Source organism: Rhodothermales bacterium (assembly GCA_041391505.1).
In the GTDB taxonomy this organism is placed as follows: domain Bacteria; phylum Bacteroidota; class Rhodothermia; order Rhodothermales; family JAHQVL01; genus JAWKNW01.
This window is the reverse complement of sequence record JAWKNW010000021.1, coordinates 57,672-113,031: the sequence shown is the minus strand read 5'-3', so window position 1 is coordinate 113,031 and position 55,360 is coordinate 57,672. Positions and strand designations below refer to the sequence as shown.

Genomic DNA, 55,360 nt, shown 5'->3' with positions numbered 1-55,360 from the left:
TTGGCAACCAATGGGTCAGAGCAATTGATTCCGTGGCGGCAAACCTCAGTGAAGGATTTGGTCGTTTCCACTTTAAGGAGAATAAACAGTTCTGTTTCTACGCCCGAGGCTCTCTCTTTGAATCTCAAACCTGGTTAGTCAAAGCTCATTCTCGTCAGCTCATTGACGACGCGACCTTCCTCAAGCTTCAACGAGCGCACACGCGCCTGATCTTCATCCTCAATAGGTATATCCAGTCAATTGGCTCCACCCACAGCCCCTGAGCAATCCAAGCCATCGCCCCCACCGCTGTACTGACCGCGAGCGAAGCAAGCCTCATGACCGCATGCGAAGCAAGCCTCATGACATCCCCTTACCCCACCACCCGCCTCAACGCCCGGCCGAGCACCTCGGACAGGAAGTCCTCGTAGGACTGGCCCATCAGTTCGGCGACGATGGCGAAGGTGCCTTCGGGATCGAAGGTGGGGAGCGGATTGATTTCGAGAAACCAGGGGTCGCCGGCGTGGTCGACGCGAAAATCGACGCGGGCGAAATCGAGGCAGCCGAGCCGGTCGTAGGCGCGCACGGCCAGATCCTGGAGGCGCCGTTCGAGCCGGTCGTCGAGGCGGCCTTCCAGGTCGTACGCCAGATCGTCGTGCGCGTAGCCCCGGCGATCGAGGGCGTGCAAGCCGATCCGGGTCGTGCGTTCGACGGCGCGCTGCAGGACCGGCAGGGGCTCCGCCGGCGCATTCCCCACGATCGCCACGGTGAATTCGCCGCCGCCCGACACAAAGGGTTCGACGAGGGCATCCTGGCGGTAGGCCGCCGTGACGGTCGAAACCGCGTGGCGGAGGGCGTCGACCGTCTCCGCCTTCGCCGCATGCGTGATGCCCTTGGACGAGCCTTCGTAACGGGGCTTCACGAAGAGGGGAAACGGCCCGGGCAGATCGGCCGGGTCGATGGCGCCGGCATCGCGGTAGCACCGGTACGCGGGCGTGGGCACGCCGGCCGCCGCGACCAGATCCTTCGTCCAGGCCTTGTCGAGGCTCACCGACAGGGTGAGGGCGTCCGACCCGAGGAAAGGGATGCCGGCCATTTCGAACAGGATCGGGGCGTAGGCCTCCCGGTTCCGGCTGCGGGCGCCTTCGGCGATCGAGATGGCCGCGTCGAGGCGCAGCTGCCCGAGCGACGCCAGCAGATCGTGCGCCGTGCCGATCCGGACCGGTTCGGCGCCGAGCCGCCGCACGGCGGCCTCGAGCGCGGCCACGGTCGCCTCGGGCTCGTATTCGGCGTCCGCATCGAGGGGGTCGCCGGCTTCCCAGGGGAACGCGTCGAACGTATCGTAAACCAGACCGATTCGCATGACATTTCAGGTGAAGAAGGGACACGTGAATGGGATGTCGTATCTTTGGTTCCACGACCCGCCCCCAACGTACGCTCGCGTACATCCCACAGGATCCCGGCGACGCTGTACGGCGCGCTGCTCCCGGAGCCGCGCAACGCATCCCGAATCTTGAACCGGTAACCTGGAGCGGCAAGCGCGTTCTTTCGACCGCATGAAGGCGTTTGCACGCCGCCCCGCGTCATCCATCGAATGCCTCGCCCCGCACGCTGACGGCGTCACTATGACCTGGCTTTTCGCACTTCTGGGAATCGGGCTGCATCTGGGCACACTCGCCTGGTCGATGTGGCTGCAGTGGACCTACCGGCATCGGTGGCTGCTGCTCTTCCCGATCGCCATTTTTATGTCCACGGTCTACGCCATCGCGTCCCTGGTGCACGATGGCCGGCCGGCGTGGTGGCAAACCGTCGAATTTTCGCTGGTCTTCTACGGCGTCTGCCTGATCGTGGGAGGTGCGGGCCTGCATCTCGGGCTGGTGCGCTACAAGAAGCGCGTCGAATCGCTGGATGAGACCGTGGCCATGTTCCAGGAGTTCTCCGAAACGGCTCCGGTCGGTTTTTTTCTGTATCAGGACGACCATTTCCGCATCGGCAACGATCTCGCCGTCAACATGACGGGCTACACGCGCGACGAGCTGGTGGCCATGAACTACTGGGACATCGTCGCCCCGGAAGCCCGCGAGTACGTCAAGACCTACGGAACGGCCAGGCTGGCGGGCCAGAACGTGCCCGGGGAGGTCCAGCTGCCGATGATCACCAAATCCGGTGAACTCCGCTGGTGTCACCTCAACACGGGCACCGTGACGTTCAACGGCCGGCCGGCCGGCCTCGGCATCGTCGTCGACATCACCCAGCGCCGGATCGAGCAGGAGCGGCTGCGCAAAAGTGAGAGCAACCTCCGCCTGGCGCAGCAGATCGCGTCGATCGGCAGCTATGAAATCGACCTGCTCCATCCGGAGCGGTCGCTCTGGTCAGAGGAAAATTTCCGGATCGCCGGCATCCCCGTCGACCCCGGGCTGAAGGCGCCGACGGGCTATCTCCGCCGATTCGTGCACCCCGACGATCAGGACCGGCTCTCGACCCAGATCAAACGCATCGAAAAGACGGGAGAGAACCTCGACATCGCCTACCGAATCCTGCGCCCCGACCAATCGATACGATGGGTGCACGACCGGGGCTGGGCCTTGCGGGACGGCGAGGGGCAGGTCGTGGCGATCCACGGCACCCGGCAGGACATCCACGAGCAGCACGAGGCGGAAAGGAACCTGCGTTTCCGCTCCGAGCTGCTCAATCGCATCGGCGAGGCGGTCGTCGCCAAGGACCTCGAGGGGCGCATCACGTACGCCAATGAGGCGGCGCGGCACATGTTCGCCATCGTCGGGATCGACCGCTTCCCCTTCGATGTCGCGCCGTTCGTGCCGATCGAAAAACAGATCCAGAACCTGCCCGGCGTGCTCGAAACGTTGCGCGCCGGCGACACCTGGACCGGCGAGGGAGAGGGCAACCGCATCGACGGCTCCAGCGTGCCGGTCTTTTTTACGATCTCGCCGCTGACGGATGCGGATGGAACGCTGACGGGCCTGATCGCCGTCGCCACCGACATCTCCGCGCGCAAGCAGGCCGAAGCCGCGCTCCGGCTGAGCGAGGAGCGTCTCCGGCTCGCCATCCAGGCCGGCCGCCTCTCGGTGTGGGACTGGGACGTCGACCACGGCATGATCACCTACACCACGACCGACGCCGACAACCCCAGGACGATATCGTACGTGGGCATGTCGCTCGAAGACGTGCTGCAACCCATCCCTCCCGGCGATCGGGAGGCGCTGCTGGGCGCCGTGCGCCACTCCCATCCGAACGGCGGCGCCTTCGAACACGAGCACCGCATCATGAACCGCTACGGCGCGGAGCGATGGATGCATACGTCCGGCCAGTGTTATTACGCGGAGGACGACTCGCTCGCCCGCGTCATCGGCATCTCCCGCAACATCACCAAGCGAAAACACACCGAAGAGGCGCTGCGCGCCCGCACGATGGAGTTGGAGAACATCTCGGACCACGTGCCCTATCAAATCATCCGTTTCGATGCCGACCACCGGATCCTGTCGGCCAACCGGGCGGCGCTGGAAATCGCCGGCCTGTCCCATCACGACTACAAGGACCAGCGGCTCGACAGGCTGGGTTTTTCGGCGGAACTGGCCAACCAGTGGCGCAAACACATCAATGAGGTATTTACCACGGCGCGGCCGGTGGAGATGGAATACGACCAGCACCTGACGGGCGGCACCTGCAGCTTCGGGTGCCTGCTCGTGCCGGAATTCGACCCGCACCACGAGGTCAGGTCGGTCATGGTGATCTGCCGCGACGTCACGGAACGCAAGCAGCTGCAGAAGGAAGTGCTCGAGATCAGCACGCGCGAACAGCGGCGCATCGGTCAGGACCTGCACGACGGCCTCGGTCAGTTGCTGACCGGCATCGGCTTCAAGGTCGCCGGCCTGCAGCAGGAGGTGCGCGACCACCAGCCGATCACCGATGCCTCGATCCGGGAGATCAGCATGCTCGTCGAACGCGCTATCGGCCTCACCCGGCAGCTGGCCGAAGGGCTCGACCCCGTCACGGTGGACATGCGCGGCATCCAGGACGGCCTCCAGCGCCTCGCCCTGCAGACCGAGCATATCTACGGCATCCCGTGCTCGCTGATCGTCGATACCCAGCTGCCGGCCCTGCACGACGAGGTGGCCACCCAGGTGTACCGAATCGCCCAGGAAGCCGTCAACAACGCGGTCAAGCATGCCGATCCATCAGCCATCCAGATTCGGTTGAACCAGGAATTCGAGCGGATTGTCCTGCGGGTTACCGATAACGGCTGCGGATTCACCGCGGACAGGCACCGGGGCGGTCTCGGGCTGCGCATCATGGATTACCGCGCCAAGATGATCGCCGGCGAATTCCAGATCATGCCCAACCCGGCCGGCGGCTCGATTGTCACCTGCCGTTTCAACCACGCACCATCCCTGGCCTCACACGCTACGTGACACCGCATGAGCCTGCGTATTTTTTTGATCGATGACCATCCCATCGTGCGCGAGGGCATGGGCCGCCTGATAGACCGCGAGCCAGACATGACCCTGTGCGGCGAGTCGGATGGCGACGACGACCCGCTCGGCGCCATCGAGAAGACCCAGCCCGATGTCGTCGTGCTGGACCTGTCGCTGCCGCGCATCAATGGGTTGGATATGATCGCCGACATCAAGCTGCGGGCGCCGGCGACGCGGGTGTTCGTGCTGTCGATGCACGATGAAAAGCTGTACGCCGAGCGGGTCATCCGCGCCGGGGCGATGGGTTATATCATGAAGCAGGAGGCGCCGGCGAAGGTGCTCGACGCCATCCGCACGGTCGCGTCCGGATCCCTTTTCCTGAGCCCGGACATCGCACAGACCGTCATCAAGGGCATGATGAAACCGCGACAGGAAACCACGTTTTCGGCGCTCAGCGACCGGGAGTTTCAGGTCTTCGTGTTCATCGGAGAGGGCAAAACCCTGCAAGAGATTGCGGAACGGCTGAGCCTGAGCGTCAAAACGATCGAATCGCACGTCGAGCGGATCAAGACCAAACTGGATATCGGCAGCGGACGCGAGTTGATGCGGCGCGCGATCGAGTGGGTGCTGCGCAACCAGGGTCCTTCGATGAACTGAAACAAAAAAAGACATGGTGACCGGACCCGAGCCGTACGCTCCCGAGTCCTGATCACCATGCCGTTCCAGGAGTGGCGCCTCACATGCCTCCCTTCTGCATATGGGACGCCGGCACGACAACGCACTCCACCAAAGTGCACCAAGTTGTCGCTCTAGGTATACACTCGGGCTCCGGGCGATGCCTACGCCGCGCGCAAAACAGCCGCCGGGCTCAATGAAGCTGGATCGTGCGGATGAACCGGCGCACGGCGAACAACGAGCCCAGCCATCCGAGCATCGCGCCGACGAGGACCACGCCCACCAGCAACACCACGACCATAAAGCCGGAGATGGCCATCTGGGGCAGATAGTTGCCGATCCCCGAAAACAGCCCCCACACGATGAGGCTCGCGATGGCCCCGGCCAGAATCCCCTGCAGGATGCCCTCCACGAGGAACGGCCGGCGAATGAACGCATCGGTCGCTCCGACGAGCTTCATGGTGCGTATCAGCAGTCGCCTCGCATAGATCGTCAACCGGATGGTGTTCGCCACCAGGAACAGCGAGGCGAGAATGACAATGATGCCGAGCGCGAGCCCGACCGTATTGAGGAGGCGCAGATTCTCCTGCACCTTGGCCAGGAGGGGCTCGTTGAAGACGACCTCATCGACCCGGTTCCAGCTGGCGAACTCGGCGATGAGGGCGTGCAGGCTGTCCGGATTGGCGTAGTCGGATTCGATGCGCACCTTGATCGACGCCGGCAGGAACGACTCGTTCAGGAAGATCTCGGCGCCCTCGCCGAACTCCTCCTGGAAGATCTTCGTGGCCTCCTCGCGCGAGATGTAGTCGGCGCCGGCGACGCCCAGCGTGGCCTGGGCCCGTTCGTGCAGGGCGCGCGCCATCGGGGTATCGATGTTATCCTGGAGAAAAACCTCCAGCTCGCCGACGCGCTGCCGGAGCCAGTCGCTCACCTGCTGGGCCTGATAGCTGAGCAGCCCGAAGAGTCCGATGAGTACGAGGGCCACCGCCATGGCGCTGGTGGAGGTAAAAACGGCAAACTTGGCCCGTTGGAAGCCGGCCAATCCTTCGCGCACACTGTAGGGAATAAACGACACGTCGTACGAAGTGATCTACGTGAGGGAAACCAGTCGGAGCGGAATTTCCGGCCGGCGTTGGATGAAATGCAAGATGAATCCTTGACAACCCGCCGCGCATCAAGTTCCAGAGCGATCGTTTCGATCCACGGCGAACGCGACGTAAAACGTACGCCGGCGCCCGAAAGTTCACCTCAGCCGATATCGGCCTTGCGGTAGGAGCCCAGGACCCGGACTTCCGCGGCGATTTCCGACAGGTGCCCGAGCGCCTGGCGCACCGGCTCGTCGGTCTCCGCGCCGCCGACATCGAGATAAAAAAGGTATTTCCCCGGGCTGCCGACCAGCGGACGGCTCTCGATCTTGAACAGGTCGAGGTCGCGCAGCGCGAACACCGCCAGGCTCTTGAACAGCGCGCCCGGGACGTTCTCGCGCATCGCGTACACGATCGAGGTTTTGATCGGGCCCAGCGCGGGATCGGGCCGGCGGCGATCCGGGGCGTCGGCGCGGACCAGCCCCAGAAAGCGGGTAAAGTTCTGATGGTTGCTCTCGATGCCGCGCGCGAGGATCTCGAGGCGGTATTCCTGCGCGGCGCGCTCGCTGGCGATGGCCGCCTCGGCCGGGTTGCCTTCCGCCGCCACCATCTTGGCCGCGCCGGCGGTGTCGTAAGCCGGCACCGCCTCGGCATGGGCGAGGTGCTCCTTAAGAAACGCCTGGCACTGCCCCAGTGCCTGGGGATGCGACATGACCCGCCGGATGTCCGACAGCTTCGTGCCGGGCAGCGCCATCAGGTTGTGCCGCACGCGCAGATACAGCTCGCTCTCGATCGCCAGGTCGTAGGCCCGCAGCAGATCGTAATTGACGTGCACGCTGCCAAACAGGGTATTTTCGATCGGGATCACCCCGCGGTCTACCGCCCCTTCCGCCACCTGGCGGAATACATCCTCAAACGCCACCCGCGCCAGCGGCGTCGACGACGGATACAGCGCCAGCGTAGCTTCCTCGCTAAACGCCCCGATCTCTCCCTGGAATGCGATCTGCATGGATGGACGGTTCAAAGTCTGAGGTTCGAGGTTCAAGGGATGAGGTTCAAGGGCCGAGGTTTAAGGTTCAAGGGCATGCGCCTGTCTCATACGCGCAAAACAGGTTCGCTCACCCAAACGACACAACCACGTCCAACCTTGAACCTCAAACCTGGAACCGTCCTCACATCTGCTCCGGCGCCGAGATACCGAGCACCGTCAGGCCGTTCTTCAGCACGATGCGGGCGGCCTGCGCCAGATGGATACGCGCCGTGGCGATATCGTTCGCCTCGCCGATGATCCGGCACGCATCGTAAAACCGGGTGAACGCCGTGGCGGTGTCGTTCAGGAAATTGATGACGCGATGCGGTTCGCGTGCCTGTGCCGCCTGCTGCACGACGTCGGGAAAGGCGAGCAGCTGCTTGATCAGGGCTTCCTCGGCCTCATGCGTCAGCAGGCTCAGATCGGGCGTTTCGCCAAACGAAAACCCGACCTCCTCCGCCTTGCGGAGAATCGAGCAGACCCGGGCGTGCGCGTACTGGAGGTAAAATACCGGGTTCTTGTCGCGCGCCTCCTTCGCCAGATCCAGATCGAATTCCAGATGTGTATTCGGGGAGCGCATCAGGAAGAAAAAGCGCGTCACGTCTTCGCCGACCTCGTCCATCAACTCGTCGAGCGTGACGTAGTTGGCCTTGCGCGTGCTCATCTTCACCTGGGCGCCGCCGCGCACGAGCGTCACGAACTGGTAGATCACGACCTGGATGCGCGACGTATCGTAACCGAGCACCCCGACGCCGCTGATCACATCCGGGTACGTCATGATGTGGTCGGCGCCGAAGATGTCGATCATCAGATCGAAGCCCCGCTCGAATTTGTCGGCGTGGTAGGCGATATCCGGCAGGCGATACGTGGGCTCGCCGGTGCTTTTCACGAGGACCGTGTCCTTTTCTTTCCCGAACTCCGTCGTTTTGAACCAGACGGCGCCGTCCTGGTCGTACGCGACGCCTTTTTCGCGGAAGAGGTCGATAATCTTCCAGATCGCGCCGGACTCGTACAGGGTATGTTCGTTGAAGTAGGAATCCTGAACGATCCCGAGCCGGCGGAGCGACTGTTCGATATCGGCGAAGATGGCTTTTGTGGCGGCGTCCTTGAAGGGCGTCACATCGGTCGAATCCACGAGGGCGTCGCCGTGCGCTTTCCGGACCGACTCGGCGATCTCGATGATATAATCGCCGAGGTAGCCGTCTTCGGGAAAGTCCGCCGGCACCTGGATGACCTCGTTGTCCCCCCGTTCGATCGCGCGCGTCGGGCCGTCGGGGCGCACGAGGGCGCGGTAGCGGGACTGGACGGATTCGCCCAGGATGCGCATCTGCCGGCCGGCATCGTTGAAATAGTATTCGCGCGTGACCTCGTAGCCGGCCCAGTCGAGCAGGTTCGCGACGGTGTCGCCGAGCACGGCGTTCCGGCCGTGGCCCACGGTAAGCGGTCCGGTGGGGTTGGCGCTCACGTATTCGACGATGGCGCGCTGCCCCTGCCCGAGCGAGGTGCGGCCGAAGCGGTCGCCCTGTTCGAGCACGGTGGCGAGCGCATCGGCCAGGTAGGCCTCCGCGAACCGGAAGTTGAGGAAGCCCGGGCCGGCGATTTCGATGGCCGAGATCCGTCGCGGATCCACGGGCAGCGCCCGGAGCCGGTTCGCCAGATCTTCCGCGATCGCGCGGGGCGCCTTTTTCAGGGCGCGCGCGAGCTTCATCGCCGTATTGGTCGACAGATCGCCGTGTTCCGGATTCTGCGGCGTTTCCAACTCCAGCTCGAAATCAGCCGGCACGCCGTCGATGCCCGCCAGCACCTGGTGGATCGCTTGAGTGAGGTAGTCTTTCATCGGTACGGATTCAGTCCATGTCACCGCGCCGGCACAGTCCATGCCGCGGCGCGCCGGCTATCGCGGGCTATTTAACCACCATTCGCCCTACGGTTTCGCGGAACCGGGATTTTCATGGGGTGGCAGGTTGCAGGTTCGCAGGTTGGCACATTGCAGGTTCGCGCGTTCATGAAGCGGCGAGGGACATGAAACGATTCGGCGGGGTTGCATTCGACGCCTACATCCCGGAGCTTTTCCGGCGACGTATGATCCCATCGCAACGAATCTTACGCACGATAGCCTCAGGTCTTGTGATGCAGGATACAGGGATGCAGGATACAGGGATGCAGGATACAGGGATGCAGGATACAGGGATGCAGGATACAGGGATGCAGGATGATCGATAAAACGGACGGTTTTTCGGTAAACATCCTGCATCTTGCATCCCGCATCGATAGATCACGCCATGAACGTGCGTAGCGTCAAATCGTAAAAAGAAACCCCGACGGCTGCGAAACTGACACCCTCCCAACCTGTACCCTGTAAACCTGCCAACCTGTAACCTGCCAACCCTCATGGAATGCCCATCCTGCGCCATGAACGTCGACGACGACGCGGCGGAGACGTGCCCGTATTGCGGCTATGAGTTCACGGTAGAGCGCTCCGGCGTGCGGTATGCGCGGTGGCTGTTCCTTCTGCTGCTGGTATGGCCGCTCTTCAAGCTCTTGTCGTATCTTTTTGGCTGACCCCGACGCCTGAACGGCAGGCGCATCGACTTGTGAACAGCATTGACGTGGAGATCGGTCGTGAGAACCATGCCCACCCCCGACACCCTCCTGGGAGGCATCAGCCTGGAGGCTTTTCTTGAAACCTACTGGCAGAAAAAGCCGCTGCTGATCCGCGGCGCCTTTCCGGGTTTCGTCTCGCCGGTAACGCCCGAGGAGTTGATGGATATCGCGTGCGAGGAGGATGCCGACGCCCGGCTGGTCCTCGAACGCGGGGGCGACTATCCCTGGCAGCTGCTGCACGGTCCGTTCGAGGAGAGCTTCTACGATCTTCCCGAGACGCACTGGACCCTGCTCGTCCAGGAAGTGAACCGGTATGTGCCGGCGGTCGCGGACCTGCTCGACTCGTTCCGCTTCGTGCCGAACTGGCGCCTCGACGACGTGATGATCAGCTACGCCACCGCTCAGGGCGGCGTCGGGGCGCACATCGACAACTACGACGTCTTCCTGCTCCAGGCGCAGGGGCACCGACGCTGGGAGATCACGCGCGGCCCCGTCGACGACGACACGGTCCAGCCCGATCTCGACATCAGCATCCTGGAGCATTTCGAGGCCGAGGAAGACTGGGTGCTGGGGCCCGGAGACATGCTCTACCTGCCGCCGCGCGTGGCGCACCGGGGCACCGCCATCAACAACTGCATGACCTTTTCGATCGGCTTCCGGGCGCCGGCGTACGTCGACCTCATCAGCGGGTACATCGACCAGGTGGCCGATCGGTTCTCTCCGCTGGACCGGTACAGCGACCCGGATCTGAGGCTGCCGGAGCATCCCGGGGAGATCACGCCCGAAGTGCTCGGCATGGTGCGGTCCATCATTCAGCAGGCGGTCGCCGATCCCGCGTCGATCGACGACTGGTTCGGCCGGTACATCACCGAGCCGCGCCGCGGCAACTACGCGCCGGCGCCCGAGGACGTGCATAGTCCCGAGCGGGTCGTCCACCTGCTGCGCGAAGGCGTCTCCCTCCGGCGCAGCCCATCCGCCCTCTTCGCATTCGCCCACACGGACACCGGCATCCGGCTGTACATCAGCGGCGTCGCCTATCCTGTGGACGCCTTGCATGCCGAGGCGGTGTATCTCCTGACCGGCTCCCTGCCGCTCAACCACGAGACCCTGGCTCCGTTTCTGAACCAGGAAGCGGTCCAGGACCTGCTGACCGACCTCGTCAACGAGGGGTATCTGGAGTTTCAGGACCACGTGTGATGACCGATTCCCAACCGCCCCGCTGGCGGCATAAACTCCACGAGATCATCTTCGAGGCGGATACGCGCGCCGGCAAAGCCTTCGACGTCGGGCTGATCATCGCCATCCTCCTGAGCGTGCTGGCCGTCATGCTGGAAAGCGTGTCGTCGGTGCGGGCGAACCACGGCGCCGCACTCCGGTTCGCGGAATGGACGTTCACGATCCTTTTTACGATCGAATACGTCCTCCGCCTTTTCAGCGTGAAGCGCCCGATGAACTACGCGCTCAGCTTTTACGGTCTGGTGGATCTGCTCGCGATTCTGCCCACGTACCTCAGCGCACTCGTTCCGGGCACGCAGTTCCTGCTGGTCATCCGGCTGCTTCGCATCCTGCGGGTCTTCCGCGTCCTGAAGCTGGCGCAGTACATGGCCGAGGCCAACTCCCTGATGCGCGCCCTGAACGCGACGCGCCGGAAGATCGAAGTCTTTCTGTTCGTCGTCGTGACCCTCGTCGTGATCCTCGGCTCCCTCATGTATTTCATCGAGGGCGAGGAGAACGGATTCACCAGCATCCCGGTGAGCGTGTACTGGGCGATCGTCACGTTGACGACGGTGGGATATGGCGACATTTCGCCGGCGACACCGCTCGGCCAGACGCTGGCGAGCGTCATCATGATCATCGGGTACGGCATCATCGCCGTACCGACCGGCCTCGTCACGGCCGAGCTGATGCGCAAGCCCGACGTGTTGATATCGACCCAGGCGTGTCCGGCGTGCAGCGCCGAGGGGCACGATGCGGACGCCGCATTCTGCAAATACTGCGGCGAACGCCTGTAGCGGCAGCGGGGAGGATACGGGATGTGCGTTTCGGATCCTGACCCTTCGCGCAGGGGCATAAAAAAACGCGCGCCGCTCCTCATAAAACCTACGATATGCCCCCCGATACATCGTACGTTCTACTCAGGCGCGGCGCGCGCTTGTAACGTTCGTAAAATACACACAGGTCCAGGCCCGCGCAGCATACCTTTGACCCAAAGATTCGGGCATCTATGCGCCAACCCTATGCGCCAAATTCCCGAACACGCCCTTCGGGCGGGCAATACGGGCGTCCCCGTTGAACATTGTGCGCTCCTTCATTAGGTTTAGCCCCGCCTTCTGAAACCCAGCCCAAGCGCCTATGTCCATCGCCCAACGCGTCGCACTCGTCACCGGAAGCACCACCGGCCTCGGAAAAACCATCGCGCTCGAACTGGCACGGCATGGCGCGCGCGTCGCCATGAACTACAGCAACAACCAGGCGAGGGCCGAAGCGGCGTTTGCCGAACTGCAGGCTATCGGGGTACCGTGCACGCTCATCCGCGCCGATGTGACGGACCCCGACGAGGTGGCCACGCTGTGCGATCGCGTGTCGACGGAACTGGGACCGGTGGACATACTCATCCCCAACGCCACGCCCGACCAGCCCCAGCGCCGCATCGAGGAATACGACTGGGCGCTGTATCAGCAGATGATCGACTTCTTCGTCAAGAGTCCGTTTCTTCTCACGCGCGCCTGCCTGCCTCACATGAAGAAGCAGCGCTGGGGACGCATCGTCAACATCACCAGCGAGGTCTTTTCCCTGGGCGTCGCGCCGTTTACGGCGTACGTATCCGCGAAGGGCGGCCAGGTCGGGTTCTCCCGCAGCCTGGCCACCGAACTCGCGCCGTACGGCATCACCGTAAATATGGTGTCCCCGGGCTGGATCCCGGTCGACCGGCACGAAAAGGACCCACAGGAAATGAAAGATGCGTATCTTCGCACCGTCCCGGCCCGCCGATGGGGTAAACCGGAGGATGTCGCCGGCGCGGTGTGCTACCTTGCCGGCGAAGAGGCCGGCTTCGTAACCGGCCAGACCCTCGCGGTAAACGGGGGTAAGTCCTTCTCCTGAGCCCCCATCAGGCGGCTTTTGTCTCGCTCATACCTTCCTCGACTATGCGATATCTCTTTTCCGCCTTCCTGGTGTTCGCCACCCTCACGGCGCTGCAAGGCTGCGGCGGCGGTTCCGGCAACAGCGACGCGATAACCGTCGGCTACGTCACCAACGGCATCTCCCCGTTCTGGGTCATCGCCGAGCAGGGCGCCCAGGCCGCGGGCCGCGACTTCGGGGTCAACGTCACCGTGCTCATGCCCCCGGAAGGCACCGCCGATCAGAAACGCATGATCCAGGACCTGCTCGCCCGCGGGGTAGACGGCATCGCCGTCAGTCCGATCGACCCGGAAAACCAGGGCGATATCCTCGGCGAGATCGCCGCGAACACGAATTACATCACCCAGGATTCGGACGCCCCGAACACCGACCGGCTGATGTATATCGGGATGGATAACTACACCGCCGGCCGGATGTGCGGCAAACTGGTCAAGGAAGCACTCCCCGACGGCGGCGACGTGATGATCTTCGTCGGCCGGCTCGGCCAGCTCAATGCCGACCTGCGCCGCCAGGGCGTGATCGACGAACTGCTCGACCGCTCGCCCGACCCCAACCGCCGCGACCCGAACGAGGGCGTCATCGACGGCGGGAAATACCGGATCCTGGATACACGGACCGACCAGTTCGACTTCGCCCGCGCCAAATCCCAGGCCGAGGACGCCATCGCCAAATACCCTGAACTCGACGCCATGGTCGGCCTCTTCGGCTACAACCCGCCGAAGTGCCTCGAGGCGATCAAGGAAGCCGGCAAGGCCGGCCAGATCAAGGTCATCGCCTTCGACGAAGAAGACGACACGCTCCAGGCCATCAAGGATGGGCTGATGCAGGGCACCGTCGTCCAGAATCCATTCCGCTACGGGTACGAATCCGTGCGCGTCCTCGCCGCCCTGGCCAAGGGCGACCGCTCGGTGCTGACGCCCGATAAATTCCTCGACATCCCCGCCCGCACGATCACGAAAGACAATGTCGACGAATTCTGGGCGGAGCTGAAAGAGCTGACGGCGGCGCAATAGCGGAAGGATTTGCGATCAAGGATTTGTGATTAGCGATTAGCGATCAAGGATTTGCGATATGTGATCTGGGGACTGGTGCCCCCATCTTGCATCCCGCATCCTGCATCCAGCATCCCGCATCCCGCATCCTGCATCCAGCATCTTGCATCCAGAATCCCGCATCTTGCATCCATTACTCTCATCCGGCCCATGCCCGCAACACCAGACACTCCCCTTCTCAGCGTCCGGAACGTTACGAAGCGCTTCCCGGGTGTGCTGGCGTTGGACGGCGTCAGCCTGGATGTGGGGCATGGCGAGGTGCTGGCGCTGATCGGCGAGAACGGCGCGGGGAAAAGCACCCTGATGAAGATCCTCGCCGGCGTGCAGCGTCCGGATGAAGGGGAGATCCTGCTGGACGGGCAGCCGGTCGTGATCGATTCCTGTCGCAGGGCGCTCGATCTGGGGATCGCGCTGATCCACCAGGAACTGAACCTTGCCGACAACCTGACGGTCGCGGCCAACATCTTTCTCGGCCGCGAGCCGCAGCGGATGGGGTTGATCGATCGGAAGGCGATAGTGGCCGGCGCGGAAGAAGCGCTGGAACGGATCGGCCTCGACGTCTCGCCCCACGCGCTCGTGCGCGACCTTGCCATCGGCCGGCAGCAGCTGGTCGAGATCGCGAAGGCGCTCTCCGCAAACGCCCGCGTGCTGATCATGGACGAGCCGACGTCGAGCCTGTCGGCCGGCGAGGCCGAGCAGCTGTTCGAGGTCGTCGAGGACCTGCGCCGCCGCGGTGTGAGCGTCATCTACATTTCCCACCGCCTGGCGGAGGTGAAGCGGCTGTCGGACCGCGTCGAGGTATTCCGCGACGGCAAAAATGCCGGCACGCTGGACCGCGACGCCATCGACCACGAGGCGATGGTGCAGCTGATGGTGGGGCGCGACGTCTCGAAATATTACGCGCGGTCTTCGCACACGATCGGCGAAACCGTGCTGGAGGTAACCGGGCTGGTGACGCCGGCCTGGCCGCAGCACCCGCTGACCTTCTCCGTGCGCGCCGGCGAAATCGTCGGCATCTCGGGTCTGGTGGGCGCCGGCCGGACCGAGCTGCTCCGCGTCCTGTTCGGCGTGGATCGGGCGCTGGGCGGCACGATCCGGGTGGCCGACGCCGACACCTCGTTCCATTCGCCGATGGACGCCATCGAAGCCGGCATCGCGCTGGTGCCGGAGGAGCGCAAGGAGCAGGGCCTCGTGATCGAGATGACCGTGCGGCAGAACATCGGCCTCGCCGGCCTGTGGCGCAACCGCCGGCGGCTGGGCGGGCTGAACCGGGAGCAGGAGATCGCCGACACGGCCGCGATGATCGACCAGCTCGGTATCAAGACGCCGAGCCAGACCCAGATCGCGCGTTTCCTGTCCGGCGGCAACCAGCAGAAGGTCGTGCTCGGAAAGTGGCTCACGATGGGCCCCCGGCTCCTGCTGCTCGACGAGCCGACGCGCGGCATCGACGTGGGCGCGAAGGAAGAGGTGTACCGGTTGATGGAGAAGCTCGCCCGCGAGGGCCTCGCCATCCTGTTCGTGAGCAGCGAACTGGAGGAAATCCTGGGGATGTCGGACCGCGTGCTGGTCATGCACGAGGGCCGGATCACGGGCGAACTGTCGCGCAACGAGCTATCGGAAGAAGCGGTGATGCACCTGGCGACAGGCGCAACGAACCGCGAGTAATGGACGCATTCGCATGAAAAAAATCTTCGGTATCCTGGGCCTGCTGATCGCGGTGTTGTTATTGACCGCACTGATTGAGCCCAAGTTCTTGACGGCGTACAACATCCAGAACACGATCCGCTGGACGTCGCTCTTCGGCATCATCAGCATCGGCGCGGCGTTTGTCATCATCACCGGAGGGATCGACCTGTCGATGGGCTCGCTGGTGGGGCTGGTGGGCGTCCTTCTCCCGATGCTGATGACGGCGCAGGGCTGGTCGGTGCCGGCGGCGCTGATCGCGGTACTGGCGCTTTCGCTGGCGATCGGCGTGCTCCACGGGGTGCTCATCACCAAGGTGCGGCTGCAGCCGTTCGTCGTTACGCTCTGCGGCCTCCTCTTTTATCGCGGGTTCGCGCGGTGGATTTCGGGCGACGCCACGCAGGGCTTCGGCAATCAGTACGCCGGCTTCCGTCAGCTCGCTATCGGCCGCATCCCGATCACGGAGAGCTTCGGACTCCCGATGCCGTTCGTCGTGCTGGTAGTGCTGGCCCTGCTCGCCGGCCTGTTTCTGAATTACACCGTCTGGGGGCGCTATCTGCTGGCCCTGGGCCGCAACGAGGAGGCCGCCCGCTACAGCGGCATCAACACCCAGCGGATGGTGATTCTCGCCTACGTCATCGCCGCGTTCACATCCGGCATCGGCGGTGTGCTGTTTGCGCTGGACGTAAACTCGGTGCAGCCGGCGGTACACGGCAACTTCTACGAACTCTACGCCATCGCTGCGGCGGTGCTCGGCGGGTGCAGCCTGCGGGGCGGCGAGGGCACGATCCTGGGGGTTCTGATCGGCGCCGCGGTGATGCGCGTGTTGTACAACGCCATCAACATCCTGGGCATCCCCACGCAGCTCGAATTCGCGATCATCGGCGCGGTCATCCTGCTGGGCGTCATGACCGACGAAGTGGTGCGCCGCATCGCGGCCTCCAAGGCGGCGGCGAAACGCGCGTAGCCCTCCCCTCTCAGTCTTCCTTGAGCACCTGGTTGATCACCTGGAGGAGTTGTTCCTCGGAGATCGGCTTGCAGATGTATTCGTCGAAGCCGGCCTGCAGGAGGTCTTCGCGATCCTTGGGTAGACCGTACGCCGTCATGGCGACGACCGGGACCACATCGTAGTCGGGCAGCCGGCGAAGCGCCTGGAGGGCGTCGATGCCGGCGTGTTTGCGACCCATGTTGATGTCCTGCAGAATCAGGTCGTAATGATTCCGCTGCGCCATCGTGAGGGCGATCTGCTCGTCCTCGGCCAGGTCGAGGTTGCAGGTACGCTGCAGGAGCAGGCGCATCTGCATGCGCATCTGGGGGTCGTCGTCGACCAGGAGGACGCGGGCCGGCGTGCTGCGCTTGACCGTACGGGTCCGCGAGGTGCGGCGCCGGCGGGCGCGGTCGCGGCGGATCTGCTCGTCGGGCTCGAGGCGGCCGGCGGGGAAGTGAACCGTAAAGACGCTCCCTTGCCCGGTCCGGGTATCGACCTCGATCAGGCCGTTCATCAGTTCGACCAGCCGCTTCGTGATCGACAGCCCCAGTCCGCTGCCTTCATACAGGCGAGACATCCCGCTGCTTTCCTGCTCGAACTCGTTGAAGAGGCGGTCCATGAACTCCTTGCTGATCCCGATGCCGGTGTCGGCCACGCGGATCGATACGTACGGATGGTTCATAAACACGCTGACGCGGACCGATCCTTTCGGCGTGAACTTGATGGCGTTGCCGACCAGGTTATTGAGGATGCGATCGAGGCAGGCGTGATCGAGCACCACCTCGCACGGTTCGGACGGCACGTCGGCCGTCAGTTCGATTCCTTTTTCCAGCGCCAGCGGCTGCAGCAACTCGACCTTTTCGCGCACTTCGCGCGCCAGGTTCATCTCGGCCGGATGCAGCACGAAGCTGTCCGCCTCGAGCATCGAGAGGTCGAGCACCGAGTTGATCGTGTCGAGCAGCCGGCGGCCGCTCTTTTCGATCAGCATGGCGAGTTCGTGCTGCTCGGCGGTCGCTTCCTGGGCCAGGATCGAGGCAAACCCGAGGATGCCGGAAAGCGGCGTCCGGATTTCGTGGCTCATGTTGGTGAGGAAGGTCGACTTCAGCTTGCTCACCCGCTCGGCGTGTTCCTTGGCGTCGATGAGCGCCTGCTCGTACTTCTTCCGGTCGGTGATGTCGCGTCCGATCTCCGAGAGGCCGATGATCGCGCCCCGTTCGTCGTAGGTCGGCGAAATCGCGATGGACACATCGATCTTGCTGCCGTCCTTGCGCCGGCGCAGCGCCTCGTAAGGCTCCTGCGGCTTGCCCTGCTGGATCCGGCGCATGATTTCCTGCTCCGACGCCGAGGGCGCGCTCTCGGCCCAGAGAATGCTGATGTGTTTGCCGACCACCTCGTCCCACTTATATTGATAGATGCGGGCGGCGCCGCGATTCCAGTAGGTGATCACGCCATCCATCGTCTGCCCGATGATCGCGTCGTTGGACGACTGGACGATGGCGCCCAGGGACTGCGAGCGCTCCTCGGACATCTTGCGCTGGATGGTGAGGATGGCCGTGATCCAGATCGCAAAAACCGACAGGAGGCGATTCCCGACGCTGATCCCGTAGAGGTACTCCTTGGGCGGCACGACGTCCGGAATGAGGGAATTGCTCACGACCTGCCATTCGATGGACGGGGCGACGAAGAGCATGAACAGGCTCAGCAGCGACGTGAGGCCCGCAAAAAACACCGTATAGCCCCGCCCGGGAAGCCAGAGCGTGGCGAGAACGACCGCGATGTAAGGAAACCCGCCCAGTACAAACGGGAGATCACCCCCTCCGTCCCCTGCCGTCAGCAGGTCGACGACGAGGATCATCAGGGTGAGCATCGTGCACGTAAAGACAAGAAATTTCGGCATCTTCATGGTGGCACAAGAAATGCGTTGCGATGTGATGACGCTCCAGGCATCCACCCCTTCGTGCGTAAGATGCGTACGCCCCGATCGAAGCCCTGACGGAAAGTGCTGTCTGAGCCGGCTTCTTCGATCCCCGGGACGGTGCGATCTTCAGCGAAGCCTTATATGAAAAGAGGGGGTGCTCGAGGAGGTGAAACGGGCTACAGTCTTGATTTGCGGACGAATGCTCCGTTTACGTAATTCGGCATCGGCGTAACGGTACAAATATATCCGCAAAACTCCAATAAGCCGGCATTAATTTTACAGTCTGCTTAACGTTACTTGCGCGCATCGGATCCCGAGCGCCATCACCAATCCTTCACCCCGCATGAAACGCCAGAATTACAGCACAGGCACCCCCTGGGAGCCTATCGTCGGATACAGCCGCGCCGTGCGCGTGGGCCCGTATGTCTTTGTTTCCGGCACCACGGCAACGGATGCCGACGGCAACCTCGTCGGCGAGGGCGACGCGTACGAGCAGACGCGCCAGTGCCTGCGCAATATCGAAAAAGCCCTGTCCCAGCTGGGCGCTCAACCGTCCGACGTGGTCAGAACCCGGATTTATGTCGCGAACATCGACGAGTGGGAGAAAGTGGGCCGCGCCCATGGCGAGTGGTTCGGCGAGATCCGGCCGGCGACGGCCATGATCGAGGTCAGCCGGCTCATCAACGCCGCCATGCTCGTGGAAATCGAGGCGGACGCCATCCTTACCCACCCTGACGCCCAGTAAACACCGACACCCTCATGCTTCCCGAAACCCAGGCCCGATACCTCGTGGCGCAGATGGACGACCTCGCGCCCCAAAAATGTCCATGCGGCTTCACCCGCCGCGCCTTCGTGCCACCCGAAAACGATGTCGCCTCGATCCACCTCGTCGACATCACCACCGACAGCCGGACCCACTACCACAAGCACATGACCGAGATCTACCTGGTCCGGGAAGGGGAAGGCCATATCGAACTCGACGGCGAGCGGATCCCCGTGCGGCCCAACACCAGCGTCCTGATCCGCCCCGGCTGCCGGCACCGCGCCGTGGGCGCGCTCAAGGTAGCCGTCATCGCCATCCCCGCGTTCGACGAAGCGGATGAGTGGTTCGATTAGCGGGCTTTGCCCGCTAATCGAAGTTCAAGGTTCAAGGTTCAAGGTTCGAGGTTTAAGGGTTGTTTTGTGTACTTGCCTTGAACCTTAAACCTCGAACCTTGAACCCTCCCCCTACAACCCCAACTCCTCGCGTAGCGGCAGGTCGGCGTTGTTGTGGCGGGTCCAGTAGTCGAGCATCATGCGCTTGTTGCGCGTGGCGCGTGTGGTGAGCAGGGGGGCGTTCGGACCGAAACCGGAGCGGTGGGTATCCTCCCAGCCCTCGATTTCATACGGGAAGGCGGCGTTGAACCGGATGGCGAGGGTGCGGTCCAGTTCGGGGAAGACGAGGGTGAAAATGCGTTGCCCGTCGCCGGCATCGGCGGTGCTGGCCCGGGCCTTCCGGATCGCCCAGTCGTCGTGGCTGAGCCGCTGATACATGGTGCCGGGCACGATGTCGATCTCGCCGGAGGGAAGCGCCGAGGGATCGAGGCGGATGAGCGTCCATAGCTCGTCTTCCAGCAGCACATCGTCCAGCTTCAGCGTCTGGTCACTTTCCTCCTCGAAGTAGGAATAGAGCTTGACGTCGTAGGCGCCCTTGCGCCAGTTGAACTGCGTGAAGGTGTGGCCGCACCACTCCTGCGACGAGGTGGTTACTTTCAGCGTGTGCGGATACATGCCGCGTTCGATGGGCGTGAAGACCGACGTCATCATCGAATAGGGATAGATGCCCGTCGTGAACTTCTTCGTGAAGTTGAGCTTGAGCACGGTGGCCCGGTCGTCGCTCGAACGATCGGGAAAATCCATCTTGACCTGTTTCGAGCGCGAGAAGTCCTCGGTGACGAAGATGAGCACCGCCTCGCCCTGATGGATCTCGCCGTAACGCGCCTGCTCGAGCGCGTAGCTGGTCAGTTCGGCATCCCCCTGATACCAGTAGTCGCCGAACTCGTCGTCCAATAAGGCGGCGGGTCGGGCCGGCGGCGCTTCGGGCGCCGAGGGCGGCGCGCAGGCGCCGGCGAATGCAAACAAAACAAACGACAACAGGGCTGTATATTTCATGGCGCGTAGCTCATAGGTATGTTCGATCTGGATGCCGTTTCTACGCCCGGACCCCCGGAGCGGCTCCTGCACCGCTATCCATCCTGCCCATGACACCTGAAATCACACCGGACGCCCTGCTCCGCATCCGCGCGTTTCGCGCCATCGACGAGCGGCTGGCCACGTCGGGACAGATCACGTACGACGATATCGCGGCCCTCGACACCGCGGGGTTCGACCTGGTGATCAACCTGGCGCCGGCCGACCCGGACCGCTACCCGGAGTCGGGATGGCGCATCGTCCAGCGCGGCATGGCCTACGTGCACATCCCCGTTTCGTGGGAACAGCCCGATCCAAAGCATCTGGATCTTTTTTTCGATATTCTGGCGCAGAACCGGCGCCGAAAGGTGTTCGTGCATTGCATCGCCAACAAGCGCGTTTCTACCTTCGTCTACCTGTACCGCACGCTCCGTGAGGGCGTGGCCGACGACGTTGCGAAAGCCGACATGCATGCGATCTGGGATCCCGAGAGCCTGCCTCAGTGGAAATCCTTCGTGGCGCACGCGCGGCCGGCGTGATCGGACGCCCTCCTTCACCCCTGCTCATTTCCCCTTACCATGCCTTCCACCGGTCCACGCCTGTTCGCGCTGCTCGCGCATCCGGACGATGTCGAAATCTTCTGCGGCGGCACGCTCGCCCTGCTCAGCCAGCTGGGCTGGCAGATCACCACGGGCACGATGACGGCCGGCAACATGGGCGGCATTGGCATGACGGAAGAGGAAACCGTGGCGCGGCGCACCCGCGAGGCGGCGGACGCCGCCGCCATGATCGGCGCCAACTATGTCTGCGTCGGCGAGCGTGACGGGTTTATGGTCGACACGCCGGCGCTGCGGCTCAACACCGCCCGCGCCATCCGCCGCGCCGCGCCCGACATCGTGATCACGCACCTGCCGTACGACTACCACCTCGACCACCGGACCACCTCAAACGTCGTCGAGATCGCCACGATGATGGCCACGCTCCCCAATCTCCCCTGCGAAGAGCCCCCGCTCGCGGCCACCCCCCTGCTCTACCACTCCGCGCCGTACCAGCTCACCACGCACCTCGGCGACCCGGTGCAGCCGCACTTCCTGGTGGACATCGACGCCGTCGTCGACCTCAAGCGCCGCATGCTCGGGTGCCACGTCTCCCAGCTCGAGGTGATGCGGGTGATGTTCCAGCGCAACAACTTCATCGAAGAACTGCTGGACGAGCAGGACGCCACGCTCGGCCGACAGATCGGCGCCGGCTACGCGGAAGCCTTCTGGCAACACCGCGGCGGCGGCTTCCTGCAGGACGAAGTCATCCAGGAAGCGCTTGGCGGACTGGTGCACCGCAAATCATGACATCGCAAATCGAAAGATCGCAAATCGCAAAATGTATATGACAAAATAAGCAGGGAGTCTACAGAGGCTAATCATGCCTCATTATGCAAATTTCACATAAAAGACTCGTATCGCGGATGTTGCAACTTCATTTACTCATCTGGTTTGTCGCCTTATTAAGCCTTATTGGAATTTTAAAGCATAGAAAGGATTTCTCAAGGTGGGAAACCTTAAATACCCCACAAAAGAATATGCTGATAGGCATCATCTTAACGACGTGCATTTCGCTTGTTATGGCCTCAATGTCAATAGTATATCTCATTAGATTGCTTTGAATATATACTCTCTATAGCTTTTTATTCCCTGACATTACACAGGTCTTGCGACCGGTCCTACTGAGACCCAAAGCCCCGCTTCGCAGGGCTTTCTTATTGGGCATGGCATGACCTAAAACAAGTCACAATACAGGGCTCGAATAGGCCTGGAGTCAGCTGAAACACGGGAGAAAGGGCTTCGGGGTGACGATGTCATTAGCAGCCATGCAAAACATTTGCCCGATACACAATTTCTGACGAAATGCGGCATCGATCGCATTTCAGACAGACTACTTCGGTTAGAAGCTTCGCTCGTTTCTCCACTCCGCTCAGGAAGACATACGCAATTGCGATGTGTAAGATCAGATCGTAAAACCTAGCACGCACCAGATACACTCAGCCAATTTTTGCCTTTTCATTTTGCGATTTGCGATGAACTGATTTGCGATCTAACGAAACACCGCTGTCTTCGGGATGGGCTCCGAGAACACCCACGGCCCCGACCATTCGACCTTCAGCATCCCGCCCCCGCTGCGATTGAAATATTCGACGCGAATCGGGTGGAGGCCGGCCTGGAGCGCGACCTGCCCCTCGCGGGTGCGTTCGCCATGCCAGCCGTCGTTGTCAACCACCTCCCTGCCGTGGATATAGAGCTTGGATCCGTCGTCGCTCGTCGTGGCAAACGTGTAGACGCCGTCGCGCGGCGCCTCGATCAGACCCTCGAATACCAGCGCGTATTCCCGTTTGCCCTGCGATAACCCGTCGATAGAAAACGTCGCGACCTCGCCGGCTGCTGCCGGCGTGAGCGGCGAAAAATCGGGCAGTGTTTCCCAGGCGCCCTCATAATAGGCGTACGCGAGGCCGGCGTGCGTCTTGGCCGGCCGGACCGGCTCCATCAGATCCACCTTCTCGATCGAACGGGACACCACGCGGCTGCGCACGCCGTCCGCCGTGAAGGCGGCGGCCTTCAGGGTCGTGCTGGCGCGCAATGCGATGGGGCCGGCATAGCGGGCGGATTGCGTCGAGGGTTCCGATCCGTCTGTCGTATAGCGGATGGTCAGGTCTTCAAACGCACCGGCTAGCGCGACACGCGTCTCGTCGAGGAAAATCGCATCCGAGCCCTCGAACCGCGGCGGCGGCGGCATCATCACCCGGGCCAGACGCTCGGGGCTTTTTTCGAGCTGGAAGGAATCGAACAGGCGGCCCTCCTCGTCGATGGCCTGGAAGAAGATCGTCTTGTCGTGCACGACGAAATAGCCAAAGTGGTGCACGCTTTTCACTTTCGCCGAGAACCAGGAGCGCGTCGGAGCAAAATCTTCCAGCCCGCCCCCGCCCCCGCCCGAGTTGATGTAGATCACGCCGTTTTTCTGATTGACCCGGCCATCCAGAATGGGCCAGGTGCGCTCGTACATGTGGACGTGTCCGAAAAGGCAGAAATCGACGCCGTAGAGTTCGTAGAGCGGCACCAGGTTGCGCGCGTGCGTGCCGTAGGTCGAGGATCCGGTGGCCGTGTCGCCGTGATCGTTTTCCTCGGAGGAATACGGCGGATGGTGGTGCACCACGATTTTCCACATCGCGTCCGACATCGCGAGTTCGCGCTCGAGCCACTCATACTGCTCGGAGCCCTCGCTCACGTCCCGGTTCGTATCCACCATAAAAAACTGCGCGTTGCCATACCGGAACGTGTAGTAATACTCCGGCGGCGGGGCGTAGATGTATTTGTAGTAGTTCGGATGGTCGTCTTCGTGGTTCCCGATCGCCGGGTAAAGCGGCACGCGGCGCATGAGCGTGTTCGCCGGCGCGAAGAACTCCTCGAGCCAGTTCTGGATGTCGCCGCCGCGCTGGACGAGGTCGCCGGCGATCAGCCCGAAGTTGGGGCGCTCCTGCCAGCCGAGCTGCGCGATGCGCCCCCAGACCTCCGGGTTGTCCTGCGTGTCGCCGAAGAGCACGAAGGCGTAGGCCGACGAATCGTTCACGGCCGTGCGGAACGTCGACGGCTCGCTGGCCAGCTCGCGTCCATCCCCCATCTGCGAGACGACCCGCCAGAAGTATTTCGTTTCCGGCTTCAGGCCTTCGAGCACGACCTCGTGCATCGCCCGCGTACCCGGCAGGTCGACATGCATCGAAAGATTGGGCGCTTTGTCCCCGAGGCGGCTCTCGCCGTACTCCACGCGCGTGGTGGCCGGCTCCTCGGTTTCCCAGAGGATGGCCATCGATGTTTTGGTGGAAAACTGGAGATAGGGCGCTACGCGAAAGGCGAGGTCCTGCGCGCGCGTGCCGACCGGCGTCAGCAGGAAAACGAGGAGGCAGGCGGCGTAAAAACGAATGGGCATGATGCATCCAGACTGGTTGGCGGGGACGTCGCGAAAAAACGACCTTCCGCGCTCAGATGCACCATGCCCATGTTAAGCTCTGGTAAACCTCCTCAGCGAACGACCGTGAGGGTGCGCGTGGCCGTCCGGTCGCCGGCGTCGAGCCGGTACATATAAATCCCACTCGGGAGACTCCCGGTTTCGAAGGTCACCTCGTGCAGCCCCGCCGGCATCCTGCCGTCCGCGAGGGAGGCCACCCGGCGGCCGAGCACGTCGAACACCTCGAGCCGGGCGGGTCCGGGCGCCTCGAGTTCGAATACGATCCGCGCCGATCGGTGCGCCGGGTTGGGGAAACTCTGGTAGAGCGCCAACCCGCGCGGGGCCGGCGTGTCGTCCACCGCCGTCACCTCGCCGGTCGACTGCCGGAAAAGCACGATGGAGGTCGATTGCCCGTCGGATCCGGCCGCGACAAGGTCGATGTCGCCGTCGCCGTCGATGTCGCCGGCATCGAGCCCGGTGAAGTCGTCCGTATTCAGATCCCGAAGCAGCACGACATCCGGCGTCGCGGCGTCGTCATTGACGAGCAGGACGAGCGCCGGCCGGATGTTCTTCTGCGACACGAAGACATCGAGGTCGCCGTCGCCATCGGCATCCGTCGCCTTCAGCGCCAGCCCTTTTTCCTGATTCGTGGTCGGCCACAGATCGAGCGTCTGGAACGTGCCGTCGTTCTGGTTGATGAGCGCGGCGGCTCGCAAGGGTTCGGACAGCCCGGGTTGAAAATCGAATGCCGCGAGGATGTCCGGGACGCCGTCGCCGGACCAGTCCCCGACTTCGATGTCGGACCCGTCATGGCCGCTCAGCAGCACCTGGCGCGTCATCACTTCACCGAGCGTGTACAACACGACGCTCTGGCTCGTATCGCTGGATACGACCGCCAGGTCGGGGATGGCGTCGCCGTTAAAATCCGCGATCTCCAGATCGTCGGGCATCGGCAGCGCATCGTCGACCCCGTGCGCGACGAAGCCGGCAGGCGCGTTCTCGTACCAGACGACCGAGCTGTCGCCGTACGACACCACGGCGATGTCGATCCGGTCGTCGGCATTCAGATCGCCGAGGGCCAGGCCGGCCGGCTCGAGCAGATCCTCCGCGACGAACGTCTTCGCCCAGTCGAACCCGTCGCGGGTGTAGACGGCGAGCGTGCCGCCTTTGCGATCGATTGCTATCACCTCCACCGCGCCGTCCCCGTCGAGGTCCGCCACGTCGAGATCGGCGGGGAATGGAATGGCATCCTCGATGCGCCAGTCTTGGAAGCCGTCGCTCCGGTTTTCGTACCAGATGAGTTCTCCTTCGCTAAAGGCGCCGGACGCCGAGGCGCTGCCGGCGGCCAGCAGCACGTCGAGGTCGCCGTCGCCATCCAGGTCGGTCATCAGAGGCCGGTACGCGGCCTGCACCTCGCTATAGAGGTAGTGGCGATACAGCCGGCCCGACCGGTTCTCATACCAGGCCATGTCGCCATCGACATTGCCGTATTCCGGAAAGACCAGATCGTCGTCGCCGTCGCCATCGAGATCGCCCAGCGCCATCTGAGCGCCCCGACCGCTCGTGTCCCAGTTATCCTCGATGACGTCTTCCTCGTACACACCTTCGGCCATCTGATACAGCACGCTTACGTACTTGTCGCCGGTATTCTGGCGGACGATATCTTTCCACCCGTTGCCGTCGAGGTCGCTGACGAGCAGGTCGCCGCCGAGATCGATCGCCGAACTGTTCAGCAGGGCGTCGTTGAACCCCGAAGCCCCGTCGAGCAGATACAGGCCACCGGTCCCGACCGTCGCATAGGTGAGGATGTCCAGCACGCCGTCGTTGTCGAGGTCGGCGACGACAAAGTCGCGGCCGGCGGATGGCGACAGCGCGCTCCACGTAAACAGATCCTGGGTCTCGGTAAAGGCGCCGTTCCCGTCGTTTTTATACAGCACGTCGTCGACCAGCAGATCGATGTCGCCATCGTCATCGACGTCGGCCGCCTCGAGTGCCTCGAGCTGGTTGACCGACGGATCGACGATCTTCTCCGAAAAGTTCAGGTCCCCTTCGTTGATCCAGATGCGGAGCGAATCCTGCCAGAAGCCGACCCCCACGACGTCGATTAGCCCGTCGCCATCGAGGTCTTCGAGGTCGATGTCGTCGAAGCGCCGATCGGCGTCGAGGTCTTGACGGACGAAGCCGCCGTCGTCCTGGCGGATGAGCAGGATCAGGCCGCCTTCGTCGAGCGCGATGCCGGCGTCGGCGACGGCGTAGTCGTCATCCCCGTCGCCATCGAGGTCAGCGCGCTGGATATGGATCGGGTCCTTGAGATCGGTCACGATTTCGTGGCGAGCAAACACGAGGGTGCCATCGTTTTCCAGCCACTCGACGGCGCCCGAAAGCCCATCGCGGGTGCGCCGGGTCACGACGATGTCGAGATCGCCGTCCGCGTCGAAGTCCTGAACCAGCGACGCGGCGGCGAACAGGGGGCCGCGGTTGATGCGCTCGGACTGGAATTCGAGGGTCTGCGCCGAGGCGGGAAAAACGGCGAGCAGCGTCAGCGCCGCCAGGAGCGATAGAGGACGCAACAGATGACTGCGGTTCATGATACTTGGGATGTGGGTTGCGGGGTGTGGGTTGCGGTACATGGGAAGGGCACACCCTTCTGTGCGTAAAATGCAGCCGGCACACGTCAACGGCGGCGGTACAATGCTTGAACTGGGGGTACAGTATCGCAGGATATGCGCCGGGATGCAAACGCCAGGCGATCCGCCCTCCCTCCCGCGTACCCTAGCCGTAGAGCGACAGAAAATTAAACAGCTTTCCACTGAGCGACCGCATGTACAGCACCGGGGTGATCCATTCGAACGAACCGGGGATCTGCGCCGCGATGGCTCTGCGGGCGATCGCCACCGCCACGTCGGCGGGCTGCTCGTCGGTTATCGCCTTGTAAAACGCCTCCGAGAACACGATGGCCGCCCTGTCGGAGATGGAAAACTGCATGGCCAGCACGGCAGGGATGACCCCTCCCTGCACCATGCGGGCCGCCGTGCCGGCGAAAATATTGTCCGTGGCCTGCTCGCTGGACTGCGCCGTGTTGCAGGCGTTCAGGTACACGAGCTGAAGCGGATCGTCGGACCGCCAGATCGCGCCGGCGAACGTATCGCTGTCCACGAATTCGCTGCGGCCATCCTGGCCCTCCATAATCAACCCGCCCTTTCCGACCGGGTCGTCGAAGGCGCCGTGCCCCATGTAATGCAACACGTGGTAGGAGGTCTGCCTGAACCGGGACCGGAGCGCGTCCAGCGTCGCCTCCTCGAGATATTCCACCTGAACGCCCCGGCATTTTCCCCACGACGCCTCGATCTTTTTTCGTTCGGCGTCGAGATCGAGCGGCTGCACATTGGTGGGATTGGACAATACGACGAGCACGCGCAGCGGCAGCATCACGGGCGTCGGGGCATAGTCGCCGCCGACTTCGAGGTACCGAAACAGCGTATACGGCTCGGCGATGGACAGGTACTCGCCCGTACCCGGCCTCTGCGAAAGCTCCCAGGGCAGACGCAGGATGGGCGCGACGCGCGGGTCGGTCGGGTTGATGTGCAGCATGATCCGGAGCGGGTGCGGGTCGTCCCATTCGTCCGCCGGCCTGAACCAGGCCGTTTCCGGATCGAATACCTGCCCCGGCCATGCGTCGTCGAAAATGGGCATCAGCGCCTCGCCGAAGAGGCTGGAGAACAGCGATTGCCCGAGCGCCTCCAGGGAGATCGCCGGCATGCGCTCCGCCTCCCGTTCGCCGCGCGTCGCGCCCCCGCGCAGGATGGCGGACTCCGTGCCCGCCAGCATGTCGTCCATCCGATCGATCGCCATCGGGAGGCGAAACCGGGCGGAGCGATCGCCGCCGGCCTCACGCAGCGTGGCGACAAAGGCATCCCCATCGGGATCGATTCGGATCAGGACATCTCTGGACATGGGCGATCTCTCCTGAATGGTGCTAACGCCGGAAATTGTACAGATACGAAAGCGAGAGCGTGTAATCGGCCGTCTCGTCGCTCAGGCCGAGGCCGAGGCCGCCCCGCAGCCGGCCCTGGGGGCTCACGCGATAATCGAAGCCGCCGGCGAGCAGGACATGGTCGGTCACGGTCCGGATGTAGAGCTCTCCGAGGATCGCGAATCGGTCGCTCGTGCGGTGGATGATGCCGCCCCCGAGCCGGAGGGCGAGGTCGTAGTCGTCGCCGATCGGGACAAAGTCGAGGCCGGTGGTGGCCGTCAGCGCCGTGTTGCGGCCGACGCCGTAGCGCCAGGCGGCGAAAAAGCCCAGGGCCACGTCATCGCCGGCACCGATGTCGTCGCTGCCGACGGGCAGCGTAAGGTAGCCCCCGATGGCCGTCTGGACATTCCGCGTCGGCAGCAGATACCGCGCGTTGAGGAGGATATCCGCCAGTCCGTCGCGATTGCGCCCGACATCCGGATCGACATTGAGGTATTGCAGCACCGCGGCGCCCTCGAACCGTCGTGAAAACGGGATGTGAACGCTGCCGCCGATGGTGGTCTGCGAGACAAAGTCGTAGTCGGCGTACGACAGACCGCCGTTGAGGTAGGCCGACGGCGCTACCGTGGCGTCGGGGAGAAAATTTACGAGGAGGTGGACGTCGTCCAGCGTGCTCTGGGCACGGGCGGCCGGCGTCAGCACACCGAAAGCGAGGCAGAAAACAACCAGATATCTCATAAAAAAGGTACCTGCAAACGTGGAAGGAACGATAGGATGCGCTCGCGCCGTGTGGGAACGACGCCGGCATGCCATCGAACAGATCGTGATGAGAGCGAACAGGCCCTGATGATAAGCGGCCGTCACGAAACGGCCTGTAGGTCTTCCTGCAAAACCAATGTAGGCGTCCACCGACGGGGGGTCAATGCCGGGAAAGCGGCCGCTGAAAGCGACTTCGCCGGTCGCGAAGAATGTGAATTATAAAGATTACATGAAGAACCCCCTTGACACTGGGCGTCTCATTCCTTTTCGTTAAGGCAGGAGACCACGCAGTTCCGCTCCTCTATCCCTGTGCTTCTCACATCGAGGGTTGTTCTATGAAAACTGCAGCTGACATCCTGGCTCGCAAAACCAAACGCATGATTTCCGTCCGGGCCGACCAACGCATCTCCGAAGCGCTCACGCTGATGAATGCGCACAAGATCGGTGCAATGCTCGTCCGCGACGAGACCGGCATGGTCGTCGGGATCTGGACCGAGCGCGACCTGATCCAGGATACGCTCAACGAAGGGTTCGATCCGCGCACGGCGGTCATCGGGCATTACATGACGACGGACCTCCACACGGCGTCATCCGATGCGACGATACTCGAGCTGAAGGAAAAAATGCTCAGCCTGTATATCAGGCACCTATTGATCTCGGAAAACGGCCGCATCATCGGCATCCTTTCCGTCGGCGACATCGTGCGGGCCAGTCTGGCCGCGCAGGACCGCCGGATCCAGGAGCTCCGCGATCACACGAGCTGGCAGTACTACGAGACGTGGGCGTGGGGCCCCGTCGCCTAATCCGAACGCCAACCTGCCCGGGGGGCCTTCCCCCCCGGGCGTTGTTTATCCCACAAATCCGTTTGACCGGTGCGTCCCGTCGCAGAACGGCTTATTTCGGGATTCGCCGCAGCGGCAGAGCGCGCATTTGACGCCGGCGACCGATTCCCCGTCCGTCCCTTCGATGCGCACCGAGCCTTCGATCAATAACGGTCCATTCTCCGCCAGCTTGATCCGCAGCGCCGGCGACGCCTCCCCCTCTTTCAGCTTCGGTTCGCCGATTACGCCGGCATCGGAAAAGCCGGATTGCCGGTGGCTGTTGTCGCAAAACGGCTTGTTCTTCGATGCGCCGCAGCGGCAGAGCGCCACCCGCGTGTCCGTCAGCACCGCCTCGCCGGCGGCAGACAGCACCTCAAGCCGGCCGCGGATGTAGAGGGGTCCGTCCGGCTCGACCGCGACCGTAGCCTCCGTCGCCCCGGTCTCATCGAGATCCTGGATGTGCAGGGCGCCCGAAGGGCACCTGAGTACGACGGCTGCAACCGCATCCGCCGGAGCCTGGTCCGGCTCCACCCAGGGTTTCCGCTTGGGATCGAATACGGCGGGCAGGCCGCGAACGCACTCGGCCGCATGAATACAACGGGCGACATCGTAGGTGACGGTGATGTCTGCGCCCGGGTAGGTATGGGTAGATGATTTCATCGCTTGGGGTTCTGGTGATTCCTCAATATAACACGCCGGCGACCGACCTCCGCACACGTCGCGCCGGGAACGGGGATTCGGAACTTTTGACGGCCGCCGGCGCACCATGCCCAACCGCAACTGCAATCCTTCCCGCATCCATGCGTCGTTTGATCTTCGTACTGGCCGGCATCGCGCTGGGGTTTTCGCTCGCCGTCATGTTCGCGTACCCGCGATACAGCGACCGCCCGCCGGCCGTCTACGGGACCTACATCGACCCGCCGGCGCCGATCTCCGACTTCACCCTCCGCTCCGGCGACGCAGAGGTCCACAAGCGTCAGTTCGAGGGCCGCTACACGGTGGTCGTCTTCGGCTACACGTATTGCCCCGACGTGTGCCCCACGACGATGCGCCGCCTCGCGCAGGCCGTGTCGCTGCTGGGCGATGCCGGCGACGAGGTTGAGGTGCTGCTCGTCAGCGTCGACCCCGAACGCGACGACCCGGTCAGGGCGCAGGCCTACGCCCGCACCTTCAACCCGCGTTTCGTGGGCGCGTCGGGTTCGCCGGCCGACATCGAGTCGGTAGCCGGCGCGTTCGGGATCCATCACGAGCGCAGCGAGGCCACGACGGGTGACGACTATCTCATCGATCACACCGCGACGATCACGTTGCTCGACCCGCGGGGCGACGCCGTGCTGCACTGGTCGTTCGACACCACACCCGAGCAGATCGCGGCCGACCTCATCGTGCTCGCCGGCCGCTGAGATGGCGCGTCCCGTTTTCCTCCTGCTGATCGGGCTCATTCTCGCCTCCTGCCGGCCCGACCCCGGTCCGCCCCGACTCCGGATCGTCGACGCCTGGACCCCGCCTCTCAACGCGGAAGCGCCCACCGGCGCCGTCTACCTGACCCTGTACAACGACGGCGGCCCCGACACCCTGCTCACGGCTTCGACCGACGCGGCCGAACGGGTCGAACTCCACGAGAGCCGCGAGGAGCAGGGCATGATGCGGATGCGCCGGCTGGACGCACTCCCCCTCCCACCCCGATCCGAAACCCGCCTCGAACCGGGCGGCAAACACCTCATGCTGGTCGGCTTCACGCCCCCCGCCGGCGACACCCTCGCCCTGCGGCTGCACTTCAGCGTCAGCGGTGAGCGGACGGTTGCGGTGGCGTTGGAAGGTTCGAGGTTTTAGGTTCAAGGTTTAAGGGCCTCCTCGACCACCCTACCTTGAACCTTAAACCTTCCCCCTTGAACCTTAAACCTCCCCCCTTGAACCCTTCAAATCATCCCTTCCAGTTCGGAGCGGAGCGCCTGGCGCTCGGCGTCGGTCATGGCGTCCGCCTCGACGTAGAACGGGTCGTTTGGCGCGTCGGAGTGCGGAACGAGGGCCGGCCGGCGGAAGAGGGTAGCTACCGCGGCGGCGGCGGCGGTGGCGGCGGAAGCGATGAGGAAGGCGCGCAGTACCCGTTTCATGCGATCAAGGAGCCATAGGGAAGGAGGATGCGAAGAGGGCATCGTGAGACGGGGTGACTACGAGAGGAAGGCGCGCGGGATCCCAATCCCATACGAGCCCCTCCGCAATCAGACGGGCGTGTTCGGCGCTGTAGAGCCGCTCGACGAGGTAGAACGCCGGCTCATAGCTCATCGCACCGCCCACCGACGTGATGTATTTGTCGTCCGCGACGAGGCGCACGTCGTAGCGCACGTCGATTTCCGGAAACCGCGTGGCGAACGCGTCCCGGTCGCCGGGGAAGGTCGTCGCCACGCGGCCGTCGAGCGCGCCGGTGGCGGCCAGCGGAAACGCGCCGTCGCATACCGTGATCACGAAGCGGGCCTTCGCCACGGCCTCGCGGAGCCACGACATAAACGCCTCGTTGCGGAGGTCGGCCTCCATGCTGTTTCCCGTGCTGGGGATGACGAGGATGTCGATGGGTGGGGCCGTCTCGAACGAAAAGTGGGGCTGCACCGTGATGCCTTCGAAGGTCGTGACGGGCCGGCCGTCGGGCGACACGATAAACGGCATCATATACCGCGTCTCGTCCCGAAACAGCGTGTGGTGCACGACGTCGTACGGAGCCATCAATTCCGAATTGAAGACCTGATCGAGGGCGACGAAGCCGACGCGCAGCACCTCGCCGCCCGCCGCCTCGGCCTGCGCCGCGCTGGCGAGTTCGGCGCGGATGAAGGCATCGGGAGCGCCGGTCGGGTCGTCCGGAGCGGGGGTGCAGCCGGCGGCGAGCAGGATGAGGATCCAGAGTACCCGGAAACCCCGCCCGCCGGCATGCCGTACGTTGTCCATGATCGCTCGTCCGCCCCATGAGGACCGGGCGCCCGATTTCAACTCCTGATCCCTACCGATCTTCATGCGACAGCTCCTCCGTTCGCTTTTTTTCATCGCGATGTGCCTGGCCGCGATTCCTGCGCCGGCGCAAGATCAGTATAGCATGCACATCGCCCGGATCAAATATGGCGGCGGGGGCGACTGGTATGGCGACGAGCAGTCCCTCTGGGAGCTTCTCGCCTTCGCCCGCCGGGAGACGCTCATGGATGTGGCGCCCCGGGAGGACGTCGTCGAGCTCAGCAGCGACAAGCTGTACTCCTATCCGTACGTCTACCTCACGGGCCACGGCAACGTGCGCTTTACGGCCGACGAAGCGCGCCGGCTGCGCCATTATCTCGAGGGCGGGGGCTTTCTGCACATCGACGACAACTACGGACTGGACCGGCACATCCGACGCGAGATGAAGAAAGTCTTTCCCGAACAGGAATTTGTCGAGCTGCCCTTCGACCACCCGGTTTTCCATTCCCACTTCGAATTTCCCGCCGGTTTACCCAAGATCCACGAGCACGACGGCAAGCCGCCGCAGGGTTTCGGGTTGTTCGTGGACGGCCGTCTGGTCGTCTTTTATTCGTACGAAAGCGACCTGGGCGACGGCTGGGAGCCCAAGGAAGTACACCATGTGCCGGATAATATGCGCCTCGCGGCCTTGCGAATGGGCGTGAACTTGCTTTCTTATGCGATGACGCATTGAGAGGACTTGCACACGCCGGCTCACTCCTTGCTCTCGCCCACACCTGCCGGGAGCATGTCAAACGAGCAGGCGTTGTAATGCCGGGTTAACTTTTGCATCCGGGGCTCCGTCTAACCGGGTTGCCTGCCATCAGCGCAATCATAACACCAGACCAAGCCTATGCGCACGTTGTCTATCTTTCTGTTCGTCGCCATCGTGACCTTGCTCGTCTATAACCCGACCATGGACGATTTCAGGGACTTTGTCGAGGCGGAGACCGCGAAGCGTGAACGCGAGATGGCCATGGACAACATCGTCGGCCGCATGCTCACGGGAAACCAGGTGAACATGAACACCTCGATCATGGGCAGTTCCACCGAGCGCAACAACTTCCTGTTGTTCAGCACCTACAAAGTGTCGCTGCTGGATGCGGAAGACGCCCTTCTGGAGTGGCGGTATCTGGGGATCGGCAGCTTTTTCATTGAGATGGAAGCGCCCGCTTCGATCGACCTGCACGCCGTCCCGGGTGGTTGAAATTCACAAAGCGGGCGATCCTTTTTTATTACCTTGCGCCGTTCAATGAGCGAGCCGGCTGCGTGCCGCTCTCCGTGGGCGCGTGGTTCTTCACGCAGGATGTGAACACCTCCCGATCGGCTCGCCTCTTCCGGTTGTTATCCTCGTATCGTCCATGTCCGAACTGCAAGATCGCGATCCCGAGCTCTTCGACATCATCCAGCGCGAAGTCCGCCGCCAGAACGAAGGGTTGGAACTAATCGCCTCCGAAAACTTCGTGTCGCGCCCGGTGCTCGAAGCGATGGGCTCCGCCCTGACCAACAAATACGCGGAAGGGCTGCCCGGCAAGCGGTACTATGGCGGCTGTCAGTATGTGGACCTGGCGGAGGAGCTTGCCCGCCAGCGCGCGATGAAGCTGTTCGATTGTGACTGGGTCAACGTCCAGCCGCATTCCGGCGCCCAGGCGAACGCGGCGGTGTACCTCACGCTGCTGGAACCCGGCGACACGCTGCTCGGGCTGGACCTTGCGCACGGCGGCCACCTGACGCACGGGAGCCCGGTCAACTTTTCGGGTCTGCTCTACAACGCCACGTTTTACGGTGTGGAGCGGGAGGGCCCGCTGGCCGGCCGGATCGACATGGACAAGGTCCGCGATACGGCGCGGCGCATTCGGCCGCGGCTCCTGTCGATCGGCGCCAGCGCCTACCCGCGCGATTTCGACTATGAGGCGTTCCGGAGCATCGCCGATGAAGTCGGCGCCTTCCTCTGGATGGACATGGCCCATACGGCCGGCCTCATCGCCGCCGGCGTGCTCAACAACCCGATGCCGCACGCCCACATCGTCTCGACCACGACGCACAAAACGCTGCGCGGCCCGCGCGGCGGGATGCTGCTGATCGGTCGCGACTACGACAACCCGCTCGGCAAGACGGCCCCGAAGTCCGGCCGCCTCAAAAAAATGAGCGAGCTCTTCGACTCCGCCGTCTTCCCGGGCATCCAGGGCGGGCCGCTCATGCACGTGATCGCCTCGAAAGCCGTGGCCTTCGGCGAGGCGCTGCACCCCTCGTTTGCCGACTATGCCCGACGCGTCGTGACAAATGCCGGCGCGATGGCTTCCGCCTTCACCGAGAAGGGCTACGACCTGGTATCTGGCGGCACCGACAACCACCTGATGCTGATCGACCTGCGCAACAAGAACATCTCCGGCAAGGATGCCGAGATCGCCCTCCAGCAGGCCGACATCACGGTGAATAAAAACATGGTGCCCTTCGACGACAAGAGCCCCTTCGTCACGAGCGGCATCCGGATCGGCACGCCGGCCATGACGACGCGGGGCTTCGGTGCGGACGAATTCCGGCAGGTGGTTTCGCTCATCGACCGCGTCATCGCCAACCCGGCGAATGATCAGGAAATCGGTCGCGTGCGCGGTGAAGTACATGCCCTCTGCGAGCGCTTTCCGCTTTACGACTTCGTCACCGCATGAGCCGGAACGGATCTTGATAAGAACGGTTCGATCCGAACGCCTTGACGGAGCAGAACGGACTTCGTGTCGTTCCCCCCTTCGCGAAACGCCCATATTCCGCCAAAACAGGTCGTTTCGAAAGAGAACGAAGTCCCGCTCCCCGGCTTCGAATTGATCTGATTGAGACTGATACGGAAACGTATTTAAGTGATACGGAACTGCCGGCCGTTTCCGGCGATCGCTTCCCCAGGCAGGAATCATCTGCGACGCTATGGCGACGTCATGCGATTACCCCTATCCAGCATGCCGGGCCCGGCCGAGCGGCCTCTGCCCTACTCGTTTTTCCGTGAACGCAACTGAATCGTTAAGCAGCTTTTCGCAGGACGCCTTATGAGTCAATCCTCGACGAGCACCGCGCTGAACTCCTCAACGTACGCCGAACTCGTGGATCTCGGGCGGCGCCTGTACGAGCAATCGCTCGTGCGGCGAGAAACGGAATTCATCACCGACCCGCGCGGTCATCCCATCGGGTGGTTGCTCGACACCCGCATCCCCATGCTCAACGGGAGCATGTTCCGCGAGGTGGGGGAAGTGCTCGGGGATCGCCTGCGCGCCAAAGGGGTTTACCAGGTAGCCGGCTATGGTTTCGGCGCCTATTCGCTCGTGTGCGCGGTGCTGGCCGCATCCGGCGAGCCGGCCTTTCGGGGCGGCTTCATCCGGGACCAGCCGAAAAAGCACGGCCGGCGCCGGCTGGTCGAAGGTCCGCTGGACCGTTCGCAACCTGTCGTCCTTCTGGACGATATCCTGAATAGCGGCCGAAGCGCCGTTCGCGCCATCACTCTGTTGAAGAAAGACGACTTCGATGTCGTCGGCGTAACGACCTTGTTCAATTTCACCTGGAGCGGCGGCCGCAACCGGGTTGAAAGCGAAGGGATGTGGGTAGACTCGCTGCTGGATTTGAACCTGCGCGAAAGCACGCACTCTTCCTGACTCTGGCCGTTTCGTTGTACCTTGATCGCTCGCGTGAGTATACAACACGATGAAGCTCTTTGGACTCGGCAATTCATCATCCCAGGTAGCGCTGCCGTCTCACGGTGACGGCGCTTCCGATCCGTTGCTTCCTCCGAATGAAGAGGAAATGTCGGAAATGAGTTTCCTCGATCACCTCGAGGAACTGCGATGGAGCCTGTTCCGAGGCATCGGCGGGATTCTGGTGATCACGATCGTCTGCAGCTTTTTCAGCCGCTGGATCATCGACGAGCTGCTCCTCGGCCCCACGCGCGCCGACTTCTTCATGTACCAGTTGCTCGGCTTCGAGGCCAAAACGCTGCTGCTCCAGAATCGTATCCTCACCGGACAGTTCATGGTGCATATCGGCGTCATCCTCTCCGTCGGGGTCGTGCTCGGCTCGCCCATCTTCATCTATTCCCTCTGGAAATTTATCGAGCCCGGGCTCTACAAGAGCGAAAAACGGGGCCTCCGCTTCGCCGCGGTGTTCGCCACGATGTTTTTCATGCTCGGGATCGCCTTCGGCTATCTCATCATCACCCCGGTAGCGATCCAGTTTTTCTCGAACTACGAGATTTCCCCCCAGATCACCAACGATTTCGACATCTCGAAATACTTCACGATGGTGACGTTCTGGGCCTTTGGGACCGGGGTGCTTTTCGAACTCCCGGTGGTCATCTACTTCCTGGCCAAGGTAGGCATCGCGACGCCCCAGCGGCTCCGCCAATTCCGGAAGTATGCCCTCGTCGTCTCCATGATTCTGGGCGCCTTCTTTACGCCGCCCGACCCGTTCTCGATGGTTCTCGTCGCGACGCCGCTCTACCTGCTCTATGAGGCCTCGATCTTCGTGGCGGCTTCGGTGACCAAGAAGCGGGAAAAAGAGTTGCTGAAGCTGGATCAGGAGTCCGCCTGATCGCTGCGCGGCCGGTCCGGCGCCCCGATTTTTCTGGCGATTCACGACGCACCCGTTTCGGTGCGTCACACCCGTCGTTTCGTTTCCGAATACGAGGTGAACCCTATGTCGCATGTCGCTCGCCCGCTTCGTTATGCCGGCCTCGCTCTCGTCCTCGTCGCCTGTTTTTTCGCCGGCTTCTGGATGCCGCGCGACGACGACTTCTTCGCACTCCGCAAGAACTTCCAGATCTTCGGCGCACTCTACGAAGAGCTTGTGACCGGATATGTGGATCCGGTCAACCCAGAGACGCTGATGCGCACCGGCATCGAGGCGATGCTCGAGAAGCTGGATCCCTACACCAATTTCTTCGACGAAGCCGATAATGCCGACATCGACATCATCACACGCGGACGGTATGCCGGCGTCGGTCTGAACGTCGGCATCCGGAACGAGAAGATCACGGTGATCTCGCCGGTGGAGGGCGCCAGCGGCTACCTCCAGGGGGTGCGCGCCGGCGACATCATCCTGAGCGTCGGCGGCAAGCCGACGGACGGGCTGACGCTGGCCGACCTGCGCGTCCTGCTGCGCGGCGAGCCGGGCACCGCCGTCGAGATCACGGTAGCCCGCGAAGGCACGCCGGCGCCGCTCGAATTCCTGCTCACGCGGGAAGAAGTGCAGCTCAAGAACGTGAGCCATTCGCAATTCGACCCGGCCACCGGCATCGGGTACGTCAAGCTCGAACGGTTTGCGCGGGAGGCGAGCGAGGAAGTGCGCACCGCCGTGAAGGGCATGCTCGAAACCGGACAGGTAAAAGGCATCGTACTGGACCTGCGGGACAACCCGGGCGGCCTGCTCGAAGAGGCCGTCGAGATCGTCCAGCTCTTCATCCCACCCGGGAAAGAAATCGTATCCACCCGCGGCCGGCTGCCGCAGACGGAGCGCTCGTACACGGGCAAGATGCCGCCGCTCGCGCTCGACATCCCGCTCGCCGTCCTCGTCAACAACGTCAGCGCCTCGGCCAGCGAGATCGTCGCCGGCGCCCTGCAGGACTACGACCGCGCCGTCATCATCGGCGAAACGACCTTCGGCAAGGGGCTCGTGCAGATCGTAAAACCGCTCCCCTACAACACGTCGCTCAAGATCACGACCTCGCAATACTTCATCCCGAGCGGACGCAGCATCCAGGCCATCGACTACCGGAGCCACGACGGCCAGTTCAACACGATCCCGGATTCGCTGCGTCGCGCCTTCACGACCGCCGGCGGGCGGACGGTGATGGACGGTCACGGCATCGAACCCGATCAGCGCGTATCCACGGGCGACGTGAGCGAGGTCGAGGCCGCCCTGCAGCGGCGCGCGGCGTTTTTCTTCTTCGCCAACTCCTTCGCCGCCACCCACCCGTCGATCCCCAAAGACTTCGAGGTGGATAACGCCGTCTTCAACGCCTTCAAGACCTGGCTCGCCGACCAGCAATTCGAGTACAAGACCACCGCCGAATATGCGGCGGACGAGCTGGCCGAAAGCCTGAGCGCCATCGGGTACGCCGGCGCCGGCGACGAAGCCGCGGCCCTGCAGAAAGCCATCCAGGCCGAAAAAGCGGCCGACTTCGATCGTCACCGTCCCCGCCTCGCCGAACTCCTGCGCGCCGAAATCCTCGCGCGGTATTATGGCGACTCCGCCCAGGTGGAGGCATCGCTCGCCGAGGACCCGCAGTATCGGGAGGCGCTGGCGGTCCTCGCGGACACCGGCACATACGGTCGGCTCCTGAAACCCTGATGCCGGGGTGAATCGGGATGGATTTACGTTGAAGCGCCCCGGCGGCGCGGCGTGACCTTGCATCCGGGGGCCTGGATTCCTTTTTTCCAGCTCCCGCTTCCCGAACCCGCCCCATCCTCATGGAGATCGCCCAACTCGTCACCCTCGTCGGCGCAGGCCTCGCGGCCGGATTTATCGCCGGCCTGCTGGGTGTCGGAGGTGGCGTGCTGTTTGCGCCGGTGCTGTTTTTCTATTTCGAGCACATCGGCATCGACCCCCTCGCCATCACCCCGCTTACGCTCGGCACCAGCCTGTTCTGCACCCTCGTCGCCTCGCTGGTCAGCGGGTATTTCCACTTCAAGAAAGGCGCCGTCGTGTTGCCCGTCGCCCTCAAAACGGGGTTATTGAGCGCGGTCACGGTGATCCTGATGACCCGTTTTGTCACGACGAAGTCCTGGTATGACGGCGACGTCTTTCAGATCGTGTTCGGGACGCTGCTGCTGGTGGTAGCCGGCCGGATGATCAAACAGACCCTCGACCAGCGAAACGCTGCGACGCCCGCACCGTCGGAAGCGGACCAGCCGGTCCGCGACGCCCCCTGGAGCAAGCTGGTCGGCATCAGCGCGCTGGTCGGCGTCGTTGCGACCGCCGCCGGCGTGGGCGGAGGCGTGGTGATGGTGCCGGCCTATTCCAACATGCTGAAGCTCCCCATCAAAACAGCGATCGGAACGTCCAGTGCGACCATCATCCTCATCGCCATCCTCAGCTCGGTCACGTACATCGTCGCCGGCCTGGGCGCTCCCGTCCCGGACAGCGCTATCGGCTACGTCGATTTCGGCCACGCGCTGGCGCTCGTGATTCCCGCCATCTTTACCGCCCGGCTGGGCGTCGGCGCCGCGCACCGCATGGATACCCGCCGGCTGAGATGGGCCTTCGCCGGCCTCGCCGTCATCATATCGATTCGGCTGTTCCTCCGCGCGATAGGCTGATTCGCGAGCGGCGGGCGAGGGGGAATGCGGGTTTGCGGTGTCTGTGAGCCTCTAAAGCCCCCTACGCGCCTATCCCGATCCCCCCGTCCCCACTCAGTCTTCGATCACGAAGGTGACCTTCGCGTTCACGCGGTATCTATTCACTTTGCCGTTGTCAACCAGCGCCTGGATGCCTTCGACATAGATGCTGCGAATGTGTTTGATCGTCTTCGAGGCTTCTTTCGCCGCGTTCTCTATGGCGCCCTGGAGGGTATCGCCTTCGGCGATGACTTCGATGACTTTTGCGATGGACATGAGAATCTCCGTTTGCGTTATATATCGAGGAAAAGCGCGTAATGGCGCGCATCGTGGGTTCGTGCCCTAACTTACGAACCAATCCCTTTAAACCCCAGCCTATGAACGACCTTACCGCTTGCGTTGCGTTCCTGCAGCGCCTGATCCAGACCCCGAGCCTGCCCGGCGAGGAAGAAACCATCGCCGGCCTCGTGTGCGCCGAAATGGAGCGTCTGGGCTACGACGACGTCGCGCTCGACAAAGCCGGCAACGCGATCGGCAAACTCGCCGGCCGCGGCGCGGCGCCGGCGATGATGCTCAACACGCATCTGGATCATGTGGACGTGGGCGATCCCGCGCGATGGCCGCATCCTCCGTTCGGCGGCGAGATCCACGACGACCGGGTCTGGGGACGCGGCGCGGTGGACATCAAGGGGCCGCTCGCTACCCAGGTGTACGGCGCGGCGCGGCTCAAACGAAAAGGCATCGTGCCGGCCGGCGACGTGTACGTGACCGCGGTCGTCTACGAAGAGATTGGCGGCCTCGGGGCCGACTACCTGACCCGTACCCTCACGCCCCCCTACATCGTCATTGGCGAGCCGAGCCGAAACGAACTGCGGCGCGGGCACCGGGGCCGGCTCGAACTCGAGTTGCACGTCACCGGCAAAAGCGTCCACGCGAGCGTGCCGGAGCGGGGCGTGAACCCGCTTGAGGTCGTCGCGGCGTTCATCACGGGACTGGCCGGCGTGGCGCGCGGCAGCGACCCCGATCTGGGCGAAAGTTCGTTCGCCCCGACGTTGATCCGTACGGACCAGATCAGCTCGAACGTCGTCCCCTCCGAGGCGTGGCTCACGATCGACTGGCGGAACGTACCGGGCGAGTCCGACGACGCCGTGATCGCCCGCCTCCAGGCCCTCGCGGATCGTTGCCTGATCCCCGGAGCCACCGCAACGGTCTCCATGCCCTCGACGCTTCGAACGAGTTACACGGGGTATGCCGTAGACCAGACCGCGAGCAACGGCCCCTTCATCACCCGTGCCGACGACCCGGCCCTCGTCGCCGCGCAGCAGGTGCTCGGCGCAGCGCTGGGCAGCGTCCCGGCGACGGGGCTGTGGCGTTTCGCGACGGACGGCGGCCACTTCATCCGGACCTCGGCTACCCTGATCGGCTTCGGCCCCGGCGACGAGGGCCTCGCGCACACCGTCGATGAGCACATCCCGATCGCACAGCTCGCCACCGCGCTGGACGCCTACGAAGCGCTGGCCGAACGCTGGACGGCGTCGATCGCCGGCGGATCATGAGCCTCGTCAAACGTTTTTTCGCGTGGTCGATGGCCACCGGCGACGCTGCGCAGGAGCGCATCTACGGCGCGATGAAACGCGCATTGTTCGCCGACATCGAGGGGACGGTCCTGGAACTGGGTCCGGGCACGGGTGTGAACCTGCCGTTCCTGCCTGCCGGCGTGGCGTGGACCGGCGCTGAACCGAACCCCCACATGCACCCGTATATCCGCCGCAAAGCGAGCGCACGGGGGTTGGACATCCGGCTGACCGCCGATCCTGCCGACTCGCTCTCGGCGCCTGACGCGAGCGTCGACGCCGTCATTTCGACCCTGGTGTTATGCTCGGTCCCCGACCAGGCCGCCGCGCTGCGCGAAATCCTGCGGGTGCTCAAGCCGGGCGGTCAGTTTTATTTCATCGAGCACGTGGCGGCGGAAGCCGGCCGGCTGCGCGCGGCGCAGCGGCTCATCAAACCCTTCTGGCGCGTCATCGGCGACGGCTGCTGCCCCGACCGGGACACCGGAGACCATATCCGGGAAGCCGGATTCGCCGAGGTTCAACTGGAGCGTTTCGACGCCCGGATGCCGATCGCTATCGTGCGGCCGCATGTACGAGGGATAGCGCGGAAGGCGGGATGAGCTTGCGCATTGCAAAATGGAAATCGCAAAGCGCAAATCGAATAGAGTTGATTCCCGTAGGTCAGGTTAGCGCAGCATAACCCGACATCAACGAGAATTGAATTACACATTCAAACACAGGAGCACAAGAGTTTATGAATATCCTCGATGACAAAAATGTCGTGATATTTATTGAGGCGCTTCTCTGTTTGTGTGTCCTTTACCATGTCATGCTGGACGTGAAGAACAAGCTTGTCGAACGAGACTCGGGGATTATTGCTGTGGTTACCCGAGGCGAAAAAAGCATGGCAAATATTCTATGGTCGTATGGGGTTCTTTGCGTAGTGCTAACTGCGATTATTGACGTATCGAGTGACATTGATGGGTTCAAGGCTATTCTAATTCTACTCAACTATTTGTTTCTCACCTATCTATTTCTATTCAGCCCCAGTTTTCGCAATCGCTTCATTCTATTATTTGGGGTCATACGTCAGGATTAGTACCCCATGTAATGCAGTTGCTCTTTCCTTGTCTTGCCAACTCGATGGGGGATCCATGCCAGTCATGAAATATTGCATGGATCCCCGCTTTCGCGAGGAGGACGAACACAAAGGTCCCGCATATCTCCGTAGGTCTGGTTAGCTAAGCGTAACCCGCTCGCTACGGCGTCGTACCGGGCGGCGTTATGCCGGCGTAGGTGAGCACGACATAATCCGGATCATCGCCAGCAACGACCTCGAAAGGGCCTAGCCTAGGCGTGATCCCCTCCTCCGCGTTTTCAAGCAGAGTCCCGATCGGCTCGGTCGACCAGGTCGGGCCCGGAATCCCGAAAAACCGGTGCAGTTGGCCGACGGTGCGCGACGCGTGAAACGCGAGGCGCATGCCCTCCGGCAGCGGCGGAGTCTCGGCATAAGGATCGAAAAGCCGGTCGATGAACGGCTTGAGCCTGCGGTGCATGGCGATGAAGGCATGGTCGCCGGGGCGCAGCGCCGTCGATCCGCGCGGCACGATGACTTCGTCGCCCCGCACGACGAGCGTTACCGCCACCCCGTCGGGCAGCGCAAGGTCGCGCAGCAGCTGGCCGGCGACGCGCGCCGAAGGCGCCACCGTATAGTCGACCACCTCGCCGTCCAGATGGCGCAGCGCGTTGATCTCGACCGTCAGGGGCGGAACGGACGCGGCCGGCTCGCCGATCCGCAGCCAGCGCGCTACGGCCGGCAGCGACCAGCCCTGGGTGAGCGCCGAGACGAGCACGACAAAAAACACCACATTGAACAGCAGCTCGCCGTGTTCGACGCCGGCCATGAGCGGGAAGGTCGCGAGCGTGATCGGCACGGCGCCTTTCAGGCCGACCCATGACAGGAACACCATCTCCCGGGAGCTAAACCGGAAGAGGAACGTCGACGCCGCCACGGCGAGCGGGCGAGCGACGAAGATGAGGACGATCGCGATGAGCAGACCGCGGCCGGCGACGGCGATGAGATGGCTCGGAAAACTGAGGAGCCCCAGCATGATGAACAGCAGGATCTGGCCGAGCCATGCCGCCGCGTCGTGGAAGAGGAGGATGCCGCGGCGGAAGATGACGAGCCGGTTGCCGAGCACGATGCCGGCGATGTAGACAGCAAGAAAGCCGCTCCCCTGGAGGACGGCAGCTACGCCGAACGCCAGGAGGCCGAAGGCGAAAGCCAGAATCGGGTAGAGCCCCGGGTGGTCGAGGTTGATCCGATCCACCGCCCACGCCGCCACATAGCCGACGCCGAGCCCCGCCAGGGCGCCGACGCCGAACTGGAGCACAAAAAGCAGCGCTAGCGCGCCGGCGGAGTCCGCCGTGCCGGTGATCGTGCCGATGAGCCCCAGCGTGAGAAAAATGGCCATGGGGTCGTTGGACCCGCTTTCGACTTCGAGCGTCGCCGTCAGCTGATCCGGCATCTTCAGACCGCTCGTGCGGAGGATCGAAAATACGGCCGCCGCGTCGGTCGATCCGATGATGCCTCCGAGCAGCATCCCGTGAAGGATGGGGATGCCGAGCACCCAGGCCGCGGCGAGTCCGGTCAGCGCCGAGGTCAGCAGCACGCCGATGGTGGACAACGAGAGCGCCGGCTTCCAGGCGGACCGCACCGACACCAGCGACGTACGCAGTCCGCCGTCGAACAGGATAAGCGCGAGCGCGACACTGCCGAGGCTGTTGGCGATTCCGTAGTTCTCGAACGGGATGCCGCCGAGCCCCTCCGAGCCGGCCAGCATGCCCACCCCCAGGAAAAGCACCAGCACAGGCATCCCCACCCGCGCCGCGAACTTGCTGGAGGCGATCCCGATGAGCAGGAGAATGCCGGCGAAGAGGATGAGGAGGCTGATCGAGACCATGAGGGTGCAACGGGGTGTCGGCGTGTCGCCGTGGTACCCCGCGGGCGGTGCATGGTTGCCTGGTGCGCGTTTCGACGGACGTCCGTGCCAGGTCTACGCGTTTAATGCCACCCGTTACGCCGCCGTCCACCCCCCGTCGACGGTCAGCAGCGACCCGACCATGTAGCTCGCGGCGTCGCTCGCCAGCAAGAGGGCCGCGCCCTGGATCTCCTTGAGTTCACCCCACCGTTTCAGGGCCGTCGCGCCGACGACAAACTTCTTTCCATCCTCCGTGTTCGCGATCGGTATGTTCATGTCGGTCAGGAAGGGGCCGGGGCAGATTGCATTGACGTTAATGTTGAAGGAGGCGAGTTCCAGACCGAGGGTGCGGGTCATCTGTACGACGGCGCCCTTGCTGGAGGCATAGGGTGTCCGTTGCGCCAGGCCAACCACCCCGAGGGTACTGGCGAGGTTGATGATCTTTCCCCCGCCGGCCTGCTTCATGAACGGCACCACCGCCCGGCAGGCGAGCCAGGTGCCGTCGACGTTCACCGTCATCACCTTCTTGAAATCGTCGTACGGCAGTTCGTCGATGGGGCCGCGAATGTTGATGCCGGCGCTGTTGATGAGGATGTCGATCCGGCCGAAAGCCTTCATGACTTCGTCCGCCATGGTAGCGGCTTCGGCTTCTACCGTCACGTCCGCCTGATGGTATCCGGTGCGCACGCCGTACGTCTCCGCCACGGCCTGCGCCGCGGCGCTCCCGTCGCCGCGGGCGACGAGGACGACGTTGGCGCCGGCGGAGGCGAGCGCTTCGGCCATCGCCAGGCCAAGCCCCCTGGTGCCGCCCGTGATGACGGCGGTACGTCCGTCGAGGTTGAAGAGCTTGATGCCGGGGAGTCGTTCCATGGTCGTTTGTTTTGCGTTGAAAGGCCGGCAGCAAGGTAGGCCCCGCGCACCCTGAATTCAACCCGGGGCCGACGCCCGGCGCGTTGTAAACCGCCCGCGCATCCCGTATTCTGGGAGACACTCCGCCGCGCCGATCCATCCCCACCCTGTCCATGCACGCCGGCTCTTCCTACGCACCCATCCCCGGCGAAGCGGCCCCCCCTGCCCTCGCGCGCACCCTGCTCCGGATCCTCGACACCCTGGAAGCGCAGCTGCCCGAGGTCCGGCGAGGGCGCGACCCGGAGGCGCTGCATGCCTTGCGGATTGCCGTCCGACAAACACGTGCGCTTGCCGGTCAGTTCAAGACGCAGTTCGACCCCGCGCGTATCGCCGCCGGCAGAGAGGCGTTCGACGCCCTGGGCGACGTCACCGGTCCGGTGCGCGACCTCGACGTCTCTCTCCAGCGATGGTCGGGCTACGAACGCCAGTTCCCGACGGTAGAACCGGCGGCCTGGGCGCCGCTTCGTGACGAACTCGCGCGCGAGCGGCGCGCCGGCCGGAGAGCGCTCCTGCGCCACATCCGCAGCCTGAACTTCCAGGCGTCGATGGCCGAGTGGCGGGCGTATCTCACATCGGTGGAGGCCGGCGCATCCGGACCGCCGATCGAGGGGGTCGTGTCCAGGCGCATTCGGAAGCTGTATCGCCGGCTGATCCTTCAGGGCCGCGAGGCGCTGAAATCCGGGCATTGCGACACCTAACATGCGGTGCGCATCACGGCGAAAAAGCTGCGCTACGTCCTCGAAGCCTTCGCCGGCCTGTACGACCCCACGCTCGTCGGCACCCTGATCGACCGGCTGAAGGGGCTCCAGGACGTGCTGGGGGATGCCCAGGATCTGGCCGTCCAGCGCGAACGGCTCGTCGGATTCGCCGAGCGGATTATCGCGCGGAACCCTCTGGCTGTGCCCACGCTGATGGCGCTGGGCCGGCTGGATGCACACCTGGAAAAGCAACAAACGAAATCGGACAAGGCGTTTGCGCAGCACTTCGGCCGGCTCGACCGGGCCGGCCTGCGTAGGCGCATCAAGCGGGCGTTCCGGAGGTGAGCGAAAGCTTCCGATGGCCATCCTTTTGCCTTGCCCCCATGCTTCAGCCTGGGGGCGGGATGGGCGCTCACGCATCGAATAGCTTCCTGCTCTTTTTTGGGCCCCCACGCTAAAGCATGGGGGCAAGGCCCTGGACGAACATCGATCTCTGCCTCACGAAAACCATTACGCGGCGATTCGGAGCCCAGCATTCGCTATCCAGCTAACCAGGCCCCCATGCTTCAGCGTGGGGGCGACATAGGCACTCACGCATCTAACAGCTTCCTGCTTTTGGGGCCCCCACGCTAAAGCATGGGGGCAAGGCCCTGGACGAACATCGATCTCTGCCTCACGAAAACCATTACGCGGCGATTCGGAGCCCAGCATTCGCTATCCAGCTAACCAGGCCCCCATGCTTCAGCGTGGGGGCGACATAGGCACTCACGCATCTAACAGCTTCCTGCTTTTTGGGCCACCACGCCATCTAACAGCTTCCTGCTTTTGGGCCCACGCTGAAGCATGGGGGCAAGGCCCAGGACGAACATCGATCTCTGCCTCACGCAAACCATTACGCGGCGATTTGGAGCGGCAAGCCAGCTAGTTTACCAGGCCCCATGCTTCAGCGTGGGGGCGCACACTCACGCATCTAACAGATTCCTGCTTTTGGGGCCCCCACGCTAAAGCATGGGGGCAAGGCCCAGGACGAACATCGATCTCTGCCTCACGCAAACCATTACGCGGCGATTTGGAGCCCAGCATTCGCTATCCAGCTAACCAGGCCCCCATGCTTCAGCGTGGGGGCGACTCGTATAGGCACTCACGCATCTAACAGCTTCCTGCTTTTTTAGGCCCCCACGCTAAAGCATGGGGGCAAGGCCCTGGACGAACATCGATCTCTGCCTCACGCAAACCATTACAATGCAATTTGGAGCCCAGCATTCGCTATCCAGCTAACCAGGCCCCCATGCTTCAGCGTGGGGGCAACATAGACGCCTACCCATCAAACAGCTTCCTGCTTTTGGGGCCACCACGCTGAGGCATGGGGGCAACATAGACGCCTACGCATCAAACAGCTTCCTGCTTTTTTTGTCCCCCACGCTAAAGCATGGGGGACAACATAGGCGCTCTGGCGCGACGGCCCGATATGAAACGCCTATTTCATCCCCAGCACATCGCGGCTATAGGCGAACGAGCGGAGGTTGTTTTCATCCTCATACGCAAGTCGGCCCTCAGGTGATTTTTCGGACAGCGTCGGCAACGGCTGTTTCGGGCGATTGCCGGACACATAGCGGAAGGCCCAGGCGAGGTCGCGGCCTCCGACATAGTCGAACGTTGACCAGTACTCCTCCGTCATGCAGGGGACCTTGAGCGGGTCGCGGGTGATCATCTCCAGGTTGAAGGTGATCGCCGGATTGTGCCGCTCGCAGATTTCAACCATACGCGGGAGGTCGAGCAGCCCCTCGCCCAGCGGCACTTCGGAAAGGAGGAAGCCGGCATCGTAGGGCGCTACGGCCATGTCCTTGAAGTGGGTGGTGATGGCGTAGGGGGCGAGCTGTTCGACGACCGTCATCGGGTCCTCCAGCAGCGCGATGTTGTTGCCCATGTCGAGCGTGACCCCCATCCACTCGCTCCCGAGATGCCACATGAGCGCGACCAGTTCTTCGGCGCGCCAGTCCTTGTGATTCTCGATGGCAAGTTGGACGCGGTTGCGGCGCATGATCGGCTCGATCCGCTCGACGGCTTTCCAGGCGTCTTCCTTGAACGCCAGAAATTCCGACATGGAGTGGAGCGTCTCGTAGCGTCGCGGTCCGAGGCACACAGCGCGCAGGATGGTGGCGCCGGCTTCGCGGGCGAGCCGCACCTGCTGCTCGAAGGCGTCGAGGTCTTCGTCGACGCGGGGCATCCGGATCTGGCCTTCGAGGTACAGGCCCAGTTGCTCGCGGCGGTCGCGTACCTTGCCGGCAAAATCGGTTTCCCAGTTCGACACCCCGACCTGCGCCCCGCCGGCACCGATGCGCGCGCAGTCTTCCAGTATATCGAGGGCCGTACGCAGCGCCGGGTAGGTGGCGCTCTGCGTCTCCGAGTTCCATCGCACGGCGTAGGTCGCCACGGTGACCCCCATGGGGCGGCGAGCGGGCAGCGCGGGACGCACGGGAAGCGCGGCATAGGCCACCGCGGCGGCGGTGCTGTTCAGAAAGTGTCTGCGGTTCATGGTCGGTTTGCGTCGGGTTCTTCCAGATCGCCCAGTTCGTTGGCGGTCCAGGGGGTTACGCGCCCCTGCGAGGTGACGCGTGTCATCCCCACGTCGCGCGTGGAAACAGGTTCAGCCGCGTTGCCCCACGAGGTGCGAAGGTACGTCAGCACCGCGGCAATCGCCGCGTCGTCCAGCGTGGCGAAGGAGGGCATTTCGGGCAGGATGTCCGGGGCGTCGTAACGCCGGCCGGCGACGTCCACCGGTCCTTCGAGGCCGTGGAGCACGATGCGGATGAGCGCGGCCTTGCTGCCCGTCACCCATTCCGAGCCGGCGAGCGGCGGCGCCAGCGAGGGCATGCCCGCGCCGTCGTTGCCATGGCAGGCGGCGCAGACGGTGAGGAAATGCTGTCGACCGGCGGCGAGCTGGGCAGGATCGATGGCGAGGCTGGCCCCATCCGAAACAGGTTCGGGGCTCGGCGGCGTATGCCCGGGCCAGCTGAAGCGCTCCTCGATGGCTGCCAGGCGCCCGGCGACGCCGGGGCCGAGCGAGGCCAGGCGGTCCAGGACGGCGGGCGCCGACCGGAGTGGCGTAGGGCCGGCGGGGAGCGGGACTGTCAGGCCGGCGAGCAGCGCTTCCTGGCGCCACCCGAACTCGTCGTCGCCAAGCCAGCCCATCATCACGGCGATCTCATCCGGGTCGCCGCGACGAAGAGCGGCCGTCGCCAGCATCTCCATCAAGATGGCCCGGCCCGGGGCGTAGGTGCGCCACTCCCAGGAGGTCCACAGTCGGTCCAACAGCGCGAATTCGCGGTCCGTGAGGCTGCTGAGGACCGCGTCGCGAAACACCGCATCCTCCCGATAGACGCCGAGGATGCCGGCGAGGAGCGGCAGCGCCGCATCGGCCTCGAGGACGTCGGCCGACAGGGCCATCTGGAGCGCCACGACGGGCGGCGCCTTCGCCCAGCCGCTAGTGAGCGCGTCGGCAAGCGGCTCGCTCAACGACGGGTCGCGTGACGCCTGCGCGGCGAAGAGACGAATCGCCGCGGCCTGGACGTCGGGATCGCGGTCCTGGATCGCTTTTTCGAGCACCGGGCGCGACAGCGCGTCGAGGCCTTCCAGCGTCCACAACGCGTGCAACCGTCCTCTTCGATCGATCTCACGCAGCGCCACCCGTTCCAGGAAGGGCACGATATCCGGATCCGCGCGCTCGACGAGCAGCCGCTGCGCCGTGTCGCGCACCCAGCCGTCCTGATCGGAAAGCAGGGCAACGAGCGTCCGCGAGCTGGCGCTGTCCAGGCCCAGCGGCCCCGGAGGCGTCCAGAACTCGGGCACGACGCGCCAGATGCGTCCATGATGGATGGGCGCCTCGAGCCGGCGCTGTTCCGTCTGCTCGCGGAGATAGGGCGTCATGTAGACGCCGTCCTGGATGATGCCCCGGTACATGTCGGCGATATACAGCGCGCCATCCGGCCCCGTCGTCAGAAACACCGGCCGGAACCGTTCGTCGGTCGATGCCAGGAATTCGCGTTCGGGCGTCGCCGAGTAGGCCGTGACGTTGAGACCATCGTACTCGACGATATTTCGTTTGATGAGATTGCCCGCCGGCTCGCAGACAAAGGCATTGCCCCGATAGGCTTCCGGCAAGGCGTCGCCCCGGTAGATGAGAGGCGCCGACGCCGACGTAAATTCGAGCAACCGGCCGCGCTCGTCGAGGGCGCCCGGGATGTAGCCGCGGTTTACCGCCAGGGTCGTTCGTATGGGAAAGATGCGCCGGTCCTGCGCCACGCCCACGTTGAGCCCGCTCGTGGGTACGTGATGCGGGTTGCGGCTGAGCGCGTTGGGCGGGACGAGGTCCGTGTGCAGCTGCGACCAGTTGTAGTTGTAGAAAAGCCGTCCGGTATCGTCGTGGGAGATCCCCCACTGCCCCCGAAACTCCGTCGTATCCCGAACCCAGCTGCCGTCTTCGAGGCGATACCGTATGCGCGACTTGGCGTTGTAGTACCAGTTGTCGATGCCGCGCCACAGCCCGTTGCCGGCGTGTTCGGGCAGGCCGCTTCCACCATACGTCGAATCGATCAGCACCTTGCGATCGGCCTTGAGGTCGCCGTCGTCGTCGTAGACCATCCACAGCGGCTTGTTTTCGGCCACGAGTACACCGCCCGGCACGAGCGCCAGCGCGCGCGGGAGCACGAGGCTGTCCATGAAGACGACGGCCTGATCCATCTGGCCGTCACCGTCGGTGTCGGTCAGCACCTTGATCCGGCCCGTTGGCGTCTGATCGCTGGCCTCCGCGATCCGCGGCATGAAGCCGCGCATCTCGACGACCCAGAGCCGGCCGGCGGCATCGAACGTGATCACGACAGGGTCTTCGATGAGGGGTTCTGCCGCCACGAGCTCGATCCGGAGCCCTTCGTCGAGCCGGAACGTAGAGCGCTCCTCATCGGCATCGCGAACGGGCGAAAAGCCTTCCCGGTCGTCCTCGTGGCCCGGCCCCGTTGCGCATCCAGCCCCAAAAGCCAGGACGGCCGCGAGCAGCGCCGCGCACGCAGCGGCCGGACGACGGAAGAGCAGCAGGCTAAACATCGGGTGAGGCATGGACCGGGGGATGTAGGGTCCAACAAGGTCGAGCCTCGACAACCAAAAATCAAGAAAAAGCCGGAGGTAACCAGGGCCATCGCATTCTCGCTTTGGCCGTAAGAAGCGTATGGGAGTTAGAAACTGTTGAGAAATAAATATGGGTTGTCTTCCTGAGCCCCCGGCGCTTGCGACGGGGTTGTCGAAGGACCTCCCGAATCACTCGCGCATGGCTTCCATGAGCGTCTCACGGTGGTTCGAGAGGTCCTTCATCACGCCCACCGCAAGCGGAGGGCGGTTCAGGATGACGTTCCGAGAAGGATTTTTGAAAATCCCAACCGTTTCTGAACCTGAAACCATCCGCGAAAATCCTGTCGGATTTTCGCCGATGTTCTTAATAGCCATCATTTTGAACAAGGTAGCCTTCCACATTAGAGGCCCCGTCGATGGCGCTTTGCGGGATGGGAAACAACCGCTTGCGAACGTCGCTGTCCGTCTTCTCGGTCCAGGCGTCTTCATACGTCCCAAACCGAATCTGATCGGTCCTTCTCAGCCCCTCCCAGTACAGTTCAAACCCACGCTCACGGAGCAAGATGTCGAGATCAATGGACGACAGGTTGGCGGGCGTTTGGTCAGGGCGTGCATTCCTTGCGCTGCGAAGCGCATTTACGTCGCTCAGGGCGCCGGCCGCGTCCCCATTTCTGAGCTTGGCCTCTGCACGATTCAGGTACACTTCACCGAGGCGGAGCAATACCAGATCGACGCTGCTGAAACTGTTGCAGTTATTGGAGGTGCGGCTGCATTGATACTTGGAGAAACGATAGCCCGTATTATGCAGCCGGCCTTCGTTCGTGAAGTCGATGCTTAACGTGTGATTCACGTATTCCGTATTACCCGCCCCTCTTGTACGCGTGTGGATGACCGGGTAAATCCTGAATCCTCCGCTATCGCAGGTGAGGAAGTTTCCGTCTGGGCCTTTTCGGGGCCCCCAGATGATACCTCGGAGAATACCTTTGTCTGTCTCGAAATCCGCAGCGCTAATGCAGAAGAAATGGTTCTCATCATTGTCAGGAGATACGCCGCTCAAATCTTGCAGCGAATCTGGTATAAACAATTCTCGCTTATAGAACAGCGCGTCGGCTTCGGCCGGATCCACGCTGCCGTAGGCATCCACCCACTTCTGATAGAATTCCGGGGTGGCCGCCGGCCCGTCCGTCCCATCCGCTGATGGATACTCGAGCCTTGAGAACAGATCACCTGCGAGAGACCAGTATGCCCACCGGTTGTGCTCGTTGCTCAGCACACCCCTCTGGTCAACGGCAAAGATCAACTCGGAGCTGCCGTTGTTTGAATCGTTGAACACATCAAAATACTCACTTGAAAGATCGTAGCTACCAGAGTTTATAATATTATCTGTGTACTCAACCACCTTGGCCATATCCTCAGATCTGAAATCCGGTGTGCCATACGGATCGCGATAGACGGCCGCGTTGAGATGCAACCGTGCCAGGAGGCCCCAAACGGCCCCCTGTGTTACTCTGCCAGGGCCTCTGTTCGTGTTGATTACATCGACTACCGATTCAAGCTCACGCTGAATGTAGTCGATGGCTTCCTGCGTCCTCAACAGACGAGAGGTCTCATCCGTCCTTTCCTTCTCAAAAGCGAGCCCCCAACTATCCAGCATCAGCATGTTCAGATAGGCACGCAGTGCAATCATCTCATAGAGAGCCCCTGTGGCCTCTGCATCGCCGGACTCCGACAGGTTTCTCAGCACCTCGATCGCTGCCACCGTTCTGGAAAGATTCTGCGTGATGGCGTTCCACGAACTGGTAACGAGATCATTGCCAGGCGTCATCAAATGCTGGTGCACGGCGATGAATTTTCCGCCGTCGAACCAGTCTGTTCCACCGCGATACGGCAGAATAGCCTCATCCGAAGCGATCTCCTGCAAACCAAAATAGTTCGTGTGGAGCCAGGTCGAGGCTAATTGTCCGTACGCCGGGGCAATAGATCCACTGATCGTTTCAGCCTGTCCCGCTCCCGTGAGAGATTCGTCCAGAACCTCTTCGCTCAGGGAGTCGCATCCTGCAAGGGCCACGATCAGAATGCCTGTAAGAATGGTATGTCGAAGCGTCATGATTGAATGTCTATTTTGGCCATAGATGCCGTTAGCACTACTTGCTACCGTGAAGACACGAAATACGCACAGCAGATTAACACACGGTGCTAAAATGTCATGTTCACACCCAGCTGGATGGTCCTCGCTGTCGGGTAGGTGAATCGGTCGATACCAAAGGTCTGAACACCGCCCCGCGTCGTACCGGTATTAACCTCAGGATCATACCCCGAGTAACCGGTAATGATAAATGGGTTCTGGGCTGTTAACGTCAACTGAAGTCCCCTTAACGTGCCATCGATACCAAGAAGTGTGGGGTTTAAGCTGTACGAGAGCGTTACGTTATTGAGCCTGAGATAGGCGCCGTCTTCGAGGTATCGTGTAGACACGGTGTTTGAATTCGTGATGGCTTCTTCGGGATACGCCGTGGCAAACTCCGTGGTATTAAAGCTTGAGGCGAGGTTGCCCTTGTTGAAAATGGACATCGCCGTATGGTTGTAGATGGAATGGCCCGATGCCCCATTGAAGTTAGCCCGAAGGCCTACATTTTTATAGAGCAGGCTGATCTGGATCCCATACAACACATTCGGAAGGGCGCTGCCGACAACAACGCGATCATTTTCCAATATCGCCCCATCATTGTTGGTATCCACGAACTGGTTCAGCCCGTCTGCGCCTATCCCTGAAAACTCAAGCATGTAGAACGCACCGATGGGCTCCCCGTTGATGTATCCATTGATCGTGGCGCCGGTTTGACCGGCACCCTGAGCGGCGCCCGTGGTCAACACGGCGTAGGGCGAATTCTCGACCCTGTTCTTGATCGTCGAGACATTCCCTCCGATGGAATACTGGAACGCACTCGTAGCGGCGCTTCTATACTCGAGCGACAGTTCAAGACCAGTATTTCGAATGGCCATGTCGGGAACGTTCGTCCAGTAGGTCGACGTCGGCTGGATGGGATCACTGGGCACGACTTCCAGCAAGATGTTGTCGGATACCTTATCGTAGTAATCCAGCGTGCCCAGCAGGCGATTGTTGAAGAGATCGAAATCGACGCCTACGTTGGTTTGCGTAGAGACTTCCCACTGAATGTCCGGGTTGGCCAGGCGTGTAAAGATAATCCCGTACGGGTAGTCATCCAGGCTGGTGGCATCGGGATTCAGGGGGTACGTATTGTTACCGCCACGACTCTCCGTATAGCTCAACTGGGTAATTTTACTTGGGATTTCCTGGTTACCCGTCTGCCCCCAACTGGCCCGTAATTTCAGATTGTCGAAAGGAGAGTTCTGGAGAAAATCCTCCTCGCTGATGTTCCACCCCAGGGCAAACGACGGGAAATAACCGTATTTGTTGTTTTCCCCAAACTTGGAGGAGCCGTCTGCACGCATCGTCGCAGTAAGCAGGTACTTGCCGTCGTAAC

At 63.0% G+C, this 55,360-nt stretch carries 47 protein-coding genes and 1 pseudogene (1 of these 48 running past the window's edge); 27 read left to right on the top strand and 21 right to left on the bottom strand.

The window, feature by feature from the left end; translation table 11 throughout:
- Window positions 1–263, top strand: a 263-nt coding sequence (locus R2834_17985; protein ID MEZ4702229.1) for a four helix bundle protein, incomplete at its 5' end; no start/stop codon positions are given.
- An 89-nt stretch (window positions 264–352) separates the two neighbouring features.
- On the opposite strand, the gene R2834_17980 is transcribed toward R2834_17985, so the two are convergent.
- Window positions 353–1,342, bottom strand: a complete 990-nt coding sequence (locus R2834_17980; GenBank protein MEZ4702228.1) for a D-alanine--D-alanine ligase — start codon at window positions 1,340–1,342, stop codon at window positions 353–355.
- 262 nt (window positions 1,343–1,604) lie between these two features.
- Here R2834_17980 and R2834_17975 point away from each other — a divergent pair, with 262 nt between their 5' ends.
- Window positions 1,605–4,409, top strand: a complete 2,805-nt coding sequence (locus R2834_17975; GenBank protein ID MEZ4702227.1) for a PAS domain S-box protein — start codon at window positions 1,605–1,607, stop codon at window positions 4,407–4,409.
- A gap of 6 nt (window positions 4,410–4,415) precedes the next feature.
- Window positions 4,416–5,069: a response regulator transcription factor gene (locus tag R2834_17970; GenBank protein MEZ4702226.1), complete on the top strand. Its 654-nt coding sequence runs from the start codon at window positions 4,416–4,418 to the stop codon at window positions 5,067–5,069.
- Window positions 5,070–5,280: 211 nt separating this feature from the next.
- On the opposite strand, the gene R2834_17965 is transcribed toward R2834_17970, so the two are convergent.
- From R2834_17965 to argS, 3 genes are all read right to left on the bottom strand, one after another.
- Window positions 5,281–6,162, bottom strand: a complete 882-nt coding sequence (locus tag R2834_17965; protein MEZ4702225.1) for an ABC transporter permease — start codon at window positions 6,160–6,162, stop codon at window positions 5,281–5,283.
- A 173-nt stretch (window positions 6,163–6,335) separates the two neighbouring features.
- The gene (pheA, locus tag R2834_17960; protein ID MEZ4702224.1) at window positions 6,336–7,181 is read right to left on the bottom strand and encodes a prephenate dehydratase; all 846 of its coding nucleotides are present in this window, start codon (window positions 7,179–7,181) and stop codon (window positions 6,336–6,338) included.
- A 163-nt stretch (window positions 7,182–7,344) separates the two neighbouring features.
- The gene (gene argS / locus R2834_17955) at window positions 7,345–9,039 is read right to left on the bottom strand and encodes an arginine--tRNA ligase (GenBank protein ID MEZ4702223.1); all 1,695 of its coding nucleotides are present in this window, start codon (window positions 9,037–9,039) and stop codon (window positions 7,345–7,347) included.
- Between the two features lie 554 nt (window positions 9,040–9,593).
- Here argS and R2834_17950 point away from each other — a divergent pair.
- The 7 genes from R2834_17950 to R2834_17920 all read left to right on the top strand — a co-directional run bounded on the left by R2834_17950 (window position 9,594) and on the right by R2834_17920 (window position 16,649).
- Window positions 9,594–9,764 carry a zinc ribbon domain-containing protein gene (locus R2834_17950; GenBank protein MEZ4702222.1) on the top strand — a complete coding sequence of 57 codons (171 nt, stop codon included), beginning with the start codon at window positions 9,594–9,596 and terminating at the stop codon, window positions 9,762–9,764.
- A 69-nt stretch (window positions 9,765–9,833) separates the two neighbouring features.
- The gene (locus R2834_17945) at window positions 9,834–11,003 is read left to right on the top strand and encodes a cupin domain-containing protein (protein ID MEZ4702221.1); all 1,170 of its coding nucleotides are present in this window, start codon (window positions 9,834–9,836) and stop codon (window positions 11,001–11,003) included.
- The gene (locus tag R2834_17940) at window positions 11,003–11,818 is read left to right on the top strand and encodes an ion transporter (protein MEZ4702220.1); all 816 of its coding nucleotides are present in this window, start codon (window positions 11,003–11,005) and stop codon (window positions 11,816–11,818) included. The genes R2834_17945 and R2834_17940 overlap by 1 nt, the downstream gene beginning before the upstream one ends.
- A gap of 340 nt (window positions 11,819–12,158) precedes the next feature.
- Complete coding sequence (locus R2834_17935; GenBank protein ID MEZ4702219.1) at window positions 12,159–12,908, top strand: 3-oxoacyl-ACP reductase family protein; 750 nt, start codon at window positions 12,159–12,161, stop codon at window positions 12,906–12,908.
- A 44-nt stretch (window positions 12,909–12,952) separates the two neighbouring features.
- Window positions 12,953–13,960: a sugar-binding protein gene (locus R2834_17930; protein ID MEZ4702218.1), complete on the top strand. Its 1,008-nt coding sequence runs from the start codon at window positions 12,953–12,955 to the stop codon at window positions 13,958–13,960.
- Window positions 13,961–14,149: 189 nt separating this feature from the next.
- Complete coding sequence (locus R2834_17925) at window positions 14,150–15,664, top strand: sugar ABC transporter ATP-binding protein (protein MEZ4702217.1); 1,515 nt, start codon at window positions 14,150–14,152, stop codon at window positions 15,662–15,664.
- A gap of 13 nt (window positions 15,665–15,677) precedes the next feature.
- The gene (locus tag R2834_17920; protein ID MEZ4702216.1) at window positions 15,678–16,649 is read left to right on the top strand and encodes an ABC transporter permease; all 972 of its coding nucleotides are present in this window, start codon (window positions 15,678–15,680) and stop codon (window positions 16,647–16,649) included.
- 10 nt (window positions 16,650–16,659) lie between these two features.
- On the opposite strand, the gene R2834_17915 is transcribed toward R2834_17920, so the two are convergent.
- Window positions 16,660–18,573 (bottom strand): ATP-binding protein, encoded by a 1,914-nt coding sequence (locus tag R2834_17915; GenBank protein ID MEZ4702215.1) that lies wholly within the window; start codon window positions 18,571–18,573, stop codon window positions 16,660–16,662.
- Between the two features lie 358 nt (window positions 18,574–18,931).
- Between R2834_17915 and R2834_17910 the strand changes: the two genes are divergently transcribed.
- A complete protein-coding gene (locus R2834_17910; protein MEZ4702214.1) occupies window positions 18,932–19,333 on the top strand; it encodes a RidA family protein in 402 nt (133 codons plus the stop codon).
- Between the two features lie 14 nt (window positions 19,334–19,347).
- Window positions 19,348–19,704, top strand: coding sequence for a cupin domain-containing protein (locus R2834_17905; protein ID MEZ4702213.1), 357 nt, complete (start codon window positions 19,348–19,350; stop codon window positions 19,702–19,704).
- Between the two features lie 111 nt (window positions 19,705–19,815).
- On the opposite strand, the gene R2834_17900 is transcribed toward R2834_17905, so the two are convergent.
- On the bottom strand, window positions 19,816–20,739 hold the full coding sequence (locus R2834_17900; protein ID MEZ4702212.1) for a hypothetical protein: 924 nt from the start codon (window positions 20,737–20,739) through the stop codon (window positions 19,816–19,818).
- Window positions 20,740–20,828: 89 nt separating this feature from the next.
- On the opposite strand from R2834_17900, the gene R2834_17895 reads away from it, so the two are divergent.
- Window positions 20,829–21,296 carry a protein tyrosine phosphatase family protein gene (locus R2834_17895; protein MEZ4702211.1) on the top strand — a complete coding sequence of 156 codons (468 nt, stop codon included), beginning with the start codon at window positions 20,829–20,831 and terminating at the stop codon, window positions 21,294–21,296.
- A gap of 39 nt (window positions 21,297–21,335) precedes the next feature.
- The gene (locus tag R2834_17890) at window positions 21,336–22,103 is read left to right on the top strand and encodes a PIG-L family deacetylase (GenBank protein MEZ4702210.1); all 768 of its coding nucleotides are present in this window, start codon (window positions 21,336–21,338) and stop codon (window positions 22,101–22,103) included.
- Window positions 22,104–22,845: 742 nt separating this feature from the next.
- On the opposite strand, the gene R2834_17885 is transcribed toward R2834_17890, so the two are convergent.
- The 4 genes from R2834_17885 to R2834_17870 all read right to left on the bottom strand — a co-directional run bounded on the left by R2834_17885 (window position 22,846) and on the right by R2834_17870 (window position 29,458).
- Window positions 22,846–24,729 (bottom strand): PA14 domain-containing protein, encoded by a 1,884-nt coding sequence (locus R2834_17885; protein MEZ4702209.1) that lies wholly within the window; start codon window positions 24,727–24,729, stop codon window positions 22,846–22,848.
- Window positions 24,730–24,821: 92 nt separating this feature from the next.
- Complete coding sequence (locus R2834_17880; protein MEZ4702208.1) at window positions 24,822–27,335, bottom strand: T9SS type A sorting domain-containing protein; 2,514 nt, start codon at window positions 27,333–27,335, stop codon at window positions 24,822–24,824.
- A gap of 184 nt (window positions 27,336–27,519) precedes the next feature.
- The gene (locus R2834_17875) at window positions 27,520–28,701 is read right to left on the bottom strand and encodes a CHAT domain-containing protein (protein ID MEZ4702207.1); all 1,182 of its coding nucleotides are present in this window, start codon (window positions 28,699–28,701) and stop codon (window positions 27,520–27,522) included.
- Between the two features lie 22 nt (window positions 28,702–28,723).
- Window positions 28,724–29,458: a hypothetical protein gene (locus tag R2834_17870; GenBank protein MEZ4702206.1), complete on the bottom strand. Its 735-nt coding sequence runs from the start codon at window positions 29,456–29,458 to the stop codon at window positions 28,724–28,726.
- Window positions 29,459–29,814: 356 nt separating this feature from the next.
- On the opposite strand from R2834_17870, the gene R2834_17865 reads away from it, so the two are divergent.
- A complete protein-coding gene (locus tag R2834_17865) occupies window positions 29,815–30,282 on the top strand; it encodes a CBS domain-containing protein (protein ID MEZ4702205.1) in 468 nt (155 codons plus the stop codon).
- Window positions 30,283–30,327: 45 nt separating this feature from the next.
- On the opposite strand, the gene R2834_17860 is transcribed toward R2834_17865, so the two are convergent.
- Window positions 30,328–30,960, bottom strand: coding sequence for a CDGSH iron-sulfur domain-containing protein (locus R2834_17860; protein ID MEZ4702204.1), 633 nt, complete (start codon window positions 30,958–30,960; stop codon window positions 30,328–30,330).
- A 140-nt stretch (window positions 30,961–31,100) separates the two neighbouring features.
- Here R2834_17860 and R2834_17855 point away from each other — a divergent pair, with 140 nt between their 5' ends.
- Both R2834_17855 and R2834_17850 read left to right on the top strand, forming a co-directional pair.
- Window positions 31,101–31,703 carry an SCO family protein gene (locus tag R2834_17855; protein MEZ4702203.1) on the top strand — a complete coding sequence of 201 codons (603 nt, stop codon included), beginning with the start codon at window positions 31,101–31,103 and terminating at the stop codon, window positions 31,701–31,703.
- A gap of 1 nt (window position 31,704) precedes the next feature.
- Window positions 31,705–32,133 (top strand): copper chaperone PCu(A)C, encoded by a 429-nt coding sequence (locus tag R2834_17850; protein ID MEZ4702202.1) that lies wholly within the window; start codon window positions 31,705–31,707, stop codon window positions 32,131–32,133.
- Window positions 32,134–32,219: 86 nt separating this feature from the next.
- On the opposite strand, the gene R2834_17845 is transcribed toward R2834_17850, so the two are convergent.
- Together R2834_17845 and R2834_17840 are read right to left on the bottom strand one after the other, a co-directional pair.
- The gene (locus R2834_17845) at window positions 32,220–32,414 is read right to left on the bottom strand and encodes a hypothetical protein (GenBank protein ID MEZ4702201.1); all 195 of its coding nucleotides are present in this window, start codon (window positions 32,412–32,414) and stop codon (window positions 32,220–32,222) included.
- Between the two features lie 4 nt (window positions 32,415–32,418).
- Window positions 32,419–33,306 carry a DJ-1/PfpI family protein gene (locus R2834_17840; protein ID MEZ4702200.1) on the bottom strand — a complete coding sequence of 296 codons (888 nt, stop codon included), beginning with the start codon at window positions 33,304–33,306 and terminating at the stop codon, window positions 32,419–32,421.
- Between R2834_17840 and R2834_17835 the strand changes: the two genes are divergently transcribed.
- The 7 genes from R2834_17835 to R2834_17805 all read left to right on the top strand — a co-directional run bounded on the left by R2834_17835 (window position 33,305) and on the right by R2834_17805 (window position 40,574).
- Window positions 33,305–33,973: a DUF4159 domain-containing protein gene (locus R2834_17835; protein MEZ4702199.1), complete on the top strand. Its 669-nt coding sequence runs from the start codon at window positions 33,305–33,307 to the stop codon at window positions 33,971–33,973. The genes R2834_17840 and R2834_17835 overlap by 2 nt on opposite strands.
- 159 nt (window positions 33,974–34,132) lie before the next feature.
- Window positions 34,133–34,486, top strand: a complete 354-nt coding sequence (locus R2834_17830; GenBank protein ID MEZ4702198.1) for a hypothetical protein — start codon at window positions 34,133–34,135, stop codon at window positions 34,484–34,486.
- A 154-nt stretch (window positions 34,487–34,640) separates the two neighbouring features.
- Entirely contained in the window at window positions 34,641–35,948 is a 1,308-nt protein-coding gene (gene glyA / locus R2834_17825; GenBank protein ID MEZ4702197.1) for a serine hydroxymethyltransferase, read from the top strand.
- Window positions 35,949–36,317: 369 nt separating this feature from the next.
- Window positions 36,318–36,917 carry an orotate phosphoribosyltransferase gene (locus R2834_17820; GenBank protein MEZ4702196.1) on the top strand — a complete coding sequence of 200 codons (600 nt, stop codon included), beginning with the start codon at window positions 36,318–36,320 and terminating at the stop codon, window positions 36,915–36,917.
- A 49-nt stretch (window positions 36,918–36,966) separates the two neighbouring features.
- Window positions 36,967–37,848 (top strand): twin-arginine translocase subunit TatC, encoded by an 882-nt coding sequence (gene tatC / locus R2834_17815; GenBank protein ID MEZ4702195.1) that lies wholly within the window; start codon window positions 36,967–36,969, stop codon window positions 37,846–37,848.
- Between the two features lie 105 nt (window positions 37,849–37,953).
- Window positions 37,954–39,606, top strand: coding sequence for a S41 family peptidase (locus R2834_17810; GenBank protein MEZ4702194.1), 1,653 nt, complete (start codon window positions 37,954–37,956; stop codon window positions 39,604–39,606).
- A gap of 119 nt (window positions 39,607–39,725) precedes the next feature.
- On the top strand, window positions 39,726–40,574 hold the full coding sequence (locus tag R2834_17805; GenBank protein MEZ4702193.1) for a sulfite exporter TauE/SafE family protein: 849 nt from the start codon (window positions 39,726–39,728) through the stop codon (window positions 40,572–40,574).
- A 93-nt stretch (window positions 40,575–40,667) separates the two neighbouring features.
- On the opposite strand, the gene R2834_17800 is transcribed toward R2834_17805, so the two are convergent.
- The gene (locus tag R2834_17800; protein ID MEZ4702192.1) at window positions 40,668–40,868 is read right to left on the bottom strand and encodes a dodecin family protein; all 201 of its coding nucleotides are present in this window, start codon (window positions 40,866–40,868) and stop codon (window positions 40,668–40,670) included.
- A gap of 101 nt (window positions 40,869–40,969) precedes the next feature.
- On the opposite strand from R2834_17800, the gene R2834_17795 reads away from it, so the two are divergent.
- Both R2834_17795 and R2834_17790 read left to right on the top strand, forming a co-directional pair.
- Entirely contained in the window at window positions 40,970–42,148 is a 1,179-nt protein-coding gene (locus R2834_17795) for a M20/M25/M40 family metallo-hydrolase (protein ID MEZ4702191.1), read from the top strand.
- Entirely contained in the window at window positions 42,145–42,765 is a 621-nt protein-coding gene (locus R2834_17790; GenBank protein ID MEZ4702190.1) for a class I SAM-dependent methyltransferase, read from the top strand. Before R2834_17795 ends, R2834_17790 begins: the two co-directional genes overlap by 4 nt.
- 639 nt (window positions 42,766–43,404) lie before the next feature.
- On the opposite strand, the gene R2834_17785 is transcribed toward R2834_17790, so the two are convergent.
- Together R2834_17785 and R2834_17780 are read right to left on the bottom strand one after the other, a co-directional pair.
- A complete protein-coding gene (locus R2834_17785) occupies window positions 43,405–45,108 on the bottom strand; it encodes a potassium/proton antiporter (protein MEZ4702189.1) in 1,704 nt (567 codons plus the stop codon).
- Between the two features lie 114 nt (window positions 45,109–45,222).
- A complete protein-coding gene (locus tag R2834_17780; protein MEZ4702188.1) occupies window positions 45,223–45,996 on the bottom strand; it encodes an SDR family oxidoreductase in 774 nt (257 codons plus the stop codon).
- A 152-nt stretch (window positions 45,997–46,148) separates the two neighbouring features.
- On the opposite strand from R2834_17780, the pseudogene R2834_17775 reads away from it, so the two are divergent.
- Window positions 46,149–47,078 (top strand): annotated as a pseudogene (locus R2834_17775) (CHAD domain-containing protein).
- Window positions 47,079–48,210: 1,132 nt separating this feature from the next.
- On the opposite strand, the gene R2834_17770 reads toward R2834_17775, so the two are convergent.
- The 5 genes from R2834_17770 to R2834_17750 form a co-directional block, all read right to left on the bottom strand.
- The gene (locus R2834_17770; protein MEZ4702187.1) at window positions 48,211–49,269 is read right to left on the bottom strand and encodes a TIM barrel protein; all 1,059 of its coding nucleotides are present in this window, start codon (window positions 49,267–49,269) and stop codon (window positions 48,211–48,213) included.
- Window positions 49,266–51,845, bottom strand: coding sequence for a c-type cytochrome (locus R2834_17765; GenBank protein MEZ4702186.1), 2,580 nt, complete (start codon window positions 51,843–51,845; stop codon window positions 49,266–49,268). The genes R2834_17770 and R2834_17765 overlap by 4 nt, the downstream gene beginning before the upstream one ends.
- 198 nt (window positions 51,846–52,043) lie before the next feature.
- A complete protein-coding gene (locus R2834_17760; GenBank protein ID MEZ4702185.1) occupies window positions 52,044–52,232 on the bottom strand; it encodes a hypothetical protein in 189 nt (62 codons plus the stop codon).
- Entirely contained in the window at window positions 52,219–53,961 is a 1,743-nt protein-coding gene (locus R2834_17755) for a RagB/SusD family nutrient uptake outer membrane protein (GenBank protein ID MEZ4702184.1), read from the bottom strand. Before R2834_17755 ends, R2834_17760 begins: the two co-directional genes overlap by 14 nt.
- Before the next feature lie 89 nt (window positions 53,962–54,050).
- A protein-coding gene (locus R2834_17750; protein ID MEZ4702183.1) for a TonB-dependent receptor crosses the window boundary here: on the bottom strand, window positions 54,051–55,360 show its 3' end. 1,684 nt of this gene lie beyond the right edge of the window; 1,310 of the gene's 2,994 nt are visible here — the last part of the coding sequence; its start codon lies beyond the right edge, outside the window — the gene reads right to left on this strand; it ends in the stop codon at window positions 54,051–54,053.

What these genes read in the sequence shown, in the direction of transcription:
- R2834_17945 (MEZ4702221.1), top strand. Translation starts at nt 9,834, where the DNA reads ATGCCCACCCCCGACACCCTCCTGGGAGGCATCAGCCTGGAGGCTTTT.
- R2834_17900 (MEZ4702212.1), bottom strand. Translation starts at nt 20,739, where the DNA reads ATGAAATATACAGCCCTGTTGTCGTTTGTTTTGTTTGCATTCGCCGGC.
- R2834_17915 (MEZ4702215.1), bottom strand. Translation starts at nt 18,573, where the DNA reads ATGAAGATGCCGAAATTTCTTGTCTTTACGTGCACGATGCTCACCCTG.
- R2834_17935 (MEZ4702219.1), top strand. Translation starts at nt 12,159, where the DNA reads ATGTCCATCGCCCAACGCGTCGCACTCGTCACCGGAAGCACCACCGGC.
- R2834_17810 (MEZ4702194.1), top strand. Translation starts at nt 37,954, where the DNA reads ATGTCGCATGTCGCTCGCCCGCTTCGTTATGCCGGCCTCGCTCTCGTC.
- R2834_17765 (MEZ4702186.1), bottom strand. Translation starts at nt 51,845, where the DNA reads ATGCCTCACCCGATGTTTAGCCTGCTGCTCTTCCGTCGTCCGGCCGCT.
- R2834_17950 (MEZ4702222.1), top strand. Translation starts at nt 9,594, where the DNA reads ATGGAATGCCCATCCTGCGCCATGAACGTCGACGACGACGCGGCGGAG.
- R2834_17980 (MEZ4702228.1), bottom strand. Translation starts at nt 1,342, where the DNA reads ATGCGAATCGGTCTGGTTTACGATACGTTCGACGCGTTCCCCTGGGAA.
- R2834_17805 (MEZ4702193.1), top strand. Translation starts at nt 39,726, where the DNA reads ATGGAGATCGCCCAACTCGTCACCCTCGTCGGCGCAGGCCTCGCGGCC.
- R2834_17940 (MEZ4702220.1), top strand. Translation starts at nt 11,003, where the DNA reads ATGACCGATTCCCAACCGCCCCGCTGGCGGCATAAACTCCACGAGATC.
- R2834_17855 (MEZ4702203.1), top strand. Translation starts at nt 31,101, where the DNA reads ATGCGTCGTTTGATCTTCGTACTGGCCGGCATCGCGCTGGGGTTTTCG.
- R2834_17860 (MEZ4702204.1), bottom strand. Translation starts at nt 30,960, where the DNA reads ATGAAATCATCTACCCATACCTACCCGGGCGCAGACATCACCGTCACC.
- R2834_17830 (MEZ4702198.1), top strand. Translation starts at nt 34,133, where the DNA reads ATGCGCACGTTGTCTATCTTTCTGTTCGTCGCCATCGTGACCTTGCTC.
- R2834_17795 (MEZ4702191.1), top strand. Translation starts at nt 40,970, where the DNA reads ATGAACGACCTTACCGCTTGCGTTGCGTTCCTGCAGCGCCTGATCCAG.
- glyA (MEZ4702197.1), top strand. Translation starts at nt 34,641, where the DNA reads ATGTCCGAACTGCAAGATCGCGATCCCGAGCTCTTCGACATCATCCAG.
- R2834_17920 (MEZ4702216.1), top strand. Translation starts at nt 15,678, where the DNA reads ATGAAAAAAATCTTCGGTATCCTGGGCCTGCTGATCGCGGTGTTGTTA.
- R2834_17910 (MEZ4702214.1), top strand. Translation starts at nt 18,932, where the DNA reads ATGAAACGCCAGAATTACAGCACAGGCACCCCCTGGGAGCCTATCGTC.
- R2834_17790 (MEZ4702190.1), top strand. Translation starts at nt 42,145, where the DNA reads ATGAGCCTCGTCAAACGTTTTTTCGCGTGGTCGATGGCCACCGGCGAC.
- R2834_17820 (MEZ4702196.1), top strand. Translation starts at nt 36,318, where the DNA reads ATGAGTCAATCCTCGACGAGCACCGCGCTGAACTCCTCAACGTACGCC.
- R2834_17880 (MEZ4702208.1), bottom strand. Translation starts at nt 27,335, where the DNA reads ATGAACCGCAGTCATCTGTTGCGTCCTCTATCGCTCCTGGCGGCGCTG.
- R2834_17970 (MEZ4702226.1), top strand. Translation starts at nt 4,416, where the DNA reads ATGAGCCTGCGTATTTTTTTGATCGATGACCATCCCATCGTGCGCGAG.
- R2834_17870 (MEZ4702206.1), bottom strand. Translation starts at nt 29,458, where the DNA reads ATGAGATATCTGGTTGTTTTCTGCCTCGCTTTCGGTGTGCTGACGCCG.
- R2834_17755 (MEZ4702184.1), bottom strand. Translation starts at nt 53,961, where the DNA reads ATGACGCTTCGACATACCATTCTTACAGGCATTCTGATCGTGGCCCTT.
- R2834_17835 (MEZ4702199.1), top strand. Translation starts at nt 33,305, where the DNA reads ATGCGACAGCTCCTCCGTTCGCTTTTTTTCATCGCGATGTGCCTGGCC.
- R2834_17890 (MEZ4702210.1), top strand. Translation starts at nt 21,336, where the DNA reads ATGCCTTCCACCGGTCCACGCCTGTTCGCGCTGCTCGCGCATCCGGAC.
- pheA (MEZ4702224.1), bottom strand. Translation starts at nt 7,181, where the DNA reads ATGCAGATCGCATTCCAGGGAGAGATCGGGGCGTTTAGCGAGGAAGCT.
- R2834_17770 (MEZ4702187.1), bottom strand. Translation starts at nt 49,269, where the DNA reads ATGAACCGCAGACACTTTCTGAACAGCACCGCCGCCGCGGTGGCCTAT.
- R2834_17780 (MEZ4702188.1), bottom strand. Translation starts at nt 45,996, where the DNA reads ATGGAACGACTCCCCGGCATCAAGCTCTTCAACCTCGACGGACGTACC.
- R2834_17865 (MEZ4702205.1), top strand. Translation starts at nt 29,815, where the DNA reads ATGAAAACTGCAGCTGACATCCTGGCTCGCAAAACCAAACGCATGATT.
- R2834_17800 (MEZ4702192.1), bottom strand. Translation starts at nt 40,868, where the DNA reads ATGTCCATCGCAAAAGTCATCGAAGTCATCGCCGAAGGCGATACCCTC.
- R2834_17850 (MEZ4702202.1), top strand. Translation starts at nt 31,705, where the DNA reads ATGGCGCGTCCCGTTTTCCTCCTGCTGATCGGGCTCATTCTCGCCTCC.
- R2834_17840 (MEZ4702200.1), bottom strand. Translation starts at nt 33,306, where the DNA reads ATGAAGATCGGTAGGGATCAGGAGTTGAAATCGGGCGCCCGGTCCTCA.
- R2834_17975 (MEZ4702227.1), top strand. Translation starts at nt 1,605, where the DNA reads ATGACCTGGCTTTTCGCACTTCTGGGAATCGGGCTGCATCTGGGCACA.
- R2834_17885 (MEZ4702209.1), bottom strand. Translation starts at nt 24,729, where the DNA reads ATGCCCATTCGTTTTTACGCCGCCTGCCTCCTCGTTTTCCTGCTGACG.
- R2834_17930 (MEZ4702218.1), top strand. Translation starts at nt 12,953, where the DNA reads ATGCGATATCTCTTTTCCGCCTTCCTGGTGTTCGCCACCCTCACGGCG.
- R2834_17785 (MEZ4702189.1), bottom strand. Translation starts at nt 45,108, where the DNA reads ATGGTCTCGATCAGCCTCCTCATCCTCTTCGCCGGCATTCTCCTGCTC.
- tatC (MEZ4702195.1), top strand. Translation starts at nt 36,967, where the DNA reads ATGAAGCTCTTTGGACTCGGCAATTCATCATCCCAGGTAGCGCTGCCG.
- R2834_17760 (MEZ4702185.1), bottom strand. Translation starts at nt 52,232, where the DNA reads ATGATGGCTATTAAGAACATCGGCGAAAATCCGACAGGATTTTCGCGG.
- R2834_17845 (MEZ4702201.1), bottom strand. Translation starts at nt 32,414, where the DNA reads ATGAAACGGGTACTGCGCGCCTTCCTCATCGCTTCCGCCGCCACCGCC.
- R2834_17905 (MEZ4702213.1), top strand. Translation starts at nt 19,348, where the DNA reads ATGCTTCCCGAAACCCAGGCCCGATACCTCGTGGCGCAGATGGACGAC.
- R2834_17925 (MEZ4702217.1), top strand. Translation starts at nt 14,150, where the DNA reads ATGCCCGCAACACCAGACACTCCCCTTCTCAGCGTCCGGAACGTTACG.
- argS (MEZ4702223.1), bottom strand. Translation starts at nt 9,039, where the DNA reads ATGAAAGACTACCTCACTCAAGCGATCCACCAGGTGCTGGCGGGCATC.
- R2834_17875 (MEZ4702207.1), bottom strand. Translation starts at nt 28,701, where the DNA reads ATGTCCAGAGATGTCCTGATCCGAATCGATCCCGATGGGGATGCCTTT.
- R2834_17895 (MEZ4702211.1), top strand. Translation starts at nt 20,829, where the DNA reads ATGACACCTGAAATCACACCGGACGCCCTGCTCCGCATCCGCGCGTTT.